Origin of the sequence: Gluconacetobacter asukensis (genome assembly GCF_014174375.1) — a bacterium.
In the GTDB taxonomy this organism is placed as follows: Bacteria; Pseudomonadota; Alphaproteobacteria; order Acetobacterales; family Acetobacteraceae; genus Gluconacetobacter; species Gluconacetobacter asukensis.
In genome coordinates this window covers 1-55,859 of record NZ_JABEQE010000022.1, presented here as the reverse complement: position 1 = coordinate 55,859, position 55,859 = coordinate 1, and the positions used below count along the sequence as shown (strand labels likewise).

General features: G+C 65.5%; 41 protein-coding genes and 1 tRNA gene. 10 read left to right on the top strand and 32 right to left on the bottom strand.

From position 1 onward, the window contains the following. The first annotated feature begins 37 nt into the window (after window positions 1-37). Window positions 38-114: transfer RNA gene (locus tag HLH35_RS17680), tRNA-Met, on the top strand. A 351-nt stretch (window positions 115-465) separates the two neighbouring features. Beyond that, entirely contained in the window at window positions 466-1,632 is a 1,167-nt protein-coding gene (locus tag HLH35_RS17675; RefSeq protein ID WP_182980405.1) for a nucleotide sugar dehydrogenase, read from the top strand. 305 nt (window positions 1,633-1,937) lie between these two features. Here HLH35_RS17675 and HLH35_RS17670 read toward each other — a convergent pair whose 3' ends face one another. Beyond that, window positions 1,938-4,757 carry a TonB-dependent receptor domain-containing protein gene (locus tag HLH35_RS17670; RefSeq protein WP_338029388.1) on the bottom strand — a complete coding sequence of 940 codons (2,820 nt, stop codon included), beginning with the start codon at window positions 4,755-4,757 and terminating at the stop codon, window positions 1,938-1,940. Here HLH35_RS17670 and HLH35_RS20335 point away from each other — a divergent pair. Further along, window positions 4,741-4,932, top strand: a complete 192-nt coding sequence (locus HLH35_RS20335) for a hypothetical protein (protein WP_246385200.1) — start codon at window positions 4,741-4,743, stop codon at window positions 4,930-4,932. The genes HLH35_RS17670 and HLH35_RS20335 overlap by 17 nt on opposite strands. Before the next feature lie 1,175 nt (window positions 4,933-6,107). On the opposite strand, the gene HLH35_RS17665 is transcribed toward HLH35_RS20335, so the two are convergent. The 10 genes from HLH35_RS17665 to HLH35_RS17620 form a co-directional block, all read right to left on the bottom strand. Continuing rightward, on the bottom strand, window positions 6,108-8,756 hold the full coding sequence (locus tag HLH35_RS17665; protein ID WP_182980403.1) for a M1 family metallopeptidase: 2,649 nt from the start codon (window positions 8,754-8,756) through the stop codon (window positions 6,108-6,110). Between the two features lie 225 nt (window positions 8,757-8,981). After that, entirely contained in the window at window positions 8,982-12,095 is a 3,114-nt protein-coding gene (locus HLH35_RS17660; protein ID WP_246385199.1) for a TonB-dependent receptor domain-containing protein, read from the bottom strand. Window positions 12,096-12,976: 881 nt separating this feature from the next. Next, a complete protein-coding gene (locus tag HLH35_RS17655) occupies window positions 12,977-13,138 on the bottom strand; it encodes a hypothetical protein (protein ID WP_182980402.1) in 162 nt (53 codons plus the stop codon). Between the two features lie 161 nt (window positions 13,139-13,299). Continuing rightward, complete coding sequence (locus HLH35_RS17650) at window positions 13,300-14,709, bottom strand: M28 family peptidase (protein WP_182980401.1); 1,410 nt, start codon at window positions 14,707-14,709, stop codon at window positions 13,300-13,302. Between the two features lie 339 nt (window positions 14,710-15,048). Beyond that, window positions 15,049-16,689, bottom strand: coding sequence for a S10 family peptidase (locus HLH35_RS17645; protein WP_408870138.1), 1,641 nt, complete (start codon window positions 16,687-16,689; stop codon window positions 15,049-15,051). A gap of 568 nt (window positions 16,690-17,257) precedes the next feature. Beyond that, the gene (locus HLH35_RS17640) at window positions 17,258-20,089 is read right to left on the bottom strand and encodes a TonB-dependent receptor plug domain-containing protein (protein ID WP_182980399.1); all 2,832 of its coding nucleotides are present in this window, start codon (window positions 20,087-20,089) and stop codon (window positions 17,258-17,260) included. Between the two features lie 549 nt (window positions 20,090-20,638). Next, complete coding sequence (locus HLH35_RS17635) at window positions 20,639-21,574, bottom strand: 2-hydroxyacid dehydrogenase (RefSeq protein WP_182980398.1); 936 nt, start codon at window positions 21,572-21,574, stop codon at window positions 20,639-20,641. 82 nt (window positions 21,575-21,656) lie between these two features. Further along, window positions 21,657-22,577, bottom strand: coding sequence for an EamA family transporter (locus HLH35_RS17630; RefSeq protein ID WP_182980397.1), 921 nt, complete (start codon window positions 22,575-22,577; stop codon window positions 21,657-21,659). A 44-nt stretch (window positions 22,578-22,621) separates the two neighbouring features. Then, complete coding sequence (parE, locus tag HLH35_RS17625; RefSeq protein WP_182980396.1) at window positions 22,622-24,652, bottom strand: DNA topoisomerase IV subunit B; 2,031 nt, start codon at window positions 24,650-24,652, stop codon at window positions 22,622-22,624. 82 nt (window positions 24,653-24,734) lie between these two features. Next, the gene (locus HLH35_RS17620) at window positions 24,735-25,277 is read right to left on the bottom strand and encodes a hypothetical protein (RefSeq protein ID WP_182980395.1); all 543 of its coding nucleotides are present in this window, start codon (window positions 25,275-25,277) and stop codon (window positions 24,735-24,737) included. 317 nt (window positions 25,278-25,594) lie between these two features. On the opposite strand from HLH35_RS17620, the gene HLH35_RS17615 reads away from it, so the two are divergent. After that, window positions 25,595-26,134 (top strand): hypothetical protein, encoded by a 540-nt coding sequence (locus HLH35_RS17615; protein ID WP_338029387.1) that lies wholly within the window; start codon window positions 25,595-25,597, stop codon window positions 26,132-26,134. Window positions 26,135-26,188: 54 nt separating this feature from the next. On the opposite strand, the gene HLH35_RS17610 is transcribed toward HLH35_RS17615, so the two are convergent. Then, the gene (locus HLH35_RS17610; RefSeq protein WP_182968585.1) at window positions 26,189-26,638 is read right to left on the bottom strand and encodes an RrF2 family transcriptional regulator; all 450 of its coding nucleotides are present in this window, start codon (window positions 26,636-26,638) and stop codon (window positions 26,189-26,191) included. A gap of 167 nt (window positions 26,639-26,805) precedes the next feature. On the opposite strand from HLH35_RS17610, the gene cysK reads away from it, so the two are divergent. After that, window positions 26,806-27,795, top strand: coding sequence for a cysteine synthase A (cysK, locus tag HLH35_RS17605; protein WP_182968584.1), 990 nt, complete (start codon window positions 26,806-26,808; stop codon window positions 27,793-27,795). Window positions 27,796-28,047: 252 nt separating this feature from the next. On the opposite strand, the gene HLH35_RS17600 is transcribed toward cysK, so the two are convergent. From HLH35_RS17600 to gltX, 10 genes are all read right to left on the bottom strand, one after another. Continuing rightward, window positions 28,048-29,190 (bottom strand): OmpA family protein, encoded by a 1,143-nt coding sequence (locus HLH35_RS17600; protein WP_182980393.1) that lies wholly within the window; start codon window positions 29,188-29,190, stop codon window positions 28,048-28,050. Window positions 29,191-29,398: 208 nt separating this feature from the next. Next, window positions 29,399-29,737, bottom strand: a complete 339-nt coding sequence (locus HLH35_RS17595) for a DUF1491 family protein (protein ID WP_182968582.1) — start codon at window positions 29,735-29,737, stop codon at window positions 29,399-29,401. Window positions 29,738-29,773: 36 nt separating this feature from the next. Next, window positions 29,774-31,375, bottom strand: coding sequence for a S41 family peptidase (locus tag HLH35_RS17590; protein ID WP_182980392.1), 1,602 nt, complete (start codon window positions 31,373-31,375; stop codon window positions 29,774-29,776). Then, the gene (gene rnr / locus HLH35_RS17585; RefSeq protein WP_182980391.1) at window positions 31,375-33,642 is read right to left on the bottom strand and encodes a ribonuclease R; all 2,268 of its coding nucleotides are present in this window, start codon (window positions 33,640-33,642) and stop codon (window positions 31,375-31,377) included. Before rnr ends, HLH35_RS17590 begins: the two co-directional genes overlap by 1 nt. A 2-nt stretch (window positions 33,643-33,644) precedes the next feature. After that, window positions 33,645-36,365 carry a type I DNA topoisomerase gene (gene topA / locus HLH35_RS17580; RefSeq protein ID WP_182980390.1) on the bottom strand — a complete coding sequence of 907 codons (2,721 nt, stop codon included), beginning with the start codon at window positions 36,363-36,365 and terminating at the stop codon, window positions 33,645-33,647. 36 nt (window positions 36,366-36,401) lie between these two features. Continuing rightward, the gene (dprA, locus tag HLH35_RS17575; RefSeq protein WP_182980389.1) at window positions 36,402-37,577 is read right to left on the bottom strand and encodes a DNA-processing protein DprA; all 1,176 of its coding nucleotides are present in this window, start codon (window positions 37,575-37,577) and stop codon (window positions 36,402-36,404) included. Next, window positions 37,574-38,209, bottom strand: coding sequence for a glycerol-3-phosphate 1-O-acyltransferase PlsY (gene plsY, locus HLH35_RS17570; protein WP_182980407.1), 636 nt, complete (start codon window positions 38,207-38,209; stop codon window positions 37,574-37,576). Before plsY ends, dprA begins: the two co-directional genes overlap by 4 nt. Next, window positions 38,209-39,522 (bottom strand): dihydroorotase, encoded by a 1,314-nt coding sequence (locus tag HLH35_RS17565; RefSeq protein ID WP_182980388.1) that lies wholly within the window; start codon window positions 39,520-39,522, stop codon window positions 38,209-38,211. The genes plsY and HLH35_RS17565 overlap by 1 nt, the downstream gene beginning before the upstream one ends. Beyond that, window positions 39,519-40,484 carry an aspartate carbamoyltransferase catalytic subunit gene (locus HLH35_RS17560; RefSeq protein WP_182980387.1) on the bottom strand — a complete coding sequence of 322 codons (966 nt, stop codon included), beginning with the start codon at window positions 40,482-40,484 and terminating at the stop codon, window positions 39,519-39,521. Before HLH35_RS17560 ends, HLH35_RS17565 begins: the two co-directional genes overlap by 4 nt. After that, the gene (gene gltX, locus HLH35_RS17555) at window positions 40,481-41,881 is read right to left on the bottom strand and encodes a glutamate--tRNA ligase (protein ID WP_182980386.1); all 1,401 of its coding nucleotides are present in this window, start codon (window positions 41,879-41,881) and stop codon (window positions 40,481-40,483) included. Before gltX ends, HLH35_RS17560 begins: the two co-directional genes overlap by 4 nt. Window positions 41,882-42,092: 211 nt before the next feature. Between gltX and HLH35_RS17550 the strand changes: the two genes are divergently transcribed. Then, window positions 42,093-44,135: a ComEC/Rec2 family competence protein gene (locus HLH35_RS17550; RefSeq protein ID WP_246385198.1), complete on the top strand. Its 2,043-nt coding sequence runs from the start codon at window positions 42,093-42,095 to the stop codon at window positions 44,133-44,135. A gap of 126 nt (window positions 44,136-44,261) precedes the next feature. Here the strand turns inward: HLH35_RS17550 and nth are convergent, their stop codons facing one another. Further along, entirely contained in the window at window positions 44,262-44,948 is a 687-nt protein-coding gene (nth, locus tag HLH35_RS17545) for an endonuclease III (protein WP_246385197.1), read from the bottom strand. 261 nt (window positions 44,949-45,209) lie between these two features. Here nth and HLH35_RS17540 point away from each other — a divergent pair, with 261 nt between their 5' ends. Further along, complete coding sequence (locus tag HLH35_RS17540) at window positions 45,210-47,042, top strand: ABC transporter ATP-binding protein (protein ID WP_182980385.1); 1,833 nt, start codon at window positions 45,210-45,212, stop codon at window positions 47,040-47,042. A gap of 218 nt (window positions 47,043-47,260) precedes the next feature. Beyond that, window positions 47,261-48,238: an alpha/beta hydrolase gene (locus tag HLH35_RS17535; protein WP_182980384.1), complete on the top strand. Its 978-nt coding sequence runs from the start codon at window positions 47,261-47,263 to the stop codon at window positions 48,236-48,238. A 92-nt stretch (window positions 48,239-48,330) separates the two neighbouring features. Here the strand turns inward: HLH35_RS17535 and HLH35_RS17530 are convergent, their stop codons facing one another. From HLH35_RS17530 to hisB, 8 genes are all read right to left on the bottom strand, one after another. Further along, window positions 48,331-48,816, bottom strand: coding sequence for a hypothetical protein (locus tag HLH35_RS17530; protein ID WP_182980383.1), 486 nt, complete (start codon window positions 48,814-48,816; stop codon window positions 48,331-48,333). Between the two features lie 142 nt (window positions 48,817-48,958). After that, on the bottom strand, window positions 48,959-49,339 hold the full coding sequence (locus tag HLH35_RS17525) for a histidine triad nucleotide-binding protein (RefSeq protein WP_182980382.1): 381 nt from the start codon (window positions 49,337-49,339) through the stop codon (window positions 48,959-48,961). A 17-nt stretch (window positions 49,340-49,356) separates the two neighbouring features. Beyond that, a complete protein-coding gene (locus tag HLH35_RS17520) occupies window positions 49,357-49,839 on the bottom strand; it encodes a phosphoribosyl-ATP diphosphatase (RefSeq protein ID WP_182980381.1) in 483 nt (160 codons plus the stop codon). A gap of 28 nt (window positions 49,840-49,867) precedes the next feature. Continuing rightward, window positions 49,868-50,641, bottom strand: coding sequence for an imidazole glycerol phosphate synthase subunit HisF (gene hisF, locus HLH35_RS17515; RefSeq protein WP_182980380.1), 774 nt, complete (start codon window positions 50,639-50,641; stop codon window positions 49,868-49,870). Then, window positions 50,641-51,996, bottom strand: a complete 1,356-nt coding sequence (gene hisA, locus HLH35_RS17510) for a 1-(5-phosphoribosyl)-5-[(5-phosphoribosylamino)methylideneamino]imidazole-4-carboxamide isomerase (protein WP_182980379.1) — start codon at window positions 51,994-51,996, stop codon at window positions 50,641-50,643. The genes hisF and hisA overlap by 1 nt, the downstream gene beginning before the upstream one ends. After that, window positions 51,993-52,664, bottom strand: coding sequence for an imidazole glycerol phosphate synthase subunit HisH (hisH, locus tag HLH35_RS17505; RefSeq protein WP_182980378.1), 672 nt, complete (start codon window positions 52,662-52,664; stop codon window positions 51,993-51,995). Before hisH ends, hisA begins: the two co-directional genes overlap by 4 nt. Before the next feature lie 2 nt (window positions 52,665-52,666). Continuing rightward, entirely contained in the window at window positions 52,667-53,053 is a 387-nt protein-coding gene (locus HLH35_RS17500) for a hypothetical protein (RefSeq protein WP_182980377.1), read from the bottom strand. Further along, window positions 53,050-53,646, bottom strand: coding sequence for an imidazoleglycerol-phosphate dehydratase HisB (hisB, locus tag HLH35_RS17495; RefSeq protein ID WP_182980376.1), 597 nt, complete (start codon window positions 53,644-53,646; stop codon window positions 53,050-53,052). Before hisB ends, HLH35_RS17500 begins: the two co-directional genes overlap by 4 nt. A gap of 185 nt (window positions 53,647-53,831) precedes the next feature. Between hisB and HLH35_RS17490 the strand changes: the two genes are divergently transcribed. After that, a complete protein-coding gene (locus HLH35_RS17490) occupies window positions 53,832-54,419 on the top strand; it encodes a nitroreductase family protein (RefSeq protein ID WP_182980375.1) in 588 nt (195 codons plus the stop codon). A gap of 22 nt (window positions 54,420-54,441) precedes the next feature. Further along, window positions 54,442-55,620 carry a 5-demethoxyubiquinol-8 5-hydroxylase UbiM gene (gene ubiM / locus HLH35_RS17485; RefSeq protein WP_182980374.1) on the top strand — a complete coding sequence of 393 codons (1,179 nt, stop codon included), beginning with the start codon at window positions 54,442-54,444 and terminating at the stop codon, window positions 55,618-55,620. A 24-nt stretch (window positions 55,621-55,644) separates the two neighbouring features. Here the strand turns inward: ubiM and HLH35_RS19800 are convergent. After that, window positions 55,645-55,859 (bottom strand): hypothetical protein (locus HLH35_RS19800; RefSeq protein WP_220790752.1); only part of this gene is annotated, 215 nt, incomplete at its 5' end.

Sequence of the window (55,859 nt, the reverse complement as noted above, 5' to 3'; positions counted from 1 at the left end):
CGGTCGCCGCCAGGTCTTCCAGTCTACCCAACACCACCGCGGGGTGGAGCAGCCCGGTAGCTCGTCAGGCTCATAACCTGAAGGCCGCAGGTTCAAATCCTGCCCCCGCAACCATACCGAACACACAAAACCCCACGATACCAACAGGTTCGTGGGGTTTTTGTTTGGGTGCACGGCTGGGCGTAAATTAAACTCAAAACAAAATCAGTCGCTTGGTTTCGCAGGTTCAAAGCGGGTCGGGCCGCCCCCCTGCTCGACTCAGGGAACCTGTTGGTGCGCAAGCGTGGTGGCCCAAAATGGACGATGGGCATGCGCTCCCCGATCCTGCCCCATTGCACACCCTACAACCAAGGGCTTAACTTTCCCTGAGGCTCTACCTTCAGTTGGATGAAAGCTCCAGAGCAGGTCAGGGGCAAGGTCAATCCGCCCCGTGGACTCCACGGATTGATGTGAAGCGAGGACTATATGAAGATCGCGGTTGCGGGGCTTGGATATGTCGGTCTGTCGAACGCCGTTCTCCTGGCGCAGCACAATGACGTGACAGCAGTCGACATCAGTTCCGTACGCGTCGAGAAGGTGAACGCACGCCAGTCGCCCATCATCGACAGGGAGATGGAAGATTTCCTCGCCAATGCGCGGCTTTCGCTGAAGGCGACGACTGATCCCGCTGAAGCCTATCGGGATGCCGATTTCGTTATCGTTGCCACCCCCACGAACTACGATACGGAAACCAGTCATTTCGACACGTCGTCGGTGGAGGCGGTGATCTCTCAGGTCATCGCGCTGAACAGATCGGCAACCATCGTCATCAAATCGACCATACCTGTGGGCTTCATCGAGGCCGTCCGATCACGGATGCATACCAACCAGGTGATCTTCTCACCCGAGTTCCTGCGGGAAGGCCGTGCGCTTTACGATAATCTATATCCCTCGCGAATCATCGTGGGTGAGCGCAGCGTGCGCGCGCGCCGCTTTGCGGATCTGCTGATCGAAGGGGCAGTAAAAAAGGACATGTCCGTCCTCCTTACCGATCCGTCCGAAGCCGAAGCCATCAAGCTATTCGCCAATACCTATCTCGCGCTACGCGTGGCCTTCTTCAACGAACTCGACAGCTACGCGCTTTCCCGCGCCCTGGATTCACGCCAGATCATTGATGGTGTGTGCCTCGATCCGCGCATCGGGCAGCATTACAATAACCCCTCCCTGGGCTATGGCGGTTATTGCCTGCCCAAGGATACGAAACAGCTTTTGGCCAATTACGACCAGGTGCCGCAGAATTTGATCTCGGCGGTGGTCGACGCAAACCGCACCCGCAAGGACTTCCTGGCGGAACGGATCATTGCGCTGAAGCCGAAGGTGGTCGGTATCTATCGACTGGTGATGAAGGCCGGGTCGGATAATTTCCGCCAGAGCGCGATTCAGGGAATCATGAAGCGCATCAAGGCCAAGGGAATCGAAGTCGTCGTTTACGAACCAGCCCTGTACGAGGACAGATTCTTCAGCTCGCGCGTTGTAAGGAATCTGGCGGAGTTCAAGGCGGTTTGTGATGTGATCGTGGCGAACCGGCGCACCCAGGAGCTCATTGATGTCGAGGACAAGATCTTCACGCGCGATGTGTTCGGCGCGGATTGATGCCAGGCCTATTTTGACGGGGTGGTCTGCTCGTCCCTGTGGGACTGAACCGCCCGGGATTGGCGGATCGGTTCCTCGTTGAAGCGGCTGCGCTTCATCAATCTGTCCTCTCAATAGGCCAGACTCTTCTTCAAAATAGAAGGAAGCCTCCATGGCAGGTCAGGCGGAAGAGGATCCGGCCAGGCTTTCCCACGCTTTCGAAAAAGAGGGCGGGAAGAAGCCGGAGGCGCAGACATGCTGCGAGGCCGCATGTTCTGGTCAAAAAAGGGGTGGTCCGGAAAGACCACCCCCAATCGTGCAGAGTGTCAGAGCGTCACGTTGACGCCGAAGCGGAAGGCGCGGCCAAGCATGCCGGCCGCCGCCCAGGACGGGTTGTACAGGTACCCGCCATAGGTGCCCAGATCCAGGGCCGGTTTCCAGTTGGCGACATTGTACATGTTGGCGTAGGCGGTAAAGCGGTTGTTGAAGCGGTACATCAGCGTCAGATCGACGTCCCAGAAGCTTGGGGCATTGCAGCGGATGGGTGAACCATCTGTGTTTGCTGCGCCCGCAAAGCTCCATTGGGCGTTTGTGCAATCGCCGGCGGTGTTCGGTCCGGTGGCGTCCTCTGCCGTCAGCTTATAACCACTGGTATAATTGACCGTCGTCGTCAGCGACAGCTTCTCATAGGAGAAGGTGTTGGCCCAGTTCGCGCGCCAGCGCGGCGTGCCGGAGCCGGAGGTCGTGTTGATCGGCCCGATCGTTCCGGCGTAACGTTCGGTCCCCAGACCCGGGTAGTTCACGTTGTAGCGGAAGATATAGGTGGCTTCGCCCTTGCTGTACCATTTGAGGTTGGACAGCTTGCCCGGTAGCGGAATATTGGCGTCCAGAGCAAGGTCGAGGCCGTCGGTGACGAGCGAGGCGCCATTGATGTAGGTCATGTTGACGATACCCGGCCGGGCCATCGCATCGGGGTGATCCGGATCGGCGACGTCAGGCAGGACCGACATGTTGGGCGGCATGGGAGAGCCGGTGAAGTAGGCGGCGAGGGCTTCGGACTGGTTGGGCGTCGTGATGTAGTTGGTCTTTTTGATGTAGTAGTAATCGACGCTCAAATTCATCCAGCGGATCGGCTGGATGACCGCGCCGCCAGTGAAGCTGGTGGACAGCTCGGGTTTGACCTTGGGGTTGCCGAACGTATTGAGGGCGATGCTGTAGGACTGGGCGTAGGCATCAGGCCCGTTGCCCGCAGCATTCTGATGCTGAGCCAGGAATGCAGCCGCGTTCGGATCTTGCGACGGGTTTTCGGGCACGTAGCCGATCGTCTGGCTGTTGGTTTCGGCGAAGCTCGGCACGCGGAAGCCCTTCGAGAAGGTGCCACGCAGCGTGAATTCCTTGACCGGCTTGAACAGGGCTTCCACCTTGGGCGAGAAGCGGTTGTAGCCGACCGAATAATTGTCATAGCGGCCGGACACGTCGGCGCTGAAATATTTGATGAACGGAATATAGGTTTCGAAGAAACCTGATTCGACCCAGCGGCTGCCCTTCGCGTAGAAGCCGTTAATGCCCATATACTGGGCAGCGGGGTTGGTCGGATCATCGGGGTTGGAACTGGGATTGTCCAGTGCTTCATGGCGGATATTGCCGCCGACGACGAGATTGACCATACCGCCGGGCAGTTTGAACAGGCCTTTCTGCAAGGTCAGTTCGCCCGAATATTCCGACGAATTGGAATTCTGCGTCGAGCGCGGCGCGATCCAGTTGCGGATTGCGGCCGAGTTCTGGGACGGATCGATGAAATTATAGCTGCCGTCATTAACGGCCTGCTGGACGCGGGCGAAGATCGGATAGCCGGTACGGACATAGGCCAGGTCATCGGCCATGCCCACGAACGAAGCGTTATATTTCCAGTCCGAACCCCAGTTGGAGGGTTCCCAGCCCGACAGGCGGAGCGATCCGCGGTAGGCCTGATTGAACTGGGTGGCAGCCGGCACCATGTCGCCGAACATGTAGTAGACCTGTGCGGGCAGGCCCTGTGCGGCCCAGGGATTGTTGGGGTTCAACTGTCCGTTGGACAGCAGGGCAGGCAGTGTGAGGTTGGCGAAACTGATATCGTTCGACCGGCTGTGGGTCCGGATATCGATTGGTGTCGCCGTGTTGTCGTTCTCGTTCTGCGAATAGGTGAACATACCCGTCAGTTCGGCGCGTTCCCACGGCCGGACGGTGAAATGGGCCGTCGTGCTGATGCGACGGTCCTCGGGGTTGATCACCTTGTATTTGCCGACCGTATTCTGTTCGCAGACCGTATTGGCAAATTTTCCGGTACTGCCCGGTGCCGCACCGACGGGCACGTCGTGGGTGATGAGATTACCGCAACCCGCGCCCAGGGGCTGAAGGCCACCGAGGGGTGTCAGCGAGCCGTTCGTCGGATTGACGGATACCGGACGTACCATTGCGACAGTGGTCGAAGCAACACCGAGCAGTGAACCGTCGGACTGGACCGCGTTGGGGTTGCCGTTATAGCCACCAATACCGGTCAGATCGCCCGTGTTGTAAGGATAGCCACGCTGTGAATTGTTCAGCATGTCATCGTTCTGATATTCGGCATTGATGTAGAAATTGTAGCCGTCGCGGTCCACGTCGCCGTGTCCGTAGGTGGCGTAGAGGCGCTGGTGGCCGGAATCGCCCTGACCGCTCAGGCCGCCTTCGGCATTGGCCTCGAACCCCTTGATCTGCCGGCGGGTGATGAAGTTGATCACGCCCGCCACCGCATCGGCGCCGTAGGTGGCGGAGGCGCTGTCCTTCTGGACGTCGATCGTCTCCATGATCGACATCGGAATCCAGTTGCTGTCGACGAAGTTGCGTTCGCCGTCATCGGAAAGCGGATAGTAGGACAGGCGCTGCCCGTCCATGAGGACGAGCGTCGAGTCCGTCGTCAGGCCGCGCAAGGACGGCGCGGTGGCGCCGGCCGCGAAGGCGCCGTTGGCCGAGAAGCCGGCCGGCAGGTTGCCCGAACCGTTGGAGGCCAACTGCTGCAACGCCTGCGAAGCCGTCGTGATTCCGCGCTGCCGCAGGTCCCTGGACGTCAGATGCGCCATGGGAGAGGCGCTGCGGAAATTCGGATCGCGGATGAGCGAACCCGTCACGACGACATTCTCCGCTTCCGCCGGCGCCGGTGCTACGGGGGCAGTCGAGGTCTGCGCCACGATCGCGGTGTTCGGCACGGGGGCCGTTGCCGTGGTCGGTGTGACGGTCTTCTTTGTCGCCCTGGTCGTCTTGACGTGCTTGCGGGGCGTCTGCGTCGCCGCCGTCGTGCTTTGAGCGAAGACGGGGGAACACACCATTCCGCTCATGGCGGTGAAGGCCAGAAGAACGATGTTTCTATGTCGAAAAGTTCGGGATGTCGTCTGTTTGGATCGGCGATCGTCCATGAATTTCTCCAGGATCTTTTTTATGCGTGAGGGGAATTTGTTCCGCTTTGATGGGGTTCGGAACGAGTTTTATTGACATGCAATACGAAGAGCACAGGAGCCTTCCAGATCTGGAAGGTTCTGCCCCTGACATATCATTGCGATTTACGAATGAATTGGCTTGCTATATCATTACAAAAAATCCATTATTATATGGACATCCAGGCCATATATGTCATGTGATTTTTGTAACGTGCTTCAGCCGTCAGGGGCGGCACGGACATCGGGCTGGTTGTACCAGGCCCCGATGCGTGCATGTGGCATGGTCCTGACAAAGATGCATGATGGTCCGCCCGGCATAGAAGCGCCGCGCGTTACGATCACCATTCCCACGATGCCGAGAAACCATACTTAACTTCCTATTACATAGCAGTAACAAAATACGCATAAAGGCGGCGGTCCTGTCGACCGCTCCATTCCGTTTGTAACGAATTTCGCTCGTTATGTTGCATGTGTGCAACATAAACTCTTGTGCCCGAAAATCTTGTTTTGGCAGAGGAATAGAACAGGGACGGGACGGCATTTGATAAAATTTCCAGAATTGCCATTCTGGAGATCTTTTCGCGAATGTATCTGCTCTATTATTTTCTTTTTATTGTGCTCTCGCATCGTCCGGGCCGCGGGCGTCGGGTTGAGACGATGATGCCCTGTCTTTCCCATGATGGTGGAGCGCGGATGAGGACTGGGTTCAGGGCGAGGACGGCTTGTGTGGGGAAGGCGGGTCAGGGGGTCGTTCCCCTGTTTTCCGGCCGTGCAGGCGGCGATTCGCCGCACGATTTCCATGCTCGGCGGCGACCGGCCCATAGGGCCGCTCTGGCGTGCCGGCGCACATTTCCCAACGGGTCCTGAAGGAGCATTCAAGAAAGGCGCCGGGGCGGTGTTCGCGCATTCATGCGGGCGAACAGGGCCCCGGCGGCAGAGAGGGCTACGGTTGATCGTGCCCGGAAATCGTATCGCCGGAGACGATCGTTTCAGGCCCCGCCGGCCCGAAACGATCGCTCATGTCTTCCGGCGCTTCGATGCTGGTCAGTGCGACAGGGCGGCCAGCCAGGGGGTGAGGTCGGCCTGGGCCCGCGCCGCGATGGCGGCGTTGGCCGCGATCAGATCCGTGGCCTTGTGGGCCTCGATCCTGGCGCCGATCGAGGCGGTGGCCGAGGGGTCGTTGACCAGCGCCTTTGCCACGTCCGGATTGACCGAGTGCGACGCGATGGCCGGCAGCAGCGCGGATTGCGACCAGGGAGCCAGGCGCGCGCGGATCTGCTTCTGCGTCTGCGGGTCCTGCACCAGCGACCACACCAGGTCGGGATTGTCGCTGCTGGCGGCTACCCGTGCCAGCGAGCGCGCGACACGGCCGTTGGGGATGACGCCGCTATAGGCGATCTGCACGGTCTGGCGGATCAGCGCGGGATCCTGCGCAGCAGCCAGGGCGTTGAAGAAGCGGAGCTTGTCCTCGGTGCTGGTGGCCGCGTGCAGCATCTTGGCCAGCGTGGCGTAAGTCGCGGCATCGGCATGCTGGCCGGCGACCGAGGTGACCGGATCGACCAGGCTGGCCGGCAGGCTGCCAGGGTTCTTCACATAGGCGGCAAAGCGCTCCTGCGCGCCGCTGATGACCGCCGGGTCGTCGAACTGCCCCAGGGCCGTGATCACCTGCGGACGCAGCAGCGTGTCGAGGAAGGATTCATCCGCGCGCGGCGTCCAGCCCAGGCGTGCCATCTGCGGCCCCAGCAGGGCGCGGGCAAAGGCATGGAAGGCGGGGCGGGACGGGCTGCCGCGCTCCATCGCGTCCAGATCCTTCAGGCGCCCGATCGTGTCCTGCCAGACGGCGATATTGTCCTCGTGCGTGGCCGGCAGGGTGGCAACCAGGTCCAGCCAGGTCGAAAGCGGTGCCAGGCCGGCCTGGAACAGCGCATACTGGTCGCCCAGCAGGTTGGCGCGATCGACGGCGCTCAGCTGGCTGAAGGCTTTTCCGAGTGCCGAAAGCGACGATGCGTCATAGGCGACGCGGTAATAGCCGTTCTCGCCCGGGTTGGCCTTCAATGCCTGGTCGCAGCCTGCGAATGTCAGGTGCGCGGGCTGGTCAGGCGTCAGGATGACGCGCTGCGCGGCAATGCCGGGGCCTGCCACGGTGACGGGGATATTCCAGCGTGCGGGCAGCGGATGGGCGTCACCGATGGCGAATCGGCCCTCGGTCAGCGTCAGGGTCGTCTTGCCGGCTTCGCAGCGTCGGCCGACGGTGACCAGCGGGATGCCCGGCTGCTCGGTAAAGCTGCGGGCGACGGTCGCGACGTCCTGGTGCGACACCTGCGACAGCGCGGCCCACAAATCGGCGCTGGTGGTGTTGCCGTAGGCATGGGCCTTCATGTAGGCGCGCATCCCGTCACGGAAGACATCGGGGCCTACCCAGTCCTCGACCATCCGGATGACCTGCTCGCCCTTCTGGTAGCTGATCCGGTCGAAGGCGGTATCGGCCTCGCTGACGTCGTGGATCACCTGCTGGATCGGATGCGTGGTCGGATGGGCGTCCTGGGCCATCGCCTGTTCGCGCTCGTAATGCTGGCGCGGCCACATCTGCCAGGTCGGGTTGAAATGGTCGGTGGCCTTGGTCTCCATCCAGGTGGCGAACCCTTCATTGAGCCAGATATTGTCCCACCAGCCCATCGTCACCAGGTCGCCCGACCATTGGTGGGCCATTTCGTGCGCCACGACGATATAGACGGCTTCCTGGGTCGTCGGCGCGCTGGTCTTGGGGTCGAACAGCAGATCGTCGTCGATGAAGGTGATGGCGCCCCAGTTTTCCATCGCCCCGGCCTCGTAATTTCCGGGAATGGCGATCAGGTCCATCTTCGGCAGCGGGTAGGCGACGCCGAAATAGTCATTGTAATACGGCAGGATCTGCGACGCGGCGGTCAGCGCGTAGCGTCCCTGCTCCTGCTCGCCGGTGGGGGCGTAGACATTGATCGGCGTATCGCCGCCCTTGCCGCTGACGGCCTTCATGTCGCCGGCCACCAGGGCCAGCAGATAGGTGGACATGCGCGGCGAGGTGCCGAAGACCACCCGCTTGGCATGCGCGCCGGCCGGGGTGGACGATTCGATCGGCATGTTGCTGACGGCGGTGAAGCTGGCCGGCAGGGTCGCCGTCAGCTGGAACGTCGCCTTGAAGGCGGGTTCGTCCCAGCCGGGAAACATGCGGCGCGCGTCCGCGACCTCGAACTGCGTCACCAGCATGCGGTGCTGCTTGCCGTCGGTGGTGCGGTAATCGTCGTAATAGATGCCGTTCGGCGTCGCCGGGATGGGCCCGCGATAGGCGATCGTCAGCTTGTGCGCGCCGGTGGCCAGGGGGTGTGGCAGGGTCAGCGTCGCTGTCTGGGCCTTGTCGTCCTGCGTGATCTTTGCCGGCGTGCCGTCGAGCTTTGCCGATGTCAGCGTCAGCCCGGCCTGGTTCAGTGTGATGCTGGCCGTCGGGGCCGTGACGTTGACGTCGATCTCTTCATGCCCCGTCAGGGCCAGGCGCTTCAGGTCGGTGACGATGTCGATCCGGTAGGCGCCGGGCACGACATCCTTCGGCAATTGGCCGGGCGCGTGGGCGAAATCGAAGGGGGATTCGCCAAGGGCAGGTCCTGACAGCAGGGCCGTGCCCGCCAGCAGAACGGTGGCGATGGCTGGTCTGAAATTCATACAGAAACTCCGGTGTGGTGGACCGTGGAATGAAATCGTCTGGTCGCTATTGTTCATTCGCCCGATCTGTAAGGCAAATCAACCGGGTGCGGAGCGGCGATGGCATGAGGGACTGTAAACGGAATATCGGTCCAGGCGGACATGGGCCGTCTTCTGGCGCAAGTCGGCAGGCAAAAAAAGGGGGTGGTCCAGAAGACCACCCCTCCATCATGGTGTTGCGCTCTATCAGAGCCGGACGTTCACACCGAATTGGAAGGATCGCATGACGACACCCTTCTGCGTCCAGGACGAGTTGTAGAGGTAGGAACCATAGGTCGAGAAATCGTACGGTGAGCGAAAGCCCAGCAGATTGTAGACGTTTGCGTAAACCGACCAACGCTGATTGATCTGATAGTTTACGGTCAGATCCACATCCCACCAGTTTTTTACATGGCACTGGGTGCCGGGCGCCCCCACCGCGCCGTAGCCCGACAGGGTGTAGGCGCAGCTGTTGGTATTGGGGCCGTTCTGGTCTTCTGCAGTGGTCTTGTAACCGCTGGTATAATAGACCGTCGGCGTTACGCTCAGCCCTTTCCAGCTGAGGGTGTTCGCCCAACTGGCTTTCCAGCGGGGTGTGCCGGACGCGGACACCGCTTCATATGGCCCGATCGTCCCCGCATAGTGATACACACTGCCGTCGGGCAGCGTCAGGTTGGAAGCATGCACATACGTGGCCGTGCCCTTGCTGAACCACAGCACGTCATGCAGCGGGCCAGGCAGGTGGCGGGTGGCATCGATCGACAGGTCCACGCCATTGGTCATGAAGCTTCTGGCGTTGACGTACTGGACGGTGAAGTAACCCGGAAGCGGTGGTGCATTCGGCGCCTGGATATCCGGAATGCCGGGGGTTGCCGCCAGAATGCCGGCCGGCAGCGGAGCGCCTGACAGGAAGTTGTCGGCTGCCAGAACTGGGTTGGCGCTCGGGTTGGACATGATGTAGTTGGTTTTCTTGATGTAATAATAGTCCGCCGAGATATGCAGCCAGTCCAGCGGACTGATGACCGCGCCCCCCGTGAAGTTGGTCGAAATTTCAGGCCGCAGGTTGGGGTTGCCCACCGTATTGAGGCCGATGGAGGTCGCGTTCGTGGAGTAGGCGTCGTTGTTGTGTGCCGCCGCGAAGGCTGCGTTGTTGGGTGTCCAGCCCGTGTAGCCGAGGACCGAGCCGTTGGTCTCCGCGAAGCTCGGCACGCGGAACCCGCGCGAGAATGTGCCGCGCAACAGGAACTGCTTTACCGGCTTGAAGTTCACGCCCACTTTCGGCGAGAAATGATGCATTCCAGTGGAATAATTATCGTAGCGCCCAGAGACGTCCACGTTCAGCATCTTCACGATCGGCAAGGCGACTTCGAAATAACCGGATTCTACCCACCGGCTGCCCTTGGCGCTGAAGGGATTGATGCCGACATATTCCGATGCCGGGTTGCTGGCGTTCGCGGGGTTGGCATTGGGGTCGTTCACGGATTCCCAGCGGATGTTGCCGCCAACGGCCACGTTAACCATGCCGCCCGGAAGCTTGAACAGCCCCTTGCTGACGTGCATGTCTTCGGAATATTCCTGCGACCGCGCATTCAGCACGTTTCTGGGCGCGATGGAATTCAGTTCCGCCTGGGAATTCGCGGACGGATTGGCGAAGTTATATGCACCGCTGGTGATCGAATTCTCGATGCCGGCCACTGTGGGGAAGCCCGTGTCCACCTGCTGCAGCATGGTGTTCATGCCGACGAAATTGATGTCGTAATTCCAGTCCGACCCCCATTTCGACGGTGCCCAGCCCGCATAGCGCATCGATCCGCGGAAATTCTGGCTGAATTCCGACGTTTGCGGGATCATGCTGCCATACGAGGCCAGAATCTGCGCTGTCTGTCCCGTCGGGTTATAGGGGCTCGAGGCTGGCAGATATGTATCCTGCGCCGTGGCGGTCAGGTAGGGGGTGGATCCTATGGTCGTGTAGGGACCGGAGAAATTATTGAAGGTCGACAGTGTCTGCGAATAGTTGAACATCGTGGTGAATTGCGAACGCGGCGTGACGTTGGCGGTGAAGTGCATCGTCGCGTTGATGCGGCGGATCTCGGGCTGGATCTGCTTGTAGTCGCCGACCGTGTTCTGGGTGCAGGCCGTGCTGGTGCCTGGGGCGCCCGACACCGCGCCGCTGACTTGCGGACCCACGCCCGCGCATCCGGCGGGGTTCACCAGTTGCCATGGCCCCGTGTTGGTGGGGTAGCTGCCGCCGGAGGGCGTCTGGGTGAGGGTCACAGGGGAGACGATGGCGCCGGGGGTGGCGGCAAAATTACCGATCGTCCCGCCGGACACCACGTTGCTGTTACCGTTGAACCCGCCGGGGAGTCCGCTGAGATCGCCCGTGTTGTAAGGATAGCCGAGCTGGCGGTTGAACAGCGCGTCGTCCTGCTGATACTCCGAGTTGATGTAGAGATTCCAGCCATCCTTGTTCAGGTCACCCCAACCATAGGTGGCGTACAGCTTCTGGTGCCCCGTGTCGCCCCGCTGACTCAGGCCGCCTTCGGCATTGCCTTCGAAACCCTTGATCTGCTTGCGGGTGATGTAGTTGACGACGCCCGCCACGGCGTCGGCGCCGTAGGTGGCCGAACCGCCATCCTGCATCACGTCCACCCGATCCATGATCGAGGACGGCATCCAGTTGGTATCGACGAAGTTACGCTCGCCGTCGTCGGCCAGCGGGTAGTAGGACAGGCGCTGCCCGTCCATCAGGACCAGGGTCGAATCCGTACTCATGCCGCGAAGCGAGGGTGCGGACGCACCGGCGGCAAACGCGCCGTTAGCGGAAAACGAGTTCGTCAGGTTGCCCGCGCCGTTGGCGGACAGGACCTGCAGCGCGTCTGTCACGTTCTTCAGGCCGCGTGCGGCCATGTCCTGGCGCGTGACCTCGGTAATGGGCGAGGCGCTGGCCAGATTGGGGTCGCGAAACAGCGTGCCCGTTACGATGACGTTCTCGGTCGCCGGCGAAGAGTCCTGTGTGGAGGCCGCACTTGCTGCGTTCGCCAGGATCGACGCGTTGACTGCAGGCGCCGTGGCAACGGGTAACGTTGCCGCAGGGGCCGCCGCGACAGGAGCCGTTGTCGGTTTCACGACCCTGGTTGCCTTGGGCGCCTTGGTCGTCCGGACATGGGGCTTGTGTGGGGTGGAGGCCGGCGTCGCCGTCTCCGCGCTTTGGGCGAAAGCGGAGGAATACATCATCCCGCTCATGGCCGTGAAGGCGAGAAGAAGAACGTTCTTTCGGCGAAGAGATCGTGCGGTCGTCTGCTTTATCTGGTGATCATCCATGAATTTCTCCAGAGATATTGAAATGAAGAGTGATAAGCGAGTGTCTTGATACGCATTCGGCGCCAAAGGCCATGCCGGGATTCCGGCCAGAAAAGCTGTCGGAATCGTACGGATTCCGGCACGTCCCACCTCGTTCCGGATTTTCCGGTGATTGCGATGTCGCGGAGAGTTCCCTTGGCATGTGTCATTGCCCGATAAGGCGCGTTAACAAAAACTACACATGATCGAAGCGGGTCTGTCGACCGCTCGCATGTGATTTATTGCTAATTTTTTGCATAATGTTGCTGAGGTACAACATGGATGCCAGTCGATGGCGGGGAGTTCCCCGGCGGAACGGATGAGATTAAAAATTTGGAAATATAATTAAATTATCAGGAATGATTTGGAGACGAATTTTTACAAAAGAAAAGGTGGCAATTTCTTTGGTATCCATGAAGATTATCGGTTGTGACCCCAAAGGGCATGCCTGGATTCCGGCACATCCTGCCTCGTTCCGGATTTTCCGGTGATTGCGATGTCGCGGAGAGCCCTTGGCATGTGTCATTGCGCCGATAGGGCGCGTTAACAAAAACGACACATGATCGAGGCGGATCAGTCGACCGCTCGCATGCAATTTATTGCTGTATTATTGCGTAATGTTTCTGGTGTGTAACACAGGTGCCGGTCGATGGACGGGGAGTGCCCCGGCGGAGCGGAGAAGATTAAAAATTTGGAAATATCATTAAATTATCAGGAATGATTCGGAGGTGAATTTTTACCAAAGAAAAGGTGGCAATTTCCCTGGTATCCATGAAGGTGATCGGCTTGTGCCGCAGAAGCCACAGGCCGATCGACGGGCGGCCGTAGGTGCGATCTGCGCCCGATGGCCTCTGCCGGCTCGTTCAATAATTGCGCGCGACGTCCACGGCGCCATGTACGGCCAGGCTGGTGCGCAGGCGGTGGATATTCTCGGCCACCGGTGGCGTCGCCCAGTCCGGCAGCGCGTCCTCATCGACGATGGCGCCGTGCGCGATATTGATGAAGCCCGCGCCCTGCGGCGGCATTACCAGCCGCTCACGCGGACGGCACGGGGCGTGCTGGTCACTGAAGGGCGTGATGTCAGGCCATGATAAAATATGTCCTGATAACGGTCAGCCTTTGCAGGAAGGCGTTGCAGTGTCCGAACATGGACACTGCGCTTGACGATGGGGATCGGCAGGTCCGATCAGTGCGTATGGCCGGGAATCGGCCGCGGCGGCATGCCCGCGAACGTGACCAGGCTTTGGGCCCCGTCGGTCGAGACAGAAGATACGCCGAAGAAATGGTCGTCGATGTTGACGTTTTTCAGGACCAGCGAGGTCGCGGTCGCCGGTACGTCCCGATAGTTCGTCCAGGCCATGCCATCCGCCGGGCGCCAGCTGACGCGATAGCCGGCGGCGCCTGGCACGGGGGCCCAGGTCACCGTGGTATCGTCTGACAGCGCGCCGGCGATCGTGGCCGTGGACGGTGCGGCGGGGGCGGACGCCAGGTCGGACAGGACGGCCATGTTCAGGGACGTTACCCGTGCGAGATACGGGAAATCCACAAAATCGATCGTGTCCCCATAACGGTGCCCGTCTTCCACACGCACGCGCTGGTGCTGGCGGTCATAGTCTTCGACCGCCTCGGTGAAACGAATGGCGGGGAAGCCTTCGGCCAGGAAGGGAATATGATCGCCGCCGCGCATGAAGCGGTCGGGGCGGCGTACCGCCAGTACCGTCAGACCGATGCCCGGATGGTCCGCAGCCTGCGCCACGATCGCCTTGGCCAGCGCGCGCGAGGGTGAATCGTCCTCGCCGCCCGTCGCGCGCTGCGCCTTGATGCCGGTGGCGTCGGCCGCGGTCTGAATGCCCTCGCTGAAGACGCGGACGCGGTTGTCCACATGTTCGCCGCCGATTCCGTGGGTGTTGCCGACGATATCGTTGTTCAGCACGCCGGCGACCCGCCATCCGCGCGCCTTGGCCGTGCGGGCCAGCAGTTCGCCGCCCCACAGGCCCTGTTCCTCGCCCGAGAGGACGGCATAGACGATGGTCGCCGGGAAATGCCGTTTCGACAGAAGACGTGCGGCCTCCATCACCAGGGCTACGCCCGATGCGTCGTCATTGGCGCCCGGCGCATCTGTGGCCGCATCCATCACGTCATTGACGCGGCTGTCGATATGGGCCTGTACAATCACCACGCGGTCGGGATCGGTGGTGCCCTTCTGGATGGCCAGCACGTCTTCCACCTGCACGCCCGTCGGGGCGCGTGGCCCGGTGAACCGATCGCCGATCGTCTCGACCGTCAGGCATTGGCCGCAGGCGGCACTATCGGCCGTGAAGCGGTCTGCAACCCAGTGCCGCGCCGCACCGATCCCGCGCTGGGGATCGGTGGTGGTGGACAGCGTATGCCGCGTGCCGAACCCTACCAGAGTCGTTACCGTCTGGCGCATCATTGTCTGGTCGGGATGCGGTATGGCGTTCGGTGTCGCCGCCAGGCCGGGCGCGGCAGGAGGCAGGATCGCCCCTGATCCGCACCCAACGATGACCGAGACGGCCAGCAAGGGCAGGGACACGCCTCTACGGCGTAGATCGGGGCGTTTGATATGGCATTTCATGTTTGAAACGTTTCTCTCTTTCCGGTGGTGCAAGCTCGTTCGTCGACGGAAGAATCCTGTCTGGCTTGCGAGAAATACAGCTAAAGCCCGCACCGCTGTTGAAGGGGCCGGTTCCGGGTGCATGCGGGAAAGAAATCGACACGCCTGGGGGCGGGCCTCATCGCATCTGCTGCGGGATTTGCAGGAACGGCTTGAGTCCCGCGCTGGTCAGGAAAGCCGGGCCCGAAGGAGATTCCTTCGGTGCCCGGATGAACAATGCGTTGTACTCTTGAACGTCTTCCATGCGTGCCGGAACGACCCATGCCGCTGACGCGTATGGTCGGGACAGCCCCGCCTGTATCAACCAGGAAGATTGTCGGTCCGGCGGATGAAATCGGCCGCGTTGTCGTGCAGTTCCTTCAGGGCCGGTGCGTGGGCATAGACCATGTGGCCGGACATATATTGATGGATCTCGATATTTCCGGCCAGCTTGCGCGGAATCGGCAGGTGGCGCATTTCGAACACGCCTTCGAAATATGGCGTGCCGAGATCGAAATAGCCCTGATTGAGCTGCACCTTCAGCATGGGATTCTCCTTCATCGCCATGGCCAGGTCAGGCAGAACGTTGGGGAGGCCACGGTCCGAATGCGGGCTGTCGGGCTGTTCGTGGGTAAAAGACCATTTCCCGATGGAATGGGCGCTGGGCTTGTATTCCTCGTAGGCTCCAGTCGGGCTTTCGCCGCCGTAATGCAGTGCGTCGCGCACATAGTCGTTGAAGGTCGACAGATAGGCGGACCCCATCGACGAATCCATCGGGTCGTAGAAGGGATGCTGGGAAAGGGGGTCGATCGAGGCGCCGGAAAAACGGCTATCCAGACGTCCTGTGTCGATCTCCTCGTCCGCCATCAGGGTCTTTTCGAATTCTCCACCATTCACGCGCAGGTTCGCGTGCTTGATGTAATCGACCGGCAGGCCGGTATAGGCATGCAGGCGGGCGGCGATTTCATTGAAACGCGTGTCGGAAATCGCCGTGCCGTCCTGCAGGGCGCTGCTGTAGTCGGTCAGGGCGAAATGCTCGACCTCGTGCAGGAAGGCCTTCAGGTCGGCCGGCTGCTGCGGCAGTTTGTGATGATACCAGGCCGTCGCGGCGAAGCTGGGCAGCGCCAGGACATAGGGCTGGTCGACGCTGGGATTGTTCTGGGGACGATCGATGCTGTTGTCATAATCCAGGATCTGGGACAGGAGCATCACGCCGTTCAGATCAATTTCCTTCTCCTGTTTCAGCATATTCGCGACGATCGCCGATCGCGTGGTGCCATAGCTTTCGCCATAGAGATATTTTGGCGAATTGTAGCGACGGTAGCGACCCAGGAACTGGGCGATGAAATCGGTGAATGCCCAGGCGTCGGGGTCCGTGCCGTAGAACGCCTTGTCCTTGTCCTTGCCCCCCAGCCGGCCGAAGCCGGTGCCCGGGGCATCGATGAAGACCAGATCTGTCACGTCCAGCAGGCTGTCGTCATTGTCGACCAGCTTGTACGGGGCCGCGGCAGTATGTGTGTCGTCCGCCGTCACGATGCGCCGAGGGCCGAATGCCCCCATATGCAGCCAGATCGTCGCCGAACCCGGGCCCCCATTATAGACGAAGGTGATCGGGCGTTCGGTGTTCTTTACGCCCTTCTTGAAGTAGGCAACGTAAAACATCGCCGCGACGGGCTCGTCTTCGGGCTTGGTCGTCTTCTCCGGGGTGGCGTCATCCCAGTTTCTTGGGTGGACGGCCAGAGTGCCGGCAACGGCCTGATAGGCGATCTTCTGCCCGCGGATGGTGACCGTGCCGTCGGAGATTTTCTGCTGGGGCGTGAAATCGAATGCAGCCGGTGACGATTTGGCCGCCGGTGCATCCGTATGGGGAGGGTGATCCTCGGCCCGTGCCGAAAAAGGAATGATGATGTGTGACGCGAGCACTGCCATGGCTGCGCCGCAGAGAAGGAAGGATCGTTTCATCATATCTGTCTTGACCGTCATGCGGCGCAATTCTGCGCCGTCTTGGCAAATGGATCGGAGTATGCGGAGGCGGCAACGATTCGATAGGGGACCGGGCCGGCGGGGGTCAATCCCGAGGAGAAACGTATTCGCATTCCCGTCTGGAGACGAATTTGTGGGAGAATCTGGAGAAATCAAGTTCCATAAAGGAAATGATATCAGCCTCTCTTTTAGCGTGGCCAATCACGAGTTTCAGAATCGTGATAAAACTTAGTTTAGAGAGGCCGATTGCGGCAGGCTGAATGAGGTGGCTCCCGGAATTCGGACAGGTGCTTGAGCTTAAGGGGTATTTCAAGAAGGAGGGATCCGGTGACGGGCAAACGGAAGGGATATTCGGCGGCCTTCAAGGCGCCTGAGGGCGAAGGCGGAATTGGCGGCCATCTATCAGAAGCCGCGCATGGCAAAGGAGGAAGGTGGGGGCGGAACACGGACACCTGACGGACGGGGTAGTCGCCGCGCGCCCGAAACAAAAAAGGCGGCGGTCTTGCGACCGCCGCCCCGGAGCCGACGATAATCGTCGGACTGCCGATCAGAAGTTCATGCCGGCCTGCAGGAAGAAGTAGCGGCCGATGTAGAAGCCGCCATATTGCGCGCCGGCGCTGTTGTCCGTGGCGCTGGCGACGAAGGGGGGCTTCTTGTTGTTGATGTTCTGGATACCGCCCGTAAACTGCCACCGATGCAGGCGATAGGCGAAGGACAGGTCGTTCTGCACCATCGCGGGCGTCTTGTAGCGACGCGAGCCGAGCGGCGTCAGGAAGTTGGTGCCGTCGTTCCAGCGCATGCCGCCGGTATACTGCATCATGTAGGTGACCGAAAACGGACCATGGGTCCAGGTCAGGCTGGCATAGTCACGCACCTTCGGCTGGCCGATGCCGCTCTGGTAGAGCAGCGCGCCCGTCAGGTTCACCCAGGGACCACCGGAAACATACTGCTGCTTGTAGTTCACCAGCTGCTGGAAGTTGTTCGAGATCGTGAACGAATCCAGCGGAGTCACGCGGAAGTGGTAGTCCAGGTCCCAGTCGATGCCGCTTTCATGCAGGCCGCCCTGGTTGATGTAGTAATTGCTGACGGTATCGATCTGATCGGTGCCCTGATAGCGCACGATGTCCGAGCAGTAGCCGGTGTTGGTGCCGGTGTAGCACCCGTCCACGACGGTCTGGGTCGGCAGGGCGGAAATCAGGTTTTCGATCGTGTAGTGCCAGAAGGTGGCGCTGGTGGACAGGCCCGGAATCCAGCGCGGGGTGACGACCGTGCCGAAGGTGTAGGTACGGCCGGTTTCGGGATGCAGTCGCGCGTTGCCGCCGGTCAGCGTCGGGATCTGGCCGGAATTGGCGTCCACGAACGTCGAAGTATCAATGCCGGCCTTGGCGCAGTTCGCCACGACCGTGGGCGACATGCTGCCATAGCTTTCGGCTTGGGCGCACGGATCGCTGGCCGAGGCATAATTGATCGCCTGGCCCTGATAAAGCTCATAGACGCTGGGCTGACGGACCGAGGTACCCAACGTGCCACGGAAGCGGATATCGCGCGTCGGCGCCCAGTCGATCGAGGCTTTCCAGTTCTTGATGCTGCCGAACGTGTTGTAGGCCGAATAGCGGCCCTGTGCATCGATCGTCAGATCATGCGCCAGGAAGGCGTGGCGCAGCAGGTTCAGACTGCCTTCCAGATAGCCTTCGGTCACGTTGAAGCCGCCGCCGGTGGGCTTGGCGGTGTCGGTGAGGCTCTGGCCGGAACCGATCAGCGGGTCGGGATGGTAGGCAAGCTGTTCGCCGCGATGTTCCATGCCCAGTGCGATGCCCAGGCTGCCGCCATGCTCGTAGGGCATCTTCACGACATGGTCGTTGTTGATGCGGGCATTCAGGTCGCGCATCTGGTAGTAATATTCGCTGCTGGACGTGTAGTTCGCGTATCGCGCCGCCGCCGGCGACAGGGTCGCGAACGGGTTGGACAGGACGCAGCCCGCTGCGGCGTTACACACCGACGGATCATAGACCACCGCGCTGTTCGTGTCGGTCGGATCGACCTGGCGCAGCCCATATTCCTGCAGCAGGTTCACGTAGCTGCCGACGCCCTCGACGCGTTCGTTCGTCTGGTTGGTGCCCCAGGTATAGGAAACATCGTAGTTCCAGCCGTGCGTGATTTCGCCGTTGACGCCCCACTTCACGGTCGTGGTGTCGCTGGCAGTCTCGGTACGGCGGTTCCCGAATTCGCTCAGACGCTTGTACATCTGAACGTCTTCGCCGAACGGGTTGTACGGATCGTTCGACGGAATGATGACCGAAGCCGGCATGTCCGACGGGGGAACCGCGCCGATCACCGGCTCGGGCGCCATCTGCGCCGATGAGGTGCGGTGGCTGTACAGCACGTTGGCGTACAGGTTGAAGTGTTTGTTGATTTCGTAATGCAGGTCGCCGCTGAGCGTGGAGTTCTGCAACTGGTTCAGAAGCTGCTGCTGATTGCCATAATTGTAGCGGTCGGCGCTGGTGAAGTTGTGGAACGAGGTGCCGTTGGCCGAACCGGCGAGATCCGAGCCGCTGTCCAAGCCGAAATACTGCCCGTTCGGCGGGATCGCCGAGCCATAGGATGCGGCGCCGGCTGCGGCCGGGTTGTTGGACTGCACCGGCGTCGCCCACGACCGGTCGCGCTGCATGACGCCGCCCTGGCTCATGTACGAGCCGAACAGGGTCAGGTTGCCCTTGCCGTGATCGAAGTTGAAGCCCTTGTAGCCGGAAATCAGGCCGGTGTCGTTATCGCCGTGGCCGCTGATGCCGCCGCGTACGGTGATGTTGGCGTCCGTCGTGTTATGGCGCAGCTTGATGTTGATCACGCCCGCGACGGCGTCGGCACCGTAAAGTTCCGAACCGCCATCCTTCAGGATTTCGATGCTCTGGACCAGCGCTGCCGGGATCGCGTTCATATCGACGCATTCGCCGACGCCGTTCGACGTGGTGCGCTTGCCGTCGATTAGTACCAGGACGCGCTTCGAGCCCAGATTGCGCAGGTCGGTGCAGGACAGGCCGTCCGTGCCGTTGGTCTGGTTGTTGGTGGTCCCGGACGATCCGATGGATGGCAGGCGCTGCAGGTAGTCGCCCAGCGTCGTGGAGCCGGATTGCTGGATTTCACGCGACGTGATCGTCTGGACCGGGTTGGCCGAGGTGTTGTTGGAACTGCGCAGGAACGAGCCCGTCACCACCACGCTTTCGGGCTGCGCGTCCGGGGCCGTCGCGCTGAGTGCCGTCGCCGCGCTTTGGGCGAAAGCGGAGGAATACATCGCCCCGCTCATGGCCGTGAAGGCGAGAAGAAGAACGTTCTTTCGGCGAAGAGATCGTGCGGTCGTCTGCTTTATCTGGCGATCGCCCATGAATTTCTCCAGAGATATTGACGTGAAGATTGGTAAGCCAGTGTCTTGATCAGAATAGTGCGCTGTATGCGATGCCAGGCGTTCCGACCGGAAAATCTGCCGGAATCCTACCGATTCCGACATGATTTAACGGGCGGCCGCGTCCCATCTCGTTCCGGATTTCCGGTGATTGCGATGTGCCGTGGAGCTCCCTGGGCATGTGTCTTGGCCTGTTACAGCGCGTTAATAAAAATTACACATGATCAGAACCGGCCTGTCGACCGTTCGCGTGGCATCTGTTACGGATTTTTTGCATTATGTTGCCCTTATGCAACATGAATGCGGCGTGATTTCGAAGACTGTTTGCCGGCGAGGAGGGGCAAGTATTAAAAATCAGGAAATTCAGTTAAATTGTCAGAACAATTTGTGGACGAATTTTTATAAAAAAAGAGGCGGCCTTTTTCTCGATGTTCATAAACGCGGGCGGCCTGTGCCGTGAAAGCCACAGGCCGCTCGCGCAAGGGTGTTCGCAAGCGTGATATCCGCGCCTGGATGCCCTTTTCGGCCCCGTCAGTAACCGCGCGCGACGTCCACGGCATCGCGCACCGGCAGGCCGGTGCGCAGGCGGCGGATATTCTCGGCGACCTGTGGTGCCGCCGAGTCCGGCAGGGCGACCGAGGCGACGTGCGGTGTGATCAGCACATTGTCCATGCACCACAGCGGATGGTCGCCGGGCAGCGGTTCCTGGCTGAAGACGTCCAGCGTGGCCTGCCCGATCCGGCCGGAGCGCAGGGCGGCGACCAGCGCGTCGTCATCGACGATGGCGCCGCGCGCGACATTGATGAAGCCCGCGCCCTGCGGCAGCATCGCGAGCCGTTCGGCATTGAGCAGGCCGATGGTCTGCGGCGTTTTTGGCAGCATGCAGACCAGGATATCGCATCCGCCCAGGAAGGACGGCAGGCTGTCCATCCCCGCATGGCAGGTGATGCCGGGCTCGGCTTTCGGGCTGCGCGACCAGCCGCTGACCGTAAAGCCCAGCCGCGCGCATTCCCGCGCCGCGAACAGGCCCAGTTCGCCCAATCCCATGATGCCGACACGCGTGTGCGAGAGGGGGCGGGGTTCGATGAAGTGCCACTGTCCCTTGCGCTGCGCGGCCGCGAAGGCCGGAATGTCGCGGGCCAGGCGCAGGGTGGCGAACAGGACGTAGCTGGCCATCATTCGCGACATCATCGGGTCCTGCAGCCGCGTGATCGCCACGCCGGGCGGCAGGTCGTCGCGCGCCACCAGCGCATCCACGCCGGCACCGAGGCTGACGATCATGCGCAGCTCGGGAAAACGGGCGAAGAATCCCTGCGGCGGGTTCCAGACCAGCGCATAGCGTATCCCGGCGGTGTCGGTGACCACGTCGGCCAGTTCGAACCCCAGGTCGGGCAGGGCCGCATGCAGCGCCGCCCGCCAGGGTTCGGGATTGTCCATCTGGCTGTAGAAGACCATCCGGTCGGTCATGTCTCTCTCCTCGCTGTCCGATCGTTGCGAATCTATCGCGATCCTCGGGCGGTGGGGAGGGCGGGGCGCCGGATGGGGCCTGCTACATCTCGGGCAGCACCGGGGCGGTTTCCTGGCCGGGGCGCTGGAGCAGGACGCCGATGATCGAACTCAGCACGATGCACAGGATTCCCGCCCATTGCGCGGGGGCCAGATGTTCGCCCAGCAATGCCAGCCCGATGATGGCGGCCACCGCCGGGTCGAGGCTGGTCAGGATGCCGAACTGGCGGGGATGCAGCCGCTTCATGGCCAGCATTTCCAGCGTGTAGGGCAGGGCGGACGACAGGATTGCGACGAAACAGGCCAGCAGGGCGGCATGCGGATGCCTGGCGGTGACGGGCAGGGTCGCCGCCATCAGCGGCGTGACCAGCACGGCGCCGACCGCCTGGCCGAGAGCCGTGGCACGCGCCGCGTCGATCCGCCGGCTGACCCGGCCGCCGGTCACGATATAGGCAGCCCAGGCCGCCGCGGCCATCAGCCCATAGGCCACGCCCAGCAGGTCCAGCGGCCGGCCGGCCAGTGCCGCGCCGGGTTGCAGCAGCAGATACAGCCCCCCGACGATGACGGGAAACAGCAGCAGTTCGCGCGCGCGCCGCGCGCCCGACAGGGACAGGATCAGCGGCCCCAGGAACTCGACCGCCACCGCCACGCCCAGCGGCAGGTGGTCCAGCGACAGGTAGAACGCCATGTTCATCACGCCGATCGAGGCGCCGTACCACAGGACCAGCTTCAGGGTCGCCCGGTTCGGCGCCGCGCGCCAGGGGCGCGTCAGGATGCCCAGCACGATGGCGGCGATCCACAGGCGCAGGCTGACCGTGCCCAGGGGCCCGAAGACGGGAAACAGCAGCTTGGCGAACGAACCGCCGACCTGGAACGAGACCATGCCCCCCACGACCAGCAGGATGCCGGCCAGCGGACCTTGCGTCTGTGCGTCTCCGGCCGCGGAATGCGCGGCCGTGGTCATCGTTTGTCCAGGGATGCGCGGGGATGGTCAGGAGACATGGGCGATCAGACGTCCAGTTCCTCGACCAGGCGGGCATGTTCCTGGATGAACTGGAAGCGCGATTCCGCCTTGCGACCCATCAACTGCTCGACGCGATCGCTGGTCAGCGCGCGGTCCTCGGGCCGGGTGACGACCTGCAGCAGCGTGCGTTTCCTGGGGTCCATCGTTGTCTGTTTCAGGTCGCCCGGCGGCATTTCGCCCAAGCCCTTGAAGCGCGAGATCTCGATCTTGGCGTTGGGCTTGAAATCCGATTTCAGCTTCCGCTCACGGTCGGCGTCATCCATCGCATAGACCGTCCGGCCGCCCTGGGTCAGGCGGTAGAGCGGCGGCTGGGCCAGATAGATATGCCCCCGGCGGATCAGTTCGGGCAGTTCGCGGTAGAAGAAGGTCATCAGCAGCGACGCGATATGCGCGCCGTCCACGTCGGCGTCGGTCATGATGATGACGCGGCCATAGCGCAGGCGCGTGGCATCGAACCGTTCGCCGATGCCGCAGCCCAGGGCCTCGACCAGATCGCGCAGTTCCTGGTTGGCGCGCAATTTCTCGGTCGAGGCGCTGGCGACGTTCAGGATCTTGCCGCGCAGCGGCAGCACCGCCTGCGTTTCGCGGTTGCGGGCCTGCTTGGCAGAACCGCCGGCGGAATCGCCCTCGACCAGGAAGATCTCGGTCTCGGCTGCGTTCTCGCGCGTGCAGTCGGTCAGCTTGCCCGGCAGGCGCAGGCGCCGTGTGGCGCTCTTGCGCGGTGTGTCCTTCAGATCCTTGCGGCGCAGCCGTTCCTCGGCGCGCTCGATGATGAAGGCCAGGAGGTTGTCGGCCTGCGCCGGATGGCCGGCCAGCCATTGCTCGAACCGGTCGCGCAGCGCGGTCTCGACCAGGCGGCTGGCTTCGGACGAGGTCAGTTTTTCCTTGGTCTGGCCCTGGAATTGCGGATCGCGGATGAAGACCGACAGTTTGGCGGCGATGATCCCGAGAATGTCGTCGGCTGCGATGGCGGAGGCGCGGCGGTTCGACCGCTGTTCGCCCCAGGCGCGGAAGCCTTTCAGCAATGCCGCGCGGAATCCGGCCTCGTGCGTGCCGCCCTGCGGGGTGGGGATGGTGTTGCAGTAGGAGGCCAGGCTGGACGACCCGGATTCCAGGAACGCCACCGCCCATTCCATCCGGCCGGTTTCGGCGCCATCCGGCCCGACCGGCAGGTCGGCGTCGCCGGACCACATCTCGGCCAGCAGCGAGGCCGTGCCCAGTTCGTCACGCAGGCTGTCGGCCACGCCGCCGGGGAAATGCAGCACCGCCTCGGCGGGAATGTCGCCATCCCGGATCAGCGCCGGGTCGCAGGCCCAGCGGATGGTCACGCCGCGATACAGATAGGCCTTGGAGCGGCACAATTTGTACAGGCGCGCGGGCGAGAAATGGAGGCGCCCGAAGATCTGCGGATCGGGGGTGAAGCGGATCTGGGTACCGCGCCGGTTCTGGGTCGGCCCCACCTTCTCCAGTTTCGTCACCGGATGGCCGCGTTCATAGGCCTGGCGCCACAGGGTGCGGTCGCGCGCGACCTCGACCTCCATCCGCGCTGCCAGCGCATTGACCACCGACGAGCCCACGCCGTGCAGGCCGCCCGAGGTGGCATAGGCCTTGCCCGAGAATTTCCCGCCCGCGTGCAGCGTGGTCAGGATGACCTCCAGCGCCGAGCGATCCTTGAATTTGGGGTGCGGATCGACCGGAATGCCTCGGCCATTGTCGCGGATGGTCAGCCAGTCGCCTTCATCCAGCGTGACGTCGATGGTGGTGGCGTGGCCGGCCACCGCCTCGTCCATCGCATTGTCCAGGATTTCGGCGGCCAGGTGATGATACGCGCCTTCATCCGTGCCGCCGATATACATGCCGGGGCGCCGCCGGACGGGCTCCAGCCCCTCCAGCACCTCGATGGCGCTGGCATCGTACGTCTCGGCCGCGCTGGCCGGAGCCGGTGCGGTGGCCCCGGTCGCGCGGGGGCGCGACTCCCGCTTCGGGCGCGGCGCGGAAAAGAGATCGTCGTTCATGGACTGTTCTTTGTTCCGCAGCCCCGTTCCCTGTCAAGCAGGCGCGTGGCCGGAGCCACGCGCCATGCCCCGGAGGCGCGTGTCAGCTCCGGGTGGTGTGGGCGGCCCGGGCGCGCGAGCGGCTGCGGACTTCCGAGTGCAGCACGCGCTCGGGCGCGGCGCAGGTTTCGTACGATGCGGGCTGGATGATGTCCTTGGCCTGGGCGTAGCGCGACAGGTCCTGCGCGCTTTCCAGCACCGCGACCTCGTCGAACATCGCCGCGCGCTGGTTGCAGAAGGCGGTGCCGGCCTTCAGCCCGCGTTCGGACTGCACGTTGGCGAGCTGGGTGATGTAGTCATCATGCTCGCGCTGGGCGCCCCGGCCGTAGGTGGTGCGGAAATAGGCGTTCAGCGCCCCTTCCTCGTCCAGCAGCCTGGGGCGGAAGCGTTCAACGAAGGCGTTGTAGCGGTCCTGCATGTTGCACGACAGGGCCGTCACCATCAGCTCGCTCTTGAGACCCTGCACGTCGAAGGCCTCATGCGCGGGGGAGGAGGTGCAGGCGCCGGCTGCGAATGCGGCCTGTCCGTTCACAAGCCCGGCAAGGGCCAGGCCGGCCACAGCGGCGCGCCAAATGGGAAACGTCATGATAAGGTTTCTCCCGACCGACCGGAAAGCTGTGCCGGGTCGTGGTCGATGACATGAACCGGCATGTGAACTGGACTTGCTAGCGTTCTATAATGGCAGCATAACCCTGACCAGAGTGTTGGCAATCAAATTTTGGGGTCACGACTGGTCGTCGCACCATGGCGCGTTCTGCCGGCCCCTGCCATCCGTGATTGCCGATCCTTGAGGATCGGATTGGGTCTTTATGTGCATCCCGGTACTGTTCTAGAGCGTTGCCGGACGATTCGCGGCAGCCTGGTGCGGGCCGGTTCTTGAGCGAGCGGAGTTGACGAGTGCGCGTGCGATTGTCTTCTGCAATTCTGGTGGCGGCGTCAGCCGTGCTGGCCGGATGTCAAAACAAGCCTGGGCTTCAGGTCGCGGGTCCCCCCGATCCGTTCGGCTATATGAAACGCTCGGCGGTCTGCCAGGTCAGCCCCGTCAAGTCGGCCGGGCCGGCCCAGAAGACGGCGACGATGTCCGTGCGCAGCGATGACGGCAATTGCGGCGTTCTGGTCCAGCAGGACGGGGAACGGTCCTATGCCTCGTTCGGCGTTGCGCCGGCGCCGGAGCACGGCAAGGCGTTCCTGTATAATTACAACGATCATACGTATGTGATGTACACGCCCAACACTGCCTATGCCGGGCAGGACCATTTCAGCGTGACGCTGATCCGTGGCCCCGGTCAGCCGCGTGATACGCTGGATGTCACGGCAACGGTCGATGCGACGGGCGTGGTGGTGCCGACCCCGATGGTGATGGCCCCGACCCCGGCGCCCGCGCCGGCCAAGAGCACGAGCAGGACGGCAACCAGGCGTCGCGCCAAGACAACTCATCCGTGATGGGAGGCGGCGGGGGGCATTCCCCCGCCCATCCCCGCACGCGGCGGGGAAAAATCAGATCGAAAAGCTGATCGGCTCGGCCAGCGGACGGCGCATGCCGCTCGATTCCGCCCGGTGCACCAGATCGTCCAGGGTCAGCTTGCGGCACTGGGCCGACACGGTGTCGTCCAGCTTCTGCCAGCACGGATCGATGACGCGGGTGAAGAGCTGGCCCATCGGACCGTCATCGGACGACGAATCGTCGGCCGTCGCGACCTCGACGATATCGGCCACGGTGATGTCGCGCCGCGGGCGGCCCAGCCGGTAGCCGCCGCGTGGCCCGCGCACGCTTTCCAGCAGGCTGGAACGCGATAATGTCTGGAGCAGCGGTTCGATGCCCCGTCGTGCCAGCCCGGCGCGCTCGGCGATGTCGGCGGCGCTGACGGTTCCGGTGCGTCCGGCATGGAACGCGACGTCGAGCATGATGAGCACCGCGATCATGGCCCTGTCACGCCGAAGCAGCATTCCCGATTTCTCCTGCAATCCATGGTGTGTCCGACGACCGGACACGCGCCGGGCGTGAGGCTAGCAGGATCGGCGGCGATGATCCACGCTTCTGTTTGGTGTGATGATGGATTATGTCAGCTATTACGATTAAATCCGCGTCAATGCGTTGAAGGAAGGAGCGACCCATGGATCATTCAGTGGCGGCGGACGGCCATCTGGGCCTGGCCGGGCCGCGTGGGCGGGTGTACGACTCGATCGTGGACACGGTCGGCGGCACCCCGCTGGTTGCCCTGCCGCGCCTGATGCGCGAGGACGAGGTGGCCAGCCGGATCCTGATGAAGCTGGAATTTTTCAATCCGCTGGGGTCGGTCAAGGACCGGATCGGCGCCGCCATGGTGCTGGCCGCCGAGCAGCGGGGCGACATCACGCCGGGCCGGACCGTGCTGGTGGAGCCGACATCGGGCAATACCGGCATTTCACTGGCGTTCGTCGCTGTTGCGCGCGGCTATCGGCTGATCGTGACCATGCCCGAGGGCGCGTCGATGGAGCGGCGCAAGATGCTGCGCCTGCTGGACGCGGAACTGCAATTGACCCCGTCCCGGCTGGGCATGGCCGGTGCCATCGCCCGGGCCGAGGACATCGTGAAGAAGACGCCGCATGCCTGGATGCCGCGCCAGTTCGAAAATGCCGACAACCCGACCATTCACGCCCTGACCACCGCCGAGGAGATCTGGACCGATACGGAAGGTGCGGTCGATATCGTGGTGGCCGGCGTGGGCACCGGCGGCACTGCCAGCGGCATTGCCCATGCGCTGAAGCCGCGCAAGCCCGGGCTGGCGGTCTATGGCGTGGAGCCGGTGGAAAGCGCGATCCTGAACGGTGACGAGGCCGGCCCGCACGGTATCCAGGGGATCGGTCCCGGATTCTGCCCCCGCACGCTGGACCTGCCGGCGCTGGACGGTGTGCTGACGGTGTCGGAGCGCGAGGCGATCGCGGCGGCGCGGCGGTGTGCGCGGCTGGATGGCGTGCCGATCGGGATCTCGTCGGGGGCGGCGCTGCATGCGGCGCTGAAGCTGGCGGAGCAGCCGGAGCATGCGGGCAAGACGATCGTCGTCATCGCCCCATCCTTCGCCGAGCGGTATCTGTCCACCTCGCTTTTCACCGGCCTAACCTGACGTTTTGGCCCGTAAACGCGCGCTGGTGGCGATCCGGCGCGCGTTTCCTGCGCTCCGGTGCTCACGGCCATCAAGGCCGCTCCGCTTCGATGCTCCGCAACACACGACGGCCGTGCCGCTGCGCGGCACTCTCGCTCACCAGCCCACGTTTCCGGGCCTGAACCCCGCGGCTTCAGAGGGAATTGGGGTCAAGGGGCCGACTGGCCCCTTGCGGGTTCGGGCGGAGCCCGAGCTTGACCCTTTCCCGGTGCCTTATTTCAGGATGATCTCGACGCGGCGGTTCTGGGGTTCGCGGGTGTTGGGGCCGGTGGGGACCAGCGGGTGGTCTTCGCCGAAGCCGTGGATGTCGATTGCGGTGCCGGGGACGCCGTCGCGGATCAGTTCGGCCTGCACGGCCTGGGCGCGGCGGAGTGACAGCGCCATGTTGTAGCGTGCGCCGCGCGGGCCGGGATGGGCGGCGGAATTGTCGGTATAGCCGTTGACCTCGATCCGCGTGGTCTGGGTGTGGGTCGAGGCCTGGGCGGCTGTTGCCACGATGGCGCGCGCACGGTCCGACAGGCCGGATTTATCCCAGTCGAAGAACACCAGGTAGGTCCGGGTCTGCGTGGGGGCCGGGGCCGCGGGCTCCACCGACGGCGGGGCCGGGGGCGGGGCCGGGTTGAACTCGTAGCGCAGGCCGAGCATCAGCGAATGGTTGAAGTCGGTCATGGTGTCGCGGTTGCCCGTCGCGGCGCCATAGGGGCGGCTGGCGTTGTAGCCGCCGATGGTGCCGATCGAACTCGCGCCATGGGATTGCGGGCCGAGCATGGTCCAGAACCGGTATTCCGCCGTCGCCGACAGGCCGACGACCCACGGGACGGGGAAGGCGAGGCCGAATATGCCCTGATAGGCGAAATTGCCGAACGTGCCACCGATCTGCTGGTTGAAGCCCGGGCCCATGACGGAGGCGTTCATCGACTGCCAGGCATAGCCGACGCCCGCGCCGAAATAGGGGTAGAGCCAGCTCTTGCCGATATCCATGTCGAACAGGGCATTGGCCATGACCCCGTAGGTCTGCTGCCGTCCGCCTACATGGCTGGAGGGCAGCGCGGCGGAGTTGAAGTTCTTCAGCCCGTTATTGCGGTAATTGCCCTCGACCTCCACGCGGAAGCCGTTGCCCAGGCCCCAGCCGACGCTGCCGATTCCGACCGCGCCGGTATGGTATTTGTCGCGCCCGTCGGGGAAGTTGGGCGACGAGCGCACCCGCTGGTCCTGGTTGAAGGTGGCTCCGCCCTCGCCGGCGACATACAGGCCCTGGACGGGCTGGGCGAAGGCCGGGGCGACGGAGAGGGTGGAACCGAAGGCGAACGCCGCCGCGAGAATCGTTCCTCCAAGCAATCCGTGCCGCACTGTCATGGTCTGATTTCTCCCTTAGCCGGGTATGCTGACTGTGCGGCCCGGTCGGATGAACGCGCGTCGCCCTTTATATTTCTGTCTTCTTTGCCGAAAGACGCGCCGATGGCAATCCATAGGGTGGCATGCACGGCGGCCTGACCGGCGCCGGACGGTCGTGAGGGGACGGGTGTGGAGCGCATGACACACCCGCGAGGTTCCCGACAGGAGGTCAGAGCAGGGTTGCCTCGAACGGTGGGGTGAGGTCCGGGGCGTCGAATTCCAGCACCCACAGGTCCGGGTCGCGCCCCACCTGCCGGGCGACATAGGCGTCGGCGGCGGCCTGGTCGACCGGGTCGGGTCCGGTGCCGCGAAGCCAGGCTGGGCTGCCATCCGCCGTGCGGGTCTGCGCCAGGACCGACAGGCGGCCATCCCGCCCCAGCAGGACGACCAGGATGCCGCCCGCGTCCGCGTCGCCGCGCCGCAGGACCATCGCCGGATGGCCGCTCTGGTTCGCGTGCCGGACCACGGCGGAGACCCACAGGCCGGCGCGCAGGCGGGCTTCGGTCACGATCCGGCCTCCCGGATCGGGCTGCCGGGCAGGGCCTTACTCCGCTTGGGGTGCATAGGTGCCCTCCTCGGGGATGGCGGACAGGGCGGCGCGATATTCCGCCGGATTGTCGAGCAGCGACCGGGCGGCGTCCAGGTCGGAATCGGTGCCGATCGCGGCGGGGCAGGCCTTGCGCAGGTCCAGGATGTGCGACACGGCGACGGGGAAGCGGACGGCGCGCGTTGCCTGCACGGTGTCGCGCATGTCCACCTGGCCGGCCGCGAGGTCCTGGAGCTGCCGTTCCAGGTCGGCCTCGCCCCGGCTGGTGCAGACCTGCGGCATCACGCCCAGCCCTTGCAGCGGCCAGCCCAGCGGCGCCAGGACGCGGCTCCAGGTCACGAACAATTCGCCGCCGTCGGGCATCTGGCCGATCGTCTGCACCAGCCCCTTGCCCAGCGTGGCGCTGCCGACCACGACGGCGCGCTTGTGGTCGGCCAGGGCGGCGGCCAGGATCTCGGCGGCGCTGGCGGTACGCCCGTCGACCAGCACGACGATGGGCACGCCGCCGGTCATGTCGCCGCCCTGCACGGCCCAGACATGGTTGGCCTGGGCGTCGCGCCCATGCGTGACCACCGCCACGCCGCGATCCAGCACCAGGGCGCTGGCCGTCACGGCCTGCTGCAGCACGCCGCCACGGTTGCCGCGCAGATCCATCACCAGCCCGCGCAGATGCGGGTCGTCGCCCGCCTGGTCCAGATACTGGCTCATTTCCTGCGCGGTATCGGCGGAAAAGGCGGTGATGCGGATGACCACCACATGCCCGTCGGCATAGGCAAAGACCGTCTCGGGCGGGACCGAGGCCCGGTGCAGTGTGATCGTGCGGCGCGCGCGCTCGTCCCCCACCAGCAAAGTCACCTTGCTGCCGGGATCGCCCAGCAACCATTGCGTGACGGTCTGGGGAGTCTGGTCGCGGGTGGAGCGGCCGTCGACCGCGTAGAGCCGCTGCCCGACCACCAGGCCCGCCGGCCAGGCCGGCCCGTTGGCGTTGACCGCCGTGATCAGGATCGAGCGCGCATCCCGCCCCAGGGTCAGGCCCGTTCCGGCCTCGCCGCCGGTGCGGGTGTCGCGGTCGGTCGTCGCCGGGGCGGGCGCGACGTAGCGCGAATACGGGTCCATATGGTTGAACAGTTCGTCGAAGAACCCCTGCAGCAATCCGCCGCCGCCCGCGTCGCGCACGGCGGACGACCGGCCCCATGCCGCCTGCATCAGCCGCACCGCCAGGTCGGTCCAGCCGGCCTGGTCAGTTTCGGCGGGGTCGGGCACGCGCAGCAGCACGTCCTGCCCGAAGGCCAGCTGCACGGTGCCGTCCCGGTCCGTCACGGTCAGGGCGGGGTCGATCGCGCTCAGCCCGTTCAGGCCCCACAGGCAGAAATCGCGCGAGGTATGGCTCTCCAGCGTGCGGGGCAGCAGGAAGGTCAGGGCCGCGTTGAGGACGGCCTGCGTCATGCTGGTGTCCAGCGCCGGGCGGGCCGCGTCGGCGGCCGCCAGCCTGGGCGTCATCAGGTAGATGACGACCAGCATGATCGCGACCGACCGCGCCGGCAGCCGCAGGGGCCGCCGCCGGCCGATCCACCCCGACGAGGCGGCCCGGGGGCGCATCAGCGCGGGCGCTGGCCGCGGGCGCGGCGCGCGGGCACGGGCGGCGGGTCCGTCAGGGTGAAGAGCAGGCCGCCCGTCACGGGCGTCGCCTCGGCCAGGCGCACGGTGACCGGCTGGCCCAGGCGCAGGACCAGTCCGCTGTCGCGGCCGCGCAGGGTGTGGGTCTTGTCGTCATGGGTCCAGACATCGTCGGGCAGGGTCGATACCGGCACCAGACCGCTGGCCCCGGTCTGCGTCAATGTCACGAACACGCCGAACCGGGTCACGCCCGACACATGGCCGGTAAATTCCGTACCAACCTGATCGGCCAGCCAGGCGGCGACATAGCGTTCGGTCGTCTCGCGCTCGGCCAGGATGGCGCGTCGTTCGGCGGTGCTGACCTGCGCACCGATCTCCTCCAGCTTCGCCGCGTCGGCGGCGGGCATGGCATCGGGCGGGTGCGTGCCCATGCCGATCAGCGCCCGATGCACCATCAGGTCGGCATAGCGCCGGATGGGGCTGGTGAAATGGGCGTAGGACGACAGCGCCAGACCGAAATGACCGATATTGTCGGGACTGTATTCGGCCTGGCTCTGCGCGCGCAGGATGGTCTCGCTGACCAGCGTGGGCGCATCGCCCTCGGCGGCGCGGGCCAGCACCCCGGCCAGGTCGCGCGCATGCAGCGCGCCGACCGGCGGTACGGCGAAGCCCATGGCGGACAGATTGTCACGCATCGCCTCCGCCCGTTCCGGCGAGGGCGGGGCGTGGATGCGGTACAGGCACGGCCGACGGCGGCGTTCCAGTTCCTCGGCGGCGGCGACGTTGGCCAGCACCATGAAATCCTCGATCAGGCGATGGCTGTCGTGGCGGATGCGGGGCTCGATGGCGGTGATCCGCCCGGTCTCGTCGAGTCGCACCACCCGTTCCGGCACGTCGAGTTCCAGCGTGCCACGTTGTGCCCGCGCCGTCGACAGGGCACGCCAGGCATCGAACAGCGTGGCCATCATGCCCTCGGGCAGCGGGCTGTCCTGCTGGCCATCCGCAATCGCCTGCACCTCGTCATAGGTCAGGCGCGCGGCGCTGCGCATGATGCCCCGGCCGAAGCGGTGGCGCAGTTTCCGGCCCTCCGCATCGATATGGATTTCGACGAACAGGCAGCCCCGATCCTCGCCGGGGCGCAGCGAGCACCAGCCGTTCGACAGCGCCTCGGGCAGCATCGGCACCACCCGGTCGGGAAAATAGACCGAATTGCCGCGCCGCCTTGCCTCGCTGTCCAGCGTCGAGCCGGGGCGCACGTAATGCGCCACGTCGGCGATGGCCACGATCAGGCGGAAGCCGGTGCCCTCCGGCCCGGACCAGGGCTCGGCATAGACGGCATCGTCGAAATCGCGGGCGTCGGCGCCGTCGATCGTGATCAGCGGCACGTCCCGCAGATCCTCGCGACCCTCGGCGGACACGCCGCGCGCGCGCTCGGCCTCGGCCAGCGCATCGGCCGGGAACTGGTGGGGGATGGCGTGGGTGTGGATCGCCAGCAGGCTGACCGAGCGGGCGTCGCCCATCGGGCCCAGCCGTTCGACGATCCGCACCGGTTTCAGCCCGTGCCCGGCCATCGGCAGCGGCTCGGCGACCACGATCTCATCATGCTCGGCGCCCATCGTCTCGCCCGCCGGGACGATCCATTCGGCCTTGGACCGGCGGTCGGCGGGCACGATGCGCCCGGCTTCCTGCACCCGGCGCGGCGCGGCGGCCGGATCGGCCGGGGTGGCGCGGAACAGGCCGACGACGCGCCCCGGCGCGTCGGTCAGCCGGCGCAGGGTGCGGCCCTCGTAACGGCCCGGCCCGACGCGCTTGAGGCGCGCCACCACCCGTTCGCCCGGCGCCAGGGCCGGGCGGCCCTTCTGCTCGGGATGCATGAAGATGACCGGTGCCGGCCCGTCGCCCTCCCACATCACGGGGCGGGCGATCGGGTCGCCGTCCGGGTCGGTGCCGGTGACCTGCACCACCGTCGCCTCGGGCATGGCGGCGGACGCGCGGAAGCGGCGCGCGCCGGCCGGAACCAGCGCGCCGTCCAGCGCCAGCTCGCGCAGCATGTCGCGCAGCGCCGCCTTGTGTTCCGGACCCAGGCCGAAGGCGCGCGCGATCTCGCGCTTCCCGACGCGGCCGGTGGCCTCGGTCACGAACCGGCGCAGGGTTTCGCGATCCGGAAGCCCCCCGGCCCGGGAGGGGCTGGAGAGATCGGGCAGCGTATCGGGCGGCGGCTGAGGGTCGGAAGGCTTCCTCCCCTCCATCGTCACTCGACCTTGGCGGTCGTGCGCCGGCTTCGCTTCGCCGTGCCTTCGGCGGCGGCTTTGGCCGGGGCCGCCTTTTTGGCACGGGTGGTCTTGGGGGCCGGGGCATCCGCCCCGTCGGCGGTGGCCTCCGTCTTCGCGGTTTTTGCCGCCGTCTTGCGGGTGGTGGCCTTGGCGGTGGTCTTCTTGGCGGCGGCCTTGCCCTTGGGCTTCAGCGGCTTGCCCTTTTCGGCCAACAGCGCCACCGCCTGGTCCAGCGTCACGTCTTCCATCGCCTCGCCGCGGGGCACGTTCACCACCATCTGGCCGTGCTGGATGTAAGGCCCGAACCGGCCCTTGCGCACCATCACCGGCTCGCCATCCTTGGGATGCGGCGCAATGGTGCGGACCGAGGCCAGCTTGCGCGCCAGCACGTCGACCGCGCGGTTGAGGCCCACGGTCAGGATGTCGTCATCCTTGTCCAGCGACCCGTAGATGGCGCCCATCTTCACATACGGCCCGAACCGGCCCAGCCCGGCCTCGATCGGCTCGCCGGTCTCGGGGTGGGTGCCGACGATGCGCGGCAGCGAGAGCAGGCCCAGCGCCTGTTCCAGCGTGATCTTGTCGCCTTCGATGCCGCGCGGAATGGTGGCGCGCTTCGGCTTGGCCTTCTTGTCCTCGGGGTTGGGTTCGCCCTGCTGGACGTACAGCCCCCACGGGCCGCGTTTGACGGTCACGTCCTCGCCGCTCGGGGCCTGGCCCAGCACCCGCATGCCGTCCTTCAGCGTGTCGGCCTCGCCTTCCTCCTTCGAATCCACCACCAGGCGGCGGGTGAACTGGCAGGTCGGATAGTTCGAGCAGCCGATGAAGGCTCCGTAGCGTCCCAGTTTCAGCCCCAGCCGGCCGGTGCCGCAGGCGGTGCAGACGCGCGGGTCGGTGCCATCGGGGCGGGAGGGGAAGAAATGGGGGGCCAGGTCGGCGTCCAGCGCGTTGATGACGTCGGAGATCTTCAGCTCCTTCGTCTGGTCGACCGCGTGGGAGAAATCGCGCCAGAAGGCCGACATCACGTCGCGCCAGTCGGCACGCCCGCCCGAGATGTCGTCGAGCTGTTCCTCCAGCCCGGCCGTGAAGCCGGTATCGACATAGCGTTCGAAGAACGAGGTCAGGAACGCCGTCACCAGCCGGCCCCGGTCCTCGGGCACGAAGCGCCGCGCCTCGAGCCGCACGTAATTGCGGTCGCGCAGCACCGACAGGATCGAGGCATAGGTGGAGGGCCGGCCGATGCCGATCTCTTCCATCTTCTTGACCAGCGACGCTTCCGAATAGCGCGGCGGCGGCTGGGTGAAATGCTGGTCGGCTTCGACAGTGCCGGTCTTCAGCGGGTCGCGCTCGCGCATCGGCGGCAGCATGCGGCTTTCGTCGTCCTGCTCGTCCTTCGTCGCGGCGTCGTCGCGGCCTTCGCTGTAGAGTTTCAGGAAGCCGTCGAAGGCGATCATCGAGCCGTTGGCGCGCAGGGTCGCAGCACCGGCGGCATCCGCGATCTCCACGATCACCTGGTCCAGTTCCGCCGACTGCATCTGGCTGGCGACCGAGCGCTTCCAGACCAGTTCGTACAGCCGCCGCTGCTCGTCGCTCAGATAGCGGGCGACTTCGGCGGGCGTGCGGGCGACATCGGTGGGGCGGATCGCCTCATGCGCTTCCTGCGCGTTCTTGGCGCGGGTGGAATAGATCCGGGCCTTTTCCGGCACATAGGGGGCGCCGAAGCTGCTGCCGATATGCTCGCGGATGGCGGTGATGGCCTCGCCGGCCATCTGCACGCCGTCGGTTCGCATATAAGTGATCAGGCCGACCGTCTCGCCGCCCAGATCGATGCCTTCGTACAGTTGCTGCGCGACGCGCATCGCCGCCTGGGCGCCCATGCCCAGCTTGCGCGAGGCTTCCTGCTGCATGGTGGAGGTGGTGAAGGGCGGCGGCGGGTTGCGGCGGACCTTGCGCCGCTCGACCGAGCGGACCGCGAACTTGCCGCCCTCGACCGTCGCCTTGGCCGCCATGGCCCCGGCTTCGTCATGCAGGTCGAACTGGTCCAGCTTGTGGCCGCCCAGATGCGTCAGGCGCGCGGTGAAGGGCGCGCCTTCGGGGGTGGTGAACTGGGCGGCGACCGTCCAGTATTCGCGGCTCTTGAAGCTCTCGATCTCGGCTTCGCGCTCGCAGATCAGGCGCAGGGAGACCGATTGCACGCGCCCGGCGCTGCGCGACCCCGGCAGCTTGCGCCACAGGACCGGCGACAGGGTGAAGCCCACCAGATAGTCCAGCGCGCGGCGGGCCAGATAGGCCTCGATCAGCGGCTGGTCGAGGTCGCGCGGATGGGCCATCGCGGTGCGGATGGCGGATTTGGTGATCTCGTTGAAGGTGACGCGCTGGACGTCCACGCCCTTCAGCAGCTTCCGCTCCTCCAGCATGGCGCGGACATGCCAGGAAATCGCCTCGCCCTCGCGATCCGGGTCAGTGGCCAGGTACAGGTTCTTGGCCCCGCGCAGCGCCTTGGCGATGGCGGCGATCTGCCGGTTGCCGCGCTCGTCGGCTTCCCAGTCCATGGCGAAATTCTCGTCCGGGCGGACACTGCCATCCTTGGGCGGCAGGTCGCGGACATGGCCGAACGACGCCAGAACGGTAAAGCCGTCTCCCAGATACTTGTTGATCGTCTTCGCCTTGGCAGGCGATTCGACCACGACCACGTCAGTCATTCTGTCTCCGGATCACGCGTCTCGTTCCGGCGTCCGTCAGCCTCCGTCGGATTGGGATGGAAGGACGACACTCCCGCCGGGAAGGGTTTCAATGTCGCCTGCCAGTTCCAGTTCCGACAGTACGGTCAGGATCGCCGATGTCGAGAACTGGCAGCGCCGTACAAGATCGTCAACCGGCGTTGGCGTGAATGACAGCAGAGTCAGGATCGCCTGACGGATATCGGACACACTCCCGCCGGGGTCGGAGGGGGGCACGGGACCGGCCTGGACCGGCGGTTCCGGCCAGGAGGCGGTGCTTTGCGCCAGGCCGCCGGGACGCGTGCCGGTGCTGGTGGAAAAGAGGTCCCCGGCCGCTGCGTCGGGCAGTTCGGCCAGGATGTCGTTCTCGCTCTCGGTCAGGATCGCGCCGCGCCGCAGCAGGGAATTTGCGCCCCGGCTGCGCGGGTCGAGCGGCGATCCGGGCACGGCGAAGACCGTGCGGCCATAGCCTGCCGCCAGGTCGGCGGTGATCAGGCTGCCCGAGCGCAATGCGGCCTCGACGACCACGCAGCCCAGCGACAGGCCGGCGATCAGGCGGTTGCGGCGGGGGAAATGCCGGCTCTGCGGCGCGACACCCAGCGGGGTTTCGGTGATCACCGCCCCGTATTGCGCAATCCTGTCCTGCAATTGTGCGTGTTCTGCCGGATAGGGGCGATCCAGGCCGCCCGCGACGGCGGCGATGGTCGTGCCGGCGCGTAGCGCGCCGACATGGGCGGCGGCATCGATGCCACGCGCCATGCCCGAGACCACGGTAACGCCCTGCACCGCCAGGGTGGCGGCCAGGCTTTCGGCCATGCGTGCACCGTTGGAGGAGGCATTGCGCGCCCCGACGATCGCAATACAGCACCCGTTCAGCCGGGCCGGGTCGCCCAGGACCGAGAGTGCCGGCGGCGCATCGTGGATGGCGGCCAGAAGCGGCGGATAGTCAGGGTCGCCCAGCATCAATATCCGGCCGCCCAGCGCTGCCGTGCCCGCGATTTCCGCGGCGATCTCGTCCTCGGGCGGGATGCGTAGCGTCCGCGCCCTGCCGGCGGCCTTGGCCCGTGCGGGCAGGGCGGACAGCGCGCTTTCAGCGTCGCCGTAATCGAGCAGCAGCTTGCGATAGCCGACCGGGCCGACGCCTTCGCTGCGCGCCAGGCGGAGGCGCGCGGCCAGCGGCCCGGGCGGTGTCACGGAGTCTTCCGCCCGATTCGCGGTTCGGTTCCGGTGAGCAGGCGGCGGATATTGCCGTGGTGCCGGGCGATGACCAGCAGCGCGATCAGCAGCCCCGCCACCGGGATCGGGCCGCGCGGGTCGCCGTTCAGCACGGCGAGCAGCACCGGCATGGCCACGAACGCGGCCAGCGCCCCGGCCGACGAGATCTTCGTCAGCTTTGCCACCCCCAGCCAGAGGGCGCAGCAGGCGAGGCCGGTCAGCGGCGACAGCGCCAGCGCCGCCCCCAGCCCGGTGGCCACGCCCTTGCCGCCCTTGAATTTCAGCCAGATGGGGAAGCAATGGCCGATGACGGCGAACAGGGCCGCGACCGCCATCGCCGGTGCGGTATGGAACGGCGACAGGATGAAGCCGCACAGCACCGCGAACGCACCCTTGCCGCCATCCAGCAGCAGCGTCGCTGCCGCCAGCCCGCGCCGGCCGGTGCGCAGCACGTTGGTCGCGCCGATATTGCCCGATCCGATGGCGCGGATATCGCCCGCGCCGCCAAGCTGCGTCAGCAACAGGCCGAAGGGGATGCTGCCGATGCCGTAGGCCAGCACGGCGATGGCCCCCAGCAATTGCAGGACATAGCCGGGGAGCGTCTCGGTCATCATGCCGCGTCCTGCCCGTAGACCTGGCGCCCGGCCTTCCATGTGCCCAGCACCCGGCCTTCCACCGCCCGCCCGTCGAAGGGCGTGTTGCGGGCCCGGCCCGGCAGGGCGTCGGCCTCGATCTTCCACGCGCGATCCAGGTCGAACAGGCAGAGATCGGCCTCGGCCCCATCGGCCAGCGTGCCGGCGTCGCTGCCCAGCAGGGTGGCGGGCCGGTGGGTCAGCAGGCCCAGCGCGTCGATCAGCGACAGCGTGCCGCCATGGACTCGCGCCAGCGTGACGGCCAGCAGCGTGGCCAGCCCGGTGCCGCCGGCCGAGGCCACGGCGAAGGGCTGGCGCTTGTCGTCGGCGTCGCAGGGCGCGTGGTCCGAGGCGATGGCGTCGATCGTCCCATCCGCCAGCGCGGCGCAGACGGCCAGCCGGTCTACTTCGCCGCGCAGCGGCGGCGACAGTTTGGCATAGGTGCGGAAATCGCCGATCGCGGTTTCGTTCAGGTCGAAATAGGGCGGCGCGGTGTCGCAGGTCACGCGCAGGCCGCGCGCCTTGGCCGCCCGGATCAGCTCCAGCCCTTCCGCCGTCGAGACATGGGCGAAATGCAGCCGGCCGCGCGTCAGTTCGGCCAGGCGCAGGTCACGGGCGATCATGATCGCCTCGGCCGCCGTGGGAATGCCCGGCAGGCCCAGGCGCGTCGCCAGTTCGCCATCGGTGGCGCAGCCGCCGCGCGCCAGCGACGGGTCCTCGGGGTGCTGGACCACCAGCGCGTCGAAGCCCCTGGCATAGGTCAGGGCCAGCCGCATCATCCGCGCATCGGCCAGCGCGCGCGTGCCGTCGGTGAAGGCGACCGCCCCGGCCTCGTCCAGCAGGCCGATCTCGGCCATCTCGGTGCCTTCGCACCGCCGCGTCAGCGCGCCATAGGGCAGGATCGAGACCGTGCCCGTTTCCTCGCCGCGCGCGCGCAGGTGCCGCACCAGTGCCGGATCGTCGATCGCCGGCTGGCTGTTGGGCAGCACCGCCATGGTGGTGACGCCGCCCGCCGCCGCCGCCCGCGCGGCCGAGGCCACCGTTTCGCGATATTCGAATCCGGGCTCGCCGATCGCCACCCGCATGTCCACCAGGCCGGGGCACAGTACCGCGCCGCCGCCATCGACCTGCCGGGCGCCCTCGGGCACGCCTTCGGCGCCCGGCAGGTCGGTGCCGGCGATCACGCCGCCCTGGACCAGCAGGCGTCCGGGCCGGTCCAGCCCGCGCGCGGGGTCGATCAGGCGGACATTCTCGAACAGGATCGGCGGGGCCGAGAGGGGAGAGGCGGTCACGTCTGGTCTCCGGCGCGCGACAGCAGGTCCAGGACGGCCATGCGCACGGCCACTCCCATTTCGACCTGTTCGCGGATCACGCTCTGGTCTGAATCGGCGACGCGGCTTTCGATCTCGACGCCGCGATTCATCGGGCCGGGATGCATCACCAGCGCCTCGGGCCGGGCCAGGGCCAGCCGCTTGAGGTCCAGCCCGTAGAAACGGAAATATTCGCGCGGGCTGGGCACCTGGCCGCCATTCATCCGCTCGCGCTGCATGCGCAGCATCATCACCACGTCGGCGTCGCGCAGCCCGTCTTCCATCGTGTAATGGACATCCACGCCCAGCGCGCCGATGGCGCCTGGGATCAGCGTCGGCGGCCCGACCACCCGCACGCGCGCGCCCATGGCCGTCAGCAGGTGGATGTTCGACCGTGCCACCCGGCTGTGGCTGACATCGCCGCAGATCGCCACCGTCAGCCCGTGCAGCGTGCCGAAATGCCGGCGGATGGTCAGTGCGTCCAGCAGGGCCTGGGTTGGGTGCTCGTGGGTGCCGTCGCCGGCATTGATCACGCAGGCCTCGACCTTGCGGGCCAGCAGCGCCGGCGCGCCGGACTGCGAATGGCGCACCACCAGCAGGTCGGTGCGCATCGCGTTCAGCGTCGCGGCGGTATCCAGCAGCGTCTCGCCCTTGTTCACCGACGAGGTGGCCACCGTCATGTTGACCACGTCCGCCCCCAGTCGCTTCGCGGCCAGCTCGAACGAGGTACGGGTGCGCGTGCTGTCCTCGAAGAACAGGTTGATGACCGTGCGCCCGCGCAGCCGGTCGCGCGGCGTCTGGCGCGAGCGGTTCATCAGCGCATAGCTCTCGGCCAGGTCCAGGAAGGGCACGATCCGGGTCGGATGCATGCCCTGGAGACCCAGCAGGTGCCGCCCGTGCTGCGGGAAGAACCGGGGCGGCGCCGCGCGCGGGCTGTCGTTCATCGGGCGACGGCTCCCAGCCGCGCCATCACCTCGTCCCTTCCCAGGGCGGCCAGCGTGGCGTCGATGCCGGGCGAGGTCGCGCCGCCGGTCATCGCGGCGCGCAGGGGCTGGGCCACCTGGCCCAGCTTGTGGCCGTGATTCTCGGCGAAGTGACGCAGGGCGGCGTCGATCGAGGGCGCATCGAAATCCGCCAGCACAGCCAGTTCGCGGGCCAGCAGGCCCAGCATGGCGCGGGCCTCGTCGGTCAGCAGCTTCTCGGCCTTGGGGTCGAAGGCCAGCGGCACATGCCGGCCCAGGAAGGCGGCGCTGTCGGCCAGTTCGACCAGCGTCTTCGCACGCTCCTTCAGGCCGGGCATCAGGGTGAGCACGCGCGCGCGCAGCGTGTCGTCCACGGTCACGCCCTCGCGCCCGGCCAGGCGTTCCAGCACGTCGTCGGTCAGGCGCGCATCGTCGGCCTGGCGCAGCCAGACGCCGTTCAGGTGCGACAGCTTGGCGTAATCCATGCGCGAGGGCGACCGGCCGACGCCGTCCAGGTCGAACAGCTGGATCTGCTCGTCGCGCGACAGGATCTCGGCATCGCCGTGGCCCCAGCCGAGACGCAGCAGATAGTTGTTCAAGGCCTCGGGCAGGTAGCCCATGTCGCGGAATTCCACGACCGACTGCGCGCCGTGGCGCTTGGACAGCTTGGCGCCGTCCGGCCCGTGGATCAGCGGCAGGTGCGCGAATTTCGGCAGGTCCCAGCCCATGGCGCGATAGATCATCGCCTGGCGGAACGTGTTGGTCAGGTGGTCGTCGCCCCTGATGACATGGGTGATGTCCATGTCATGGTCGTCCACCACCACCGCCAGCTGATAGACCGGCGTGCCGTCGGCGCGCAGGATGATCATGTCGTCCATTTCGGCATTGGCGACGCGGACATCGCCCTGCACCAGGTCCTGGATCACTGCCTCGCCCTCGCGCGGGGCGCGGATGCGCACGGTATAGGGCGCGCCGGGCGGGGCTTCGGACGGATCACGATCGCGCCAGTAGCCGTTGTAGCGGGGCGGCTTGCCCTCGGCCATCGCCTGCTCGCGCATCTGCTGCAGTTCTTCCTGCGTGCAGTAGCAGCGATAGGCCAGGTTCTGCGCCAGCAGATGATGCGCGATTTCGGCATGCCGGGCCTGGCGCGTGGACTGGAACACCGGTTCCTCGTCCGGGGTGATGCCCATCCAGGCCAGCCCGTCGAACAGCACGTCGACCGCATGCTGGGTCGACCGCTCGCGGTCCGTATCCTCGATACGAAGCAGGAATTTTCCCCCATGGTGGCGGGCATAGAGGAAGTTGAACAGGGCGGCGCGGGCGTTGCCGATATGCAGCAACCCGGTCGGGCTCGGTGCGAAGCGCGTACGAACGGTCATGAGCCGGCTCCTTACCATGAGACGCTGTTTGCCGACAGGGGGCGCCGGTATGGGAGCGTTGCGGGGCTTGGGCGTTTGTCTCTTCTTTTTCTGGAGAAAAAGAAGCAAAAAGACTTTTAATCTGTTGTCGGCATTCCGCCTTGTCCGGCGGTTTTCCCTTTAAAAGGCTAAAAGTTTTTTGGTTCTTTTTTTCAAAAAAGAACGGGACGCGTTGGCCGGCTTGTTGCTGGCGGAACACCGGCGTCTGGCGCTGTGGCTGCCGGTCGGGCTGGGGCTGGGCATCGCGTGGTATTTCCGGCTGCGCCACGAACCCGGAACGCCGGGAGTTCTTGCCTGGGCCGGCATTGCTGTTCTGGGGCTCGGCTGGATCGCATGGCGGCCCTATGCGCTGGCGCCGCGTGTGCTCGGCGGGGGCGCCGCGACGCTGGCCTTGGGGTTTCTGGCCGCGTTCTGGGCCACGCACCGTCAGCCGCCTTTGCCCGACCTGCCGGCGCGCGCGACCATCGTCACCGGGCGCATCGTGGCCGTGGCCCTGCTGCCGGCCGATGGTCCCTCCGTCCGGCGGCTGGATCTGGCCGATGCGGTACTGGACGACCCGCTCGATTCCGGCATGCCACCCCTGCGCCGCATCCTGCGCGTGCGCCTGCGCGCCGATGATCCGCTGGTGCCTGTTCCGGGCATGGTCGTGCGGGTGCGTGCCTTGTTGCGGCCACCGGCGCCTCCGTCCTTGCCCGGCGGTCCTGACCGGCAGCGTCGTGCCTATTTCGACGGAACGGCCGGCGGTGGCATGGCCCTGGGCCGGGCGCAGGCGCTCGGGCCGGTGCCGGGGGCGTCGTCGCTGGAGGCACTGCGCGAGCGCGTATCGGCGCATATCCTGCATGTGCTGCCGGGTGCCGCGGGCGGGGTGGCGACGGCGGTGCTGACCGGTTCCGCCGTGGGAATGAAACAGGCGGATCGCGACGCGTTCGCCGATGCGGGGCTGGCCCATCTGCTGGCGGTGGCGGGGCTGCATCTGGGCATCGTCATGGGCGTGTCGGTGGCGGTGGTGCGGCTGCTGCTGGCCTGTTCGGAATGGGCGACGCTGTACTGGCCATGCCGGTCGATCGCCGCCATTGCCGGGCTGGCGGCCGGCATTTTGTATGTGGCGCTGACGGGCGCGCATCTGCCGGCTTTGCGCAGCCTGACCATGGCGGCGCTGGTGGTGCTGGCCATCGTCACCGGCCGGCGGGCGCTCTCGCTGCGCGGGTTGGCTGTGGGGGCAATCCTGCTGCTGCTGACCGGGCCGGCCGACCTGCTGGAGGCCCCGCTGCAGATGTCGCTGGCCGCCGTCATGGCGCTGGCGGCGGGGGCCGAGGTCACGCGTCCGCTCTTTGTCCGCCTGATCGAGCAGCCCGGCTGGTGGCGGCGTGCCCTGCGCCACATCGCGCATCTGGCGCAGGCCAGCCTGCTGGCCGGGGGGGCGACGGTGCCGGTGGTGATGGCGCATTTCGGCACGCTTCAGCCCTGGTTCGTGCTGGCCAATCTGCTGGCGGTGCCGCTGATGGCGATGTGGGTCCTGCCGCTGGGCCTGCTGTCCCTGCTGCTGATGCCATGGGGGGCGGAGGCCATGGCGCTGGTGCCGATGGGCTGGGGCATCGGGCTGATCCTCGATCTGGCGCGCATGGTCTCCGGCTGGCCGGCGGCGCGGCTGGCGGTGCCCGCCATGCCGGGCTGGGGGCTGGCCATATGGCTGCTGGGCCTCTGCTGGCTCTGCCTGTGGGCCGGGCGATGGCGCTGGTGGGGCGTGGGGCCGATGGTGCTGGCTCTGGCCGTGCCTCTCCTGGTCGTGCGGCCGGATCTGCTGCTTTCTCCCGACGGGCGCACGGTGGCGGTGCGTGATGGTGCGGTGCTGCGCGTCGGCCCGCGTCCGGGCAGCGAACGGCTGGTCGAGGACGATTGGCGGCAGGCCCTGGCGCTGCCGATTGCCCCCGGTGGCATCACGACCTGCCGCGATGGTGTGTGCCTGCGGGATGCGCCAGCGGCCGGTTGCGCGGGAATGGTTCTGCTGATCACGCTGGCGCCCGATGATGCGGGTTGTCCGGGCGTACGCATGCTCGACACGCTGACGACGTGGAAAAGCGGCGCGCAGGCCGTCTTCCTGCGCTCCGGTGGTCCGCTTGTGGTCTCGGACCGTGACTGGCGTGGGGCGCGCCCTTGGGTGCTGGCGCCGGGACAGCATGGGATGCCCGTTCTGCCGTTGGCGCAGCGGGAGTAGGTCTTCTTTTTCTGAAGAAAAAGAAGCAAAAAGACTTTTATCCGTTTAGGGACATCGACTGTCCCAGCAAAAAACTCCTGAACAGATCAGAAGTTTTTTGGTTCTTTTTTTCAAAAAAGAACAGCCTCAAGGCGGCGCCAACACCTTCCCCGTATACTGGCAAGGCTCGATCGCCGGGCACCGCCAGCATTCCGGGCGGCGAGCCTTGCAGACATAGCGTCCGTGCAGGATCAGCCAGTGATGCGCGGGGCGCAGCATCGGGGCCGGGATGCGGGCGACCAATTGGTCCTCCACCGCGCGGGGGGTCTTGCCGGGGGCCAGGCCGGTGCGGTTGCCGATGCGGAAGATATGGGTATCGACGGCCATGGTGCTGTCGCCGAAGGCCACGTTCATCACCACGTTCGCGGTCTTGCGGCCCACGCCGGGCAGGGCTTCCAGCGCCGCGCGGTCGTGCGGGACCTGGCCGCCATGCTGGTCCAGCAGGGCCTGCGACAGGGCGACGACATTGCGCGCCTTGGTGCGCCACAGGCCGATGGTGCGGATATGGTCGCCGACCGCCTCTTCGCCCAGCGCCACCATCGCGGCGGGGTTGGGGGCGTCGCGGAACAGGCCCTTGGTCACGCGGTTGACCGAGATATCGGTGGCCTGCGCGGACAGGGCGACGGCGACCAGCAGCGTGTAATCGTCGACGAAATCCAGCTCGCTTTCCGCATTGGGGTGGGCGTCGGCCAGCAGGGTGATGAAGCGCTCGACTTCCTTCAGCGTCATGCGGCGGCGGGCGCCGGGCGGGCGGGCGGTGGGTGTGCGGGTCATGCCGTCTCTGCGGGAAGGTGGAAGAAAGGGATGATCCGTTTTCGGCCGGACGGCGTGATCTGTAAATCGTCGGCGCGCGAGACGGCTGCGCCGTCTTGCGTTCCGGTGGCGGCACGGCGATAGTTCGGCCCGAAAACCGGGACAAGATCAGAATGCCCATCGTGCGGCGCGGGCGCGCGCCGCGCGGCACGCGACGGCCCGCGCCGTCGCCGCGGTTGGGGCGGACGCACAAGGATGGCCGGCATGACCGGCCGGAGCATCATGACAGACCAACAAGCCGCGTCGGGCCAGGAGCGCCCCGCGCGCAATGAATTCGCCGAAGTTCTGGGCTTCGTGATCCGCCGCTGGCTGCGCCATCCCGGCGCGCTGGCCTGGACGCTGGCAGGCGTTTCGGTGGCAACGGTGGCCGACGTGGCCACCCCGCTGCTGGCCGGCTGGATGGTTGATGACGTCTCGCGCGCAGCAGGCGGGGCAGCGGGAGGCGCGGTTGCCACTCCGGCGATGGAGGCCGCCCGGCGCGGTGCGCTGTGGATGGTCGGCGGGCTGGTGCTGCTGGGCCTGCTGGGCGTGGCCGGGCGCCGCATGTCCTATCTGGGCATCACGCATCTGACCGCGCGCACCATGCGCGGCATCGCCGAAAGCGCCTTTGCCCGTGTGCAGCGTTTTTCGACCGACTGGCATGGCAATACCTTCGCAGGCTCGACCGTGCGCCGGCTGACGCGCGGCATGTGGGCCACCGACACACTGGCCGACACGCTGATGCTGATGCTGCTGCCCAGCGTGCTGGTGCTGGCTGCGACCACGGTCGTCCTGGCGGCGCACTGGCCGTCGATGGGCCTGCTGCTGGGGGTCAGTTCGATCCTGCTGGTGGCGATGTCCACCTGGTTGACCCTGCGCTACGTCGCGCCCTCCGCCCGACTGGCGAATAAATGGGATACCCGCATGGGTGCGGCGCTGGCCGATGCCGTCACCTGCAATTCCGTCGTCAAGGCGTTCGGCGCCGAACAGCGCGAGGACGCGCATCTGTCGCGCATCCTTGCGCGGTGGCAGACGCGGACGGAACGGTCGTGGATCCGGGGCACCAATTCGGGAAATCTGCAGAACGTGGCGGCCCTGCTCATGCGGGTGCTGCTGATCAGCGCGGTGCTGGCCCTGTGGTGGCGCGGCCGCGCCGGGCCCGGCGACGTGGCCTATGTGCTGACCATGGTGTTCCTGGTGCAGGGCTATCTGCGCGATATCGGGCAGCAGATCTCGATGGTCCAGCGTTCGGTGAACGAGATGGAAGAACTGGTCGCCATCTATCGCCTGCCGCTGGGCGTCGCGGATCGGCCGGGGGCCGGCACGCTGCGCGTGACGCATGGCGCTATCCGTTTCGATCACGTCGGTTTCGGCTATCGGGCGCAGACCCGGCCGCTGTTCCATGATCTGTCGATCGACATCCCCGCCGGCAGCCGCGTCGCGCTGGTCGGGCCCTCTGGGTCGGGCAAGACCACGCTGATCAAACTGTTGCAGCGTTTGTATGACGTTACCTCGGGCCGGATCCTGATCGACGGTATCGACATCGCCACCGTGACGCAGGAGAGCCTGCGCTCGCAGATCGCGATCGTGCAGCAGGAACCGGTGCTGTTCCATCGCTCGCTGGCCGAAAACATCGCCTATGGCCGCCCCGGCGCGTCGATGGCCGAGATCGAGGAAGCCGCGCGGCAGGCCAATGCAGCCGGCTTCATCAACCGCCTGCCCAAGGGCTACGCCACCATGGTCGGCGAACGCGGCGTCAAACTGTCGGGCGGCGAACGCCAGCGCGTGGCGATCGCCCGTGCCTTCCTGGCCAATGCCCCGATCCTGATCTTCGACGAGGCCACGTCCAGCCTGGATTCGGAATCGGAAATCCTGGTGCAGGAAGCCATGGAACGGCTGATGATCGGCCGCACCGTGCTGGTCATCGCCCACCGCCTGTCCACCGTCGTCGGGCTGGACCGCATCCTGGTCTTCGCCCACGGTGAGCTGCTCGAGGACGGGTCTCATGCGGAACTGGTGACGCATGAAGGCGGGTTGTATCGGCGGTTGTTCGAGTTGCAGTCGCTGGATGGATAGGGGAGTCGCAGGGCTCTGCCCTGCACCCGGAAGGGGACGGTCGTCCCCTTCACCCCCTGTTCGTGGGGGGGGAGTGGAAGATTGGTCTCGGCGGATGAATAAGGAAAAAGCGACTGTCCCTTTCGGGGGTAGGTCCGCGAAAAGGCAGTCAACGGATACGCGGTACTCCAACAGTGAAGAATGGCGTTATGGCGCCAACATGGCGGAAACAAAAAACAATGCGCGTTCTGGTTTTCAGCGGACTTTTCTCGGTTCTCATCTCAGCCATCATACCACTTTCCGTTTATGCGGCTGACAATCCAGAGATGGGCAACCGATACGTTCTGGAAGACACTGAGGTCACGACCATTCCGGCATCTCGTCTGCATCGAGATTACCAGATTCTTGTTAGTCTGCCAGCAACGTACAAATCCCGGCCCCACGACAAGTTTCCAGTTATCTTCCTGACTGATGCCGACTACGGCTTCCCGGTCGTGCGCAGTATTGCAAATCGTATGAATGATCATGGGGCCGGCATGGAAGATGCTGTGATTGTTGGCTTGTCTTACGCCATCGGAGACAGCCCCGCTTTCAGTCGTCGTCGGGACTATACGCCGACACCTAATGGAGATGGAGGCGTAAAGCCCGATATTCAGGGCCGGCCTCCGATATACGGCGAAGCGAAAGAATATCAGGATTACATCGAGCGAGACATATTTCCCTACGTCGCTGCCCATTACCACGTTGACATGAAGAACAAGATTTATCTCGGACACTCATATGGTGGTCTTTTCGGGGTGTATTGCCTTCTGACCAAGCCAGAGATGTTTCAGCATTATATATTCGGGAGCCCGTCACTATGGTTTGACAATCACGTTATGTTCAAGCTGGAAGACGCCTATGCCGGCACACACGGGGATCTCCAGGCAGATATCTATGCCGGAGTCGGATCGACCGAGACGCCGGACCGTCCGAATAATCAATATGACATGGTAAGGGATCTACAGACGTTCATTGGGAGTCTTCGAAAACATCATTACCCACATTTGAAAATTCAGATGCGTATATTTCAGGGCGAGGACCATCTGACAGTGTTCCCCCTGACGATCACGCATGGACTGATCCATGTTCTTGAGCCCAATTACCCTAAAGATGACGATATTTCTGTTTGGGATCGGAAATCGAGGTATGGTTCGTTAATGAAGAGTGCGGGCTAAATCGGAGAAAGTATCTCTTGTAGGCTATCATGTAAAAACGGGTTGATAAAATCTGGGGGTTGCCGGCCCTCTTCATCGTTGACCAGCCTAGCTTACCAGCCGGCATTATACTGGCCCATACCGGGGTCCCAATTGCCCCAGGCGGGGTTCCATGACGGGTTCCAGCCGCCCCAGCCGGGGCCGGTCATCGGGCCCCAGGCATTCCAGTTCCATGTGGTGTCCCGGTATTCCCCGGCCGTCATCTGCTGTTCGTCGGCCAGCATCTTCTGCTGGCGATAGCTCTGGTAATTATCGTAGGCGGCCTGGTCGCCGACATACAGGCAATCGCAGACGGTCGGGTCGGCATAGACGTAGAAGACGCTGTTCCCATGTGTCCTGCGGACGAAATGATGGGGCGGGAGGCGGTTCAGCATCGCCTGCTGCTGCTGTGACGTGACCGGTCTCAGGGCAAAGCCGGCCGCGGCGAGATGGTCTTCCTTCTGCGCGATCCGCTGGGCCGTCGTTTCGCAGGATGGCAGGCAGGCCAGCATGGTCAGGACGGCAAGGGCACGCACCGGCGCGCGGTTCCACACACTCATTCCCGTTCGCTCCCGTTTGTGGCAATATTTTGAAATACTTTATCCGCTATCCCGACCGGCACCAACCCTGTCCTGAATCGAGGTGCAGGAGGCAAGCCTCCTGCCGGGGCGTCGGGGCAGCGCCCCGACAGAGAACGCCCGTTCAGGACCGATGCAGCATCGGCCCTAGAGCGGCGCCGCCGAACAGATGAACATGGAAGTGCGGCACTTCCTGCCCGGCCGCCGCGCCCATATTTGCCAGCAGGCGGTATCCGTGGTCTTCCAGCCCCAGCGACGCCGCCACATGGCCGACCGCGCGGGTAAAGCCCGCGATTTCGGCCTCGCCGGCCGTCTGGCTGAAATCGGCGAAGGAGACGTAGGGCCCTTTGGGGATCACCAATACATGGACCGGTGCCTGAGGCGCGATGTCGTGGAACGCCAGCGCGTATTCGTTTTCATAGATTTTGCGGCAGGGGATTTCCCCGCGCAGGATCTTGGCGAAGACGTTCTGCGGGTCGTACGGACCCCGTCCGGAAACGGCCATGGACATGCCTCCTTGCTTCAGACCGCCAACGGGTCGCGGGGGCGGGCGGCCTTTTCGGCGATGCCGCTGGTGCCCTCGCGGCGCGTCAGTTCGGCCCATACATCCGACGGATGGATGCCGGCATCAACCCACATGACGATCAGGTGGTACAGCACGTCGGCGCTCTCGCCGATCAGTTCCTCGGTATTGCCGGCCACGGCCTCGATCAGGCACTCGACCGCTTCCTCGCCGAATTTCTGCGCGATCTTGCGCCGGCCGCGCGACAGCAGGCGCGCGGAATGGCTGACCGCCGGGTCGGTGCCCTTGCGCGAGACGACGACATTGAACAGCCGGTCCAGGATTTCCGCCGTCGCCGCAGGCTCGGTGGGCAGGGCAGGAACCGCCTTTACGATGGCGGCAGCGGGCGCGGCCTTTTTCCGGGCCGTCTTCTTGGCGACGCCCTTCTTGCCGGCGGCCTTGGTGTCGTCGTTCTTGCGCATGGTCTTCGGGATTTTTGGCATCAGGCCCTCGCTTGGGTATTCGCGCCGTTCAGGATCTGGCAGCCGGCGTGCGGCGGACCGGCAGGCCGGCATCGGCCAGGGCCTGCTTGACCTGCGGGATGGTGAACTGGCCGAAATGGAACACGCTGGCGGCCAGCAGGCCGGTGGCCCCGGCGCGCGCGCCCTCGACGAAATGCTCCAGCGTGCCGACGCCGCCCGAGGCCACGACCGGCACCCGCACCGCGCCGCAGGCCGCGCGCAGCAGGTCCAGGTCGAATCCGCTGCGGGTGCCGTCGCGGTCCATGCTGGTCAGCAGGATCTCGCCGGCGCCGCGCTCGGTCACCTCGCGGCACCAGTCGATGGCATTGCGGCCGGTGGGCGTGCGGCCGCCGTGGGTATAGACCTCCCATGACCCGTGCCCGTCCGACCGGGCATCGACGCCTACCACCACGCACTGGCTGCCGAATTTCCGCGCGGCCTCGTTGACCAGTTCGGGGCGGCTGACGGCGGCGGAATTCATCGCGCATTTGTCGGCGCCGGCCAGCAGCAGGCGGCGCATGTCGTCGGTCGTGCGCACGCCCCCGCCCACGGTCAGAGGCAGGAAGATCTTCTCGGCCGTGCGGTTGACCACGTCCAGGATCGTATCGCGGTTTTCGTGGCTGGCGGTGATGTCCAGAAAGGTCAGTTCGTCGGCGCCGGCGGCGTCATAGACCGCCGCCTGCTCCACCGGGTCGCCCGCGTCGCGCAGCGAGACGAAATTGACCCCCTTCACCACCCGTCCGTTCTTCACGTCCAGGCAGGGGATGACCCGCAACTTCAGCATCAGGACAGGATCCGCAACGCGTCGGCCGGGTCCACCCGGCCGTCATACAGCGCACGGCCGACGATTACGCCCTCGATCCCCGGCGCGGTGACCGTGGCGGCCCGCAATGCGCGCAGATGCTCGACATTGCCCACACCGCCGCTGGCGATGACCGGGATCGACAGGCTGTTCGCCAGTTCGGCGGTCTGGGGGATGTCGATGCCCGTCAGCATGCCGTCGCGGCTGATCTCGGTGAAGATGATCGCGGCGACGCCCACATCCTCCATCCGGCGGCCCAGCTCGATGGCCTTCATGTCCGAGGTTTCGGCCCAGCCTTCGGTCGCAACCTGTCCCGACCGTGCGTCGATACCGGCGACGATCCGGCCGGGGAAGGCACGGCAGGCGGCGCGGACCAGCTCGGGATTCTTCACCGCGACGCTGCCCAGGATCACGCGGGTGATCCCGGCGGCCAGCCAGCGTTCGATGCTGTCCAGGTCGCGCAAGCCACCGCCCAGCTGCACCGGCACGGTGGCGTTGGCGATGATGGCTTCGATCGCCGCGCTGTTGGCCGACTTTCCGGCAAAGGCGCCGTTCAGGTCGACCACATGCAGCCAGCCGCAGCCCGCCGCGATCCAGGCCCGGGCCTGGGCGCCGGGATCGTCGGAATAGACCGTGGCATCATCCATCTCGCCCCGGCGCAGGCGCACGCAGGCGCCGTCCTTCAGGTCGATGGCGGGGTAGAGGGTCAGGCTGTGGCCGGTCACGCTGGCAGGTCCTGTGGCGGGAATGGGAACGGAAGAGGCCTGCGGGTGGGCGGGCACGACCCGCTCATTGTCCTGCAGGCGCTTGGTGAAGAACAGGCCACGCATCGTCCGCCCGTCGGCGCGGGCATAGCTGGGATGGGTGCCCCATTGATAGAAGCCGAAGGTGCGGAACAGCCGGATCGCGGCCTCCTGGGTCTCGCGCACATCCAGGTTCAGGATCTGGTAGCCCATGGCCCGCGCGCACTGTTCGGCCTCCAGCAGCAGCAGCCGGCCCAGGCCGTGCCCCCTGGCATAGGGCGCGACATACAGATGCATCAGCGTGGCGCTCATCGCCTGCGCTTCGTTGTTGCGCGGCGGGCGGACCAACTGCGCGGCGCCGACGATGATGCCATCCAGCCGCGCGACGAACAGCATGCGCTCCGGCACCATCAGCAGGCCCCGGAAATAGCGTTCCATCGCCTGGCGGCCCGGCACGTTCAGCCAGCCGAACCCGCCGCCATCCAGGATCGCGGCGTCGGTCGCCTCGCAGAGCGCCTGAAGATCGTCTTCCGTCAGCGACTGGACGCGCTCGGCACGTGGCTGGTCCCTGGTGGGTCTGCCGCTACCGCTCATGCGCGCTCTCCTTCGCGGGCTGGCGTCCAGCGCAGGAAATTCGACAGGATTCGCAGGCCGACCGTCTGGCTCTTCTCGACATGGAACTGCGTGCCGGCGCGATTGCCACGGGCCACGATCGCCGGCACCGCGCCACCATAATCAGTCGTCGCCACCAGTTCGCCCGCTGCGCCGTGGCGCAGCGCATAGGAATGGACGAAATAGCCGTGGGCGTCTTCGTCCAGCCCATCGGTCAGCGGATGCGCGCCCGGTGTAAAATCCAGCCGGTTCCACCCCATCTGCGGCAGGCGCAGGCCGGGTGCTTCCATCGGCGCGATCTCGCCTGCGATCCAGCCGAAACCGGGGGTGATGGCATGTTCCAGCCCACGCTCGGCCATCAACTGCATGCCGACACAGATGCCCAGGAAGGGCGTCCCCGCATCCGTCGCGTCGACGATGGCCGCGCGCAGCCCCGGCACGGCGTCCAGCCCGGCGGCGCAGTCGGCGAAGGCGCCCTGTCCGGGCAGCACGATCCGATCCGCCCCGCGCACCGTTTGCGGATCGGCCGAAATCGTCACCTCGGCGTCGATGGCGCTATCTGCTGCCGCCCGCGCCAATGCCCGCGCGGCCGATGCCAGGTTGCCGCCATTATAATCGATGACGACGATGGATTGCGTCGCGGATGTCATATTCATGCCTCCGCCGGGTTGCCACGGGTGCGCGCGAGCGTGGGGTTGCGCTCCAGCAGGCGCAGCAGCGCGGCCTCGCGCCCCTGCGCCACGATCACCGGGCCGGCGGCCAGGCCGTTCAGCCGCAATTCCCACTCTCTTATATCGGCAGCGCACAGGCCCAGCAGCAGATGCAGCCCGGCCCAGAACGGCAGCAGCGGCAGATGCGCCGCCCGCACCGCGTCCAGCAGCAGCAGGCTGGCGGTGCCGGCCAGCAGCCCGGCGATCCAGCTTCCCTGAATCACCAGCCCCAGCCAGCCCAGCAGCAGCACCCGCCAGGACAGGCGCTCGGCCACCAGGATGGGCGGAAGCCGGTCGTCAGTCCGGAACCATGTGGAATAGCTCGTCACAGCACGCCTTTGGTCGAGGGAATGCTCCCGGCCGCGCGCGGGTCGGGCTCGGCCGCCATGCGCAGGGCCCGGGCCGCCGCCTTGAACGAGGCTTCGGCAATATGGTGGCAGTTCCGCCCGGCCTTCTGCGTGACGTGCAGCGTCAGCAGCGCGCTCATGGCGAAGGCGCGGAAGAATTCCTCGAACAGCTCGGTATCCATCTCACCGATCTTGTCGCGCGGGAAATCCACCGACCAGGCCAGGAAGGGGCGGCCGGAGATATCGACCACCACTTCGCTCAGCGCCTCGTCCAGCGGCACCAGCGCGTGGCCGAAGCGGCGGATGCCCCGCTTGTCGCCGATCGCGCGGACAAAGGCCTGGCCCAGCGCGATGCCGGTATCCTCGGTGGTATGATGGAAGTCGATATGCAGGTCGCCCTTGGCCTCGATCTCCAGATCGAACAGGCCATGGCGGGCCAGCGCCGTCAGCATATGATCGAAGAAGCCGATTCCGGTCGCGATCCGCGACTGGCCGGTGCCGTCCAGGTTCAGCCGGAGCGTGATGTCGGTCTCGCTGGTGACGCGATGAATCGTGGCTGTGCGGGCAGTATCCATGCCCGTTCTCCTACAGGAGTGGGCCGCGTTAGGCCACTCTCCTGTATGGGTCGCGCGCAGCGTTGCCGGCGATGTTCGCGCCCCTGGGCCGCAGGCGACGGATATTGGCTTCACCTTCCTTCTGCTGCATGGTGCCGGCCAGGGCCGCGCGACCGCTGCCGGGGCCCGAGACCAAGGAGGCCCCTATGGCCGTGCTCGACAGCCTGCTGTCCCGCTCATCGACCGACGCCCTGTCCGAACCCGCGCCCGAAGGATCGGTGCTGGAGGATATCCTCTCCACCGCGATGCGCGCGCCGGACCATGGCCGCCTGCGGCCGTGGCGCTATGTGCTGATCCGTGGCGAGGCCCGGCCCAGACTGGCCGAACTGGTGGTGGCCGGCATGCTGGCGCGCGATCCGGACGTGCCGGCCGCGAAGATCGAGAAGCGCCGCAGCCGCTTCTCCACCATGCCGCTGACCATCGCATTGGGCATGCATCTGCGCCCCGAGGACAAGATCCCGCTGATCGAGCAGGAAATGGCGGTCGCGGCGGCGGCGATGAATATCCTCAATGCCCTGCATGCGACGGGCTTCGGCGGGGTGTGGGTGACGGGCGACATGGCGGTCGACCCCGCGCTGGCTTCGGCGCTGGGGTTCGATGCGCCGCACAGGCTGGCGGGCTTCCTGTTCGTCGGCACGCCGGACCCGAACCGGGCCGTGCCGCCGCGTCGGCCGGTGGAAGATTACGTGGCGGAGTGGCACGGCGCGCCGGTCACGTTCGGGGCGGACAAGTAGAGAGCGAATGCGGAAGAGCGAGATGCGCAGCGACGTCACGATCATCGGCGGTGGTCCCGCCGGCCTGGCCACGGCCCTGTCGCTGGAAAGCGCCGGCCTGTCTGTCACCGTGCTGGAGCGCGCGCCACAGGCCGCGCTGGCCGAACCCGCGTTCGACGGGCGGGAAATCGCCCTGACCCATCATTCGGTCACGCTGCTGCGGAACGCAGGGGCATGGGCACGCATCCCCCCGGTGGGCATTTCCCCCTTGCGTGAGGCAAGGGTGGAAACCGGGCGGCACAACCATCCGCTGACCTTCGATACGAACGGCCAGGGCGTCGAGGCCCTGGGGTATCTGGTCTCCAACCACCTGATCCGTCAGGCCCTGTATGAAGAGGCCGTGACGCGCCCCGGTATCGTGGTGCGCGCGGGCGTCGCGACGCGGCGTGTGCGGGACGACGGTGACGGCGTGACCGTGCTGGCCGAGGGGGGTGACGTAACGTCGCGCCTGGCCATCGCGGCCGATGGACGGTTTTCCGACATCCGGCGCCTGCAGGGCATCGGCGCGATCATCCATGATTTCCATCGATCCATGCTGGTCTGCCGCATGGCGCATGAATCGCCTCATCATCATGTGGCGACCCAATGGTTCGATGACGGGCAGACGATCGCGCTGCTGCCCGTCAATGGCGGCGCGTCCTCGCTGGTCCTGACCCTGCCGCCGGACCAGATCGAGGCGCTGCGGACGATGGAGCGCGACCGCTTCAACGAGGAGATCATGGCCAGGGTCGGTAATCGGCTGGGCGCCATGCGGCTGGTCAGCACGCGGCATGTCTATCCGCTGCGGGCGGTCTATGCGCATCGCTTCACGGCGCGGCGCTTCGCATTGATCGGCGATGCGGCCGTGGGCATGCATCCGATCACCGCGCACGGTTTCAATCTGGGGCTCAAGGGGCAGGATATCCTGGCGCAGGAGATCGCGGTCGGGATGGCACGCGATGGCGATCCTGGGTCGGCTGCGGTGCTGCGGCGGTTCTCCACCCGTCATCGCCTGGCCACGGCGCCGCTGTTTGCCGCCACCAACGGCATCGCCACCCTCTATACGCGCGACGAATCACCCTTCCGGTACCTGCGCCGCGCCGGTCTGCGGGCTGCCGATTCTCTCGCGCCCTTCAAGGCGGCCGTGACCAACATGCTGATCGATCGGGGCAAAACGGCCTGAAACCGCCATTTTCTGATCGGCGGGTCAGAAAAAAACGACGCGCCGCATTTTTCGCTGTTGACGGTGTATGGGGTGGGGTGTAGATCGCTCTTCACCGCCGGGGCTGAGGTTCTTGACCTGGTGGTTTGGACCTGCTAGTTTCTTTGGCCCTTCTGGGGTGTTTGAGATTAGAAGTTGTTCTTTGACAATAGAATATGGAATGGAAGGGATATGTTGGCGGCGTTCTGACGGCCTGTGAG

What these genes read in the sequence shown, in the direction of transcription:
- HLH35_RS17520 (WP_182980381.1), bottom strand. Translation starts at nt 49,839, where the DNA reads ATGCCAAAAATCCCGAAGACCATGCGCAAGAACGACGACACCAAGGCC.
- HLH35_RS17590 (WP_182980392.1), bottom strand. Translation starts at nt 31,375, where the DNA reads ATGCGCCCCCGGGCCGCCTCGTCGGGGTGGATCGGCCGGCGGCGGCCC.
- topA (WP_182980390.1), bottom strand. Translation starts at nt 36,365, where the DNA reads ATGACTGACGTGGTCGTGGTCGAATCGCCTGCCAAGGCGAAGACGATC.
- HLH35_RS17490 (WP_182980375.1), top strand. Translation starts at nt 53,832, where the DNA reads ATGGCCGTGCTCGACAGCCTGCTGTCCCGCTCATCGACCGACGCCCTG.
- HLH35_RS17540 (WP_182980385.1), top strand. Translation starts at nt 45,210, where the DNA reads ATGACAGACCAACAAGCCGCGTCGGGCCAGGAGCGCCCCGCGCGCAAT.
- parE (WP_182980396.1), bottom strand. Translation starts at nt 24,652, where the DNA reads ATGAACGACGATCTCTTTTCCGCGCCGCGCCCGAAGCGGGAGTCGCGC.
- HLH35_RS17525 (WP_182980382.1), bottom strand. Translation starts at nt 49,339, where the DNA reads ATGGCCGTTTCCGGACGGGGTCCGTACGACCCGCAGAACGTCTTCGCC.
- HLH35_RS17645 (WP_408870138.1), bottom strand. Translation starts at nt 16,689, where the DNA reads ATGAAACGATCCTTCCTTCTCTGCGGCGCAGCCATGGCAGTGCTCGCG.
- hisB (WP_182980376.1), bottom strand. Translation starts at nt 53,646, where the DNA reads ATGGATACTGCCCGCACAGCCACGATTCATCGCGTCACCAGCGAGACC.
- HLH35_RS17630 (WP_182980397.1), bottom strand. Translation starts at nt 22,577, where the DNA reads ATGACCACGGCCGCGCATTCCGCGGCCGGAGACGCACAGACGCAAGGT.
- HLH35_RS17530 (WP_182980383.1), bottom strand. Translation starts at nt 48,816, where the DNA reads ATGAGTGTGTGGAACCGCGCGCCGGTGCGTGCCCTTGCCGTCCTGACC.
- HLH35_RS17600 (WP_182980393.1), bottom strand. Translation starts at nt 29,190, where the DNA reads ATGACAGTGCGGCACGGATTGCTTGGAGGAACGATTCTCGCGGCGGCG.
- HLH35_RS17635 (WP_182980398.1), bottom strand. Translation starts at nt 21,574, where the DNA reads ATGACCGACCGGATGGTCTTCTACAGCCAGATGGACAATCCCGAACCC.
- hisA (WP_182980379.1), bottom strand. Translation starts at nt 51,996, where the DNA reads ATGAGCGGTAGCGGCAGACCCACCAGGGACCAGCCACGTGCCGAGCGC.
- HLH35_RS17665 (WP_182980403.1), bottom strand. Translation starts at nt 8,756, where the DNA reads ATGAATTTCAGACCAGCCATCGCCACCGTTCTGCTGGCGGGCACGGCC.
- HLH35_RS20335 (WP_246385200.1), top strand. Translation starts at nt 4,741, where the DNA reads ATGAGCGAACCCGTCACGACGACATTCTCCGCTTCCGCCGGCGCCGGT.
- ubiM (WP_182980374.1), top strand. Translation starts at nt 54,442, where the DNA reads ATGCGCAGCGACGTCACGATCATCGGCGGTGGTCCCGCCGGCCTGGCC.
- cysK (WP_182968584.1), top strand. Translation starts at nt 26,806, where the DNA reads ATGGATCATTCAGTGGCGGCGGACGGCCATCTGGGCCTGGCCGGGCCG.
- rnr (WP_182980391.1), bottom strand. Translation starts at nt 33,642, where the DNA reads ATGGAGGGGAGGAAGCCTTCCGACCCTCAGCCGCCGCCCGATACGCTG.
- HLH35_RS17610 (WP_182968585.1), bottom strand. Translation starts at nt 26,638, where the DNA reads ATGCTGCTTCGGCGTGACAGGGCCATGATCGCGGTGCTCATCATGCTC.
- HLH35_RS17675 (WP_182980405.1), top strand. Translation starts at nt 466, where the DNA reads ATGAAGATCGCGGTTGCGGGGCTTGGATATGTCGGTCTGTCGAACGCC.
- gltX (WP_182980386.1), bottom strand. Translation starts at nt 41,881, where the DNA reads ATGACCGTTCGTACGCGCTTCGCACCGAGCCCGACCGGGTTGCTGCAT.
- HLH35_RS17650 (WP_182980401.1), bottom strand. Translation starts at nt 14,709, where the DNA reads ATGAAATGCCATATCAAACGCCCCGATCTACGCCGTAGAGGCGTGTCC.
- HLH35_RS17655 (WP_182980402.1), bottom strand. Translation starts at nt 13,138, where the DNA reads ATGCCGCCGCAGGGCGCGGGCTTCATCAATATCGCGCACGGCGCCATC.
- hisF (WP_182980380.1), bottom strand. Translation starts at nt 50,641, where the DNA reads ATGCTGAAGTTGCGGGTCATCCCCTGCCTGGACGTGAAGAACGGACGG.
- HLH35_RS17535 (WP_182980384.1), top strand. Translation starts at nt 47,261, where the DNA reads ATGCGCGTTCTGGTTTTCAGCGGACTTTTCTCGGTTCTCATCTCAGCC.
- HLH35_RS17660 (WP_246385199.1), bottom strand. Translation starts at nt 12,095, where the DNA reads ATGGATGATCACCAGATAAAGCAGACGACCGCACGATCTCTTCGCCGA.
- nth (WP_246385197.1), bottom strand. Translation starts at nt 44,948, where the DNA reads ATGACCCGCACACCCACCGCCCGCCCGCCCGGCGCCCGCCGCCGCATG.
- HLH35_RS17560 (WP_182980387.1), bottom strand. Translation starts at nt 40,484, where the DNA reads ATGAACGACAGCCCGCGCGCGGCGCCGCCCCGGTTCTTCCCGCAGCAC.
- hisH (WP_182980378.1), bottom strand. Translation starts at nt 52,664, where the DNA reads ATGACATCCGCGACGCAATCCATCGTCGTCATCGATTATAATGGCGGC.
- plsY (WP_182980407.1), bottom strand. Translation starts at nt 38,209, where the DNA reads ATGACCGAGACGCTCCCCGGCTATGTCCTGCAATTGCTGGGGGCCATC.
- HLH35_RS17640 (WP_182980399.1), bottom strand. Translation starts at nt 20,089, where the DNA reads ATGGGCGATCGCCAGATAAAGCAGACGACCGCACGATCTCTTCGCCGA.
- HLH35_RS17620 (WP_182980395.1), bottom strand. Translation starts at nt 25,277, where the DNA reads ATGACGTTTCCCATTTGGCGCGCCGCTGTGGCCGGCCTGGCCCTTGCC.